The sequence below is a fragment of the Nocardia sp. NPDC059764 genome (assembly GCF_042732555.1).
Classification (GTDB): domain Bacteria; phylum Actinomycetota; class Actinomycetes; order Mycobacteriales; family Mycobacteriaceae; genus Nocardia.
The window spans coordinates 1-49,836 of the sequence record NZ_JBHWHH010000038.1; the positions used below are offsets into that span (position 1 = coordinate 1).

General features: G+C 68.3%; 52 protein-coding genes and 1 pseudogene. 24 read left to right on the forward strand and 29 right to left on the reverse strand.

Features of this window, described 5'->3' with window-relative positions; translation table 11 throughout:
• Positions 1 to 24 precede the first annotated feature (24 nt).
• Entirely contained in the window at positions 25 to 2,217 is a 2,193-nt protein-coding gene (locus ACFV4K_RS11180) for a malate synthase G (RefSeq protein WP_379273978.1), read from the reverse strand.
• A gap of 183 nt (positions 2,218 to 2,400) precedes the next feature.
• On the opposite strand from ACFV4K_RS11180, the gene ACFV4K_RS11185 reads away from it, so the two are divergent.
• The 3 genes from ACFV4K_RS11185 to ACFV4K_RS11195 are packed head-to-tail and all read left to right on the forward strand — an operon-like array spanning position 2,401 to position 5,077.
• Entirely contained in the window at positions 2,401 to 3,147 is a 747-nt protein-coding gene (locus ACFV4K_RS11185) for an SDR family NAD(P)-dependent oxidoreductase (RefSeq protein ID WP_379273980.1), read from the forward strand.
• Positions 3,144 to 3,785: a TetR/AcrR family transcriptional regulator gene (locus tag ACFV4K_RS11190; protein WP_379273981.1), complete on the forward strand. Its 642-nt coding sequence runs from the start codon at positions 3,144 to 3,146 to the stop codon at positions 3,783 to 3,785. The genes ACFV4K_RS11185 and ACFV4K_RS11190 overlap by 4 nt, the downstream gene beginning before the upstream one ends.
• A gap of 2 nt (positions 3,786 to 3,787) precedes the next feature.
• Entirely contained in the window at positions 3,788 to 5,077 is a 1,290-nt protein-coding gene (locus tag ACFV4K_RS11195) for an acyl-CoA dehydrogenase family protein (RefSeq protein ID WP_379273983.1), read from the forward strand.
• Positions 5,078 to 5,139: 62 nt separating this feature from the next.
• Here the strand turns inward: ACFV4K_RS11195 and ACFV4K_RS11200 are convergent, their stop codons facing one another.
• From ACFV4K_RS11200 to ACFV4K_RS11215, 4 genes are all read right to left on the reverse strand, one after another.
• Complete coding sequence (locus ACFV4K_RS11200) at positions 5,140 to 5,862, reverse strand: PaaI family thioesterase (protein ID WP_379273984.1); 723 nt, start codon at positions 5,860 to 5,862, stop codon at positions 5,140 to 5,142.
• Positions 5,863 to 6,096: 234 nt separating this feature from the next.
• The gene (locus ACFV4K_RS11205) at positions 6,097 to 7,098 is read right to left on the reverse strand and encodes an adenylate/guanylate cyclase domain-containing protein (RefSeq protein ID WP_379273986.1); all 1,002 of its coding nucleotides are present in this window, start codon (positions 7,096 to 7,098) and stop codon (positions 6,097 to 6,099) included.
• 47 nt (positions 7,099 to 7,145) lie between these two features.
• The gene (locus ACFV4K_RS11210) at positions 7,146 to 7,718 is read right to left on the reverse strand and encodes a DUF305 domain-containing protein (protein WP_379274058.1); all 573 of its coding nucleotides are present in this window, start codon (positions 7,716 to 7,718) and stop codon (positions 7,146 to 7,148) included.
• 83 nt (positions 7,719 to 7,801) lie between these two features.
• The gene (locus tag ACFV4K_RS11215; RefSeq protein WP_379273988.1) at positions 7,802 to 9,379 is read right to left on the reverse strand and encodes an LVIVD repeat-containing protein; all 1,578 of its coding nucleotides are present in this window, start codon (positions 9,377 to 9,379) and stop codon (positions 7,802 to 7,804) included.
• Between the two features lie 264 nt (positions 9,380 to 9,643).
• Here ACFV4K_RS11215 and ACFV4K_RS11220 point away from each other — a divergent pair, with 264 nt between their 5' ends.
• The 5 genes from ACFV4K_RS11220 to ACFV4K_RS11240 all read left to right on the forward strand — a co-directional run bounded on the left by ACFV4K_RS11220 (position 9,644) and on the right by ACFV4K_RS11240 (position 13,655).
• Complete coding sequence (locus tag ACFV4K_RS11220; protein WP_379273989.1) at positions 9,644 to 10,249, forward strand: DUF4232 domain-containing protein; 606 nt, start codon at positions 9,644 to 9,646, stop codon at positions 10,247 to 10,249.
• A gap of 98 nt (positions 10,250 to 10,347) precedes the next feature.
• The gene (locus ACFV4K_RS11225; RefSeq protein WP_379273991.1) at positions 10,348 to 11,484 is read left to right on the forward strand and encodes an NAD(P)/FAD-dependent oxidoreductase; all 1,137 of its coding nucleotides are present in this window, start codon (positions 10,348 to 10,350) and stop codon (positions 11,482 to 11,484) included.
• Between the two features lie 186 nt (positions 11,485 to 11,670).
• On the forward strand, positions 11,671 to 12,318 hold the full coding sequence (locus ACFV4K_RS11230) for a hypothetical protein (protein WP_379273993.1): 648 nt from the start codon (positions 11,671 to 11,673) through the stop codon (positions 12,316 to 12,318).
• Complete coding sequence (locus tag ACFV4K_RS11235; RefSeq protein ID WP_379273994.1) at positions 12,315 to 13,037, forward strand: alpha/beta fold hydrolase; 723 nt, start codon at positions 12,315 to 12,317, stop codon at positions 13,035 to 13,037. The genes ACFV4K_RS11230 and ACFV4K_RS11235 overlap by 4 nt, the downstream gene beginning before the upstream one ends.
• A gap of 33 nt (positions 13,038 to 13,070) precedes the next feature.
• A complete protein-coding gene (locus ACFV4K_RS11240) occupies positions 13,071 to 13,655 on the forward strand; it encodes a DUF1353 domain-containing protein (RefSeq protein ID WP_379273996.1) in 585 nt (194 codons plus the stop codon).
• Here ACFV4K_RS11240 and ACFV4K_RS11245 read toward each other — a convergent pair.
• A complete protein-coding gene (locus tag ACFV4K_RS11245; protein ID WP_379273998.1) occupies positions 13,555 to 14,097 on the reverse strand; it encodes a DUF6817 domain-containing protein in 543 nt (180 codons plus the stop codon). The genes ACFV4K_RS11240 and ACFV4K_RS11245 overlap by 101 nt on opposite strands.
• 143 nt (positions 14,098 to 14,240) lie before the next feature.
• On the opposite strand from ACFV4K_RS11245, the gene ACFV4K_RS11250 reads away from it, so the two are divergent.
• Positions 14,241 to 14,741, forward strand: a complete 501-nt coding sequence (locus tag ACFV4K_RS11250; protein WP_357085102.1) for a hypothetical protein — start codon at positions 14,241 to 14,243, stop codon at positions 14,739 to 14,741.
• 46 nt (positions 14,742 to 14,787) lie between these two features.
• Here the strand turns inward: ACFV4K_RS11250 and ACFV4K_RS11255 are convergent, their stop codons facing one another.
• From ACFV4K_RS11255 to ACFV4K_RS11305, 11 genes and pseudogenes are all read right to left on the reverse strand, one after another.
• On the reverse strand, positions 14,788 to 15,096 hold the full coding sequence (locus ACFV4K_RS11255) for a hypothetical protein (protein WP_379274000.1): 309 nt from the start codon (positions 15,094 to 15,096) through the stop codon (positions 14,788 to 14,790).
• Positions 15,097 to 15,379: 283 nt separating this feature from the next.
• Positions 15,380 to 15,784, reverse strand: coding sequence for a PaaI family thioesterase (locus tag ACFV4K_RS11260; RefSeq protein WP_379274001.1), 405 nt, complete (start codon positions 15,782 to 15,784; stop codon positions 15,380 to 15,382).
• Positions 15,785 to 15,858: 74 nt separating this feature from the next.
• Positions 15,859 to 16,371, reverse strand: coding sequence for a hypothetical protein (locus tag ACFV4K_RS11265; RefSeq protein WP_379274003.1), 513 nt, complete (start codon positions 16,369 to 16,371; stop codon positions 15,859 to 15,861).
• Positions 16,368 to 16,517, reverse strand: coding sequence for a hypothetical protein (locus ACFV4K_RS11270; protein WP_379274004.1), 150 nt, complete (start codon positions 16,515 to 16,517; stop codon positions 16,368 to 16,370). Before ACFV4K_RS11270 ends, ACFV4K_RS11265 begins: the two co-directional genes overlap by 4 nt.
• Before the next feature lie 161 nt (positions 16,518 to 16,678).
• Positions 16,679 to 17,074, reverse strand: a complete 396-nt coding sequence (locus ACFV4K_RS11275) for a hypothetical protein (protein ID WP_379274061.1) — start codon at positions 17,072 to 17,074, stop codon at positions 16,679 to 16,681.
• A 108-nt stretch (positions 17,075 to 17,182) separates the two neighbouring features.
• A pseudogene (locus ACFV4K_RS11280) lies at positions 17,183 to 17,491 on the reverse strand (acyl-CoA thioesterase domain-containing protein); the annotation flags it as partial.
• A 232-nt stretch (positions 17,492 to 17,723) separates the two neighbouring features.
• Entirely contained in the window at positions 17,724 to 19,406 is a 1,683-nt protein-coding gene (locus ACFV4K_RS11285; protein ID WP_379274005.1) for a C39 family peptidase, read from the reverse strand.
• A gap of 522 nt (positions 19,407 to 19,928) precedes the next feature.
• On the reverse strand, positions 19,929 to 20,828 hold the full coding sequence (locus ACFV4K_RS11290; RefSeq protein ID WP_379274007.1) for a 3-methyladenine DNA glycosylase: 900 nt from the start codon (positions 20,826 to 20,828) through the stop codon (positions 19,929 to 19,931).
• Positions 20,825 to 21,889, reverse strand: coding sequence for a hemolysin family protein (locus ACFV4K_RS11295; protein ID WP_379274009.1), 1,065 nt, complete (start codon positions 21,887 to 21,889; stop codon positions 20,825 to 20,827). The genes ACFV4K_RS11290 and ACFV4K_RS11295 overlap by 4 nt, the downstream gene beginning before the upstream one ends.
• Positions 21,882 to 23,258 (reverse strand): hemolysin family protein, encoded by a 1,377-nt coding sequence (locus tag ACFV4K_RS11300; RefSeq protein ID WP_379274011.1) that lies wholly within the window; start codon positions 23,256 to 23,258, stop codon positions 21,882 to 21,884. Before ACFV4K_RS11300 ends, ACFV4K_RS11295 begins: the two co-directional genes overlap by 8 nt.
• Before the next feature lie 359 nt (positions 23,259 to 23,617).
• Entirely contained in the window at positions 23,618 to 25,054 is a 1,437-nt protein-coding gene (locus ACFV4K_RS11305; RefSeq protein ID WP_379274013.1) for a GuaB1 family IMP dehydrogenase-related protein, read from the reverse strand.
• 96 nt (positions 25,055 to 25,150) lie between these two features.
• Between ACFV4K_RS11305 and ACFV4K_RS11310 the strand changes: the two genes are divergently transcribed.
• Positions 25,151 to 25,591, forward strand: coding sequence for a nuclear transport factor 2 family protein (locus ACFV4K_RS11310; RefSeq protein WP_379274014.1), 441 nt, complete (start codon positions 25,151 to 25,153; stop codon positions 25,589 to 25,591).
• A 10-nt stretch (positions 25,592 to 25,601) separates the two neighbouring features.
• On the opposite strand, the gene ACFV4K_RS11315 is transcribed toward ACFV4K_RS11310, so the two are convergent.
• From ACFV4K_RS11315 to ACFV4K_RS11345, 7 genes are all read right to left on the reverse strand, one after another.
• On the reverse strand, positions 25,602 to 25,985 hold the full coding sequence (locus tag ACFV4K_RS11315; RefSeq protein ID WP_379274016.1) for a hypothetical protein: 384 nt from the start codon (positions 25,983 to 25,985) through the stop codon (positions 25,602 to 25,604).
• Between the two features lie 213 nt (positions 25,986 to 26,198).
• Positions 26,199 to 27,635 (reverse strand): DEAD/DEAH box helicase, encoded by a 1,437-nt coding sequence (locus tag ACFV4K_RS11320; protein WP_379274059.1) that lies wholly within the window; start codon positions 27,633 to 27,635, stop codon positions 26,199 to 26,201.
• Between the two features lie 250 nt (positions 27,636 to 27,885).
• The gene (locus ACFV4K_RS11325) at positions 27,886 to 28,827 is read right to left on the reverse strand and encodes a M48 family metalloprotease (protein WP_379274018.1); all 942 of its coding nucleotides are present in this window, start codon (positions 28,825 to 28,827) and stop codon (positions 27,886 to 27,888) included.
• Between the two features lie 43 nt (positions 28,828 to 28,870).
• Positions 28,871 to 29,272: a BlaI/MecI/CopY family transcriptional regulator gene (locus ACFV4K_RS11330; RefSeq protein ID WP_379274020.1), complete on the reverse strand. Its 402-nt coding sequence runs from the start codon at positions 29,270 to 29,272 to the stop codon at positions 28,871 to 28,873.
• Positions 29,273 to 29,350: 78 nt separating this feature from the next.
• Complete coding sequence (locus tag ACFV4K_RS11335) at positions 29,351 to 30,142, reverse strand: ABC transporter ATP-binding protein (protein ID WP_379274021.1); 792 nt, start codon at positions 30,140 to 30,142, stop codon at positions 29,351 to 29,353.
• A gap of 37 nt (positions 30,143 to 30,179) precedes the next feature.
• Complete coding sequence (locus ACFV4K_RS11340; protein ID WP_379274023.1) at positions 30,180 to 31,205, reverse strand: FecCD family ABC transporter permease; 1,026 nt, start codon at positions 31,203 to 31,205, stop codon at positions 30,180 to 30,182.
• 125 nt (positions 31,206 to 31,330) lie between these two features.
• Positions 31,331 to 32,368 (reverse strand): FecCD family ABC transporter permease, encoded by a 1,038-nt coding sequence (locus tag ACFV4K_RS11345; protein WP_379274025.1) that lies wholly within the window; start codon positions 32,366 to 32,368, stop codon positions 31,331 to 31,333.
• Positions 32,369 to 32,502: 134 nt separating this feature from the next.
• Between ACFV4K_RS11345 and ACFV4K_RS11350 the strand changes: the two genes are divergently transcribed.
• Together ACFV4K_RS11350 and ACFV4K_RS11355 are read left to right on the forward strand one after the other, a co-directional pair.
• Entirely contained in the window at positions 32,503 to 33,207 is a 705-nt protein-coding gene (locus ACFV4K_RS11350) for a hypothetical protein (RefSeq protein WP_379274027.1), read from the forward strand.
• A gap of 209 nt (positions 33,208 to 33,416) precedes the next feature.
• Positions 33,417 to 34,454: a helix-turn-helix domain-containing protein gene (locus ACFV4K_RS11355; RefSeq protein ID WP_379274029.1), complete on the forward strand. Its 1,038-nt coding sequence runs from the start codon at positions 33,417 to 33,419 to the stop codon at positions 34,452 to 34,454.
• A gap of 3 nt (positions 34,455 to 34,457) precedes the next feature.
• Here ACFV4K_RS11355 and ACFV4K_RS11360 read toward each other — a convergent pair whose 3' ends face one another.
• Complete coding sequence (locus ACFV4K_RS11360) at positions 34,458 to 35,417, reverse strand: helix-turn-helix domain-containing protein (RefSeq protein ID WP_379274031.1); 960 nt, start codon at positions 35,415 to 35,417, stop codon at positions 34,458 to 34,460.
• A 456-nt stretch (positions 35,418 to 35,873) separates the two neighbouring features.
• Complete coding sequence (locus ACFV4K_RS11365; protein ID WP_379274032.1) at positions 35,874 to 36,092, reverse strand: hypothetical protein; 219 nt, start codon at positions 36,090 to 36,092, stop codon at positions 35,874 to 35,876.
• Between the two features lie 519 nt (positions 36,093 to 36,611).
• Between ACFV4K_RS11365 and ACFV4K_RS11370 the strand changes: the two genes are divergently transcribed.
• Together ACFV4K_RS11370 and ACFV4K_RS11375 are read left to right on the forward strand one after the other, a co-directional pair.
• The gene (locus ACFV4K_RS11370) at positions 36,612 to 37,457 is read left to right on the forward strand and encodes a helix-turn-helix domain-containing protein (RefSeq protein WP_379274033.1); all 846 of its coding nucleotides are present in this window, start codon (positions 36,612 to 36,614) and stop codon (positions 37,455 to 37,457) included.
• 259 nt (positions 37,458 to 37,716) lie between these two features.
• On the forward strand, positions 37,717 to 38,655 hold the full coding sequence (locus tag ACFV4K_RS11375) for a hypothetical protein (protein ID WP_379274035.1): 939 nt from the start codon (positions 37,717 to 37,719) through the stop codon (positions 38,653 to 38,655).
• A 197-nt stretch (positions 38,656 to 38,852) separates the two neighbouring features.
• Here the strand turns inward: ACFV4K_RS11375 and ACFV4K_RS11380 are convergent, their stop codons facing one another.
• Positions 38,853 to 39,326 carry an NUDIX domain-containing protein gene (locus ACFV4K_RS11380; protein ID WP_379274037.1) on the reverse strand — a complete coding sequence of 158 codons (474 nt, stop codon included), beginning with the start codon at positions 39,324 to 39,326 and terminating at the stop codon, positions 38,853 to 38,855.
• On the reverse strand, positions 39,310 to 39,729 hold the full coding sequence (locus ACFV4K_RS11385) for a hypothetical protein (RefSeq protein ID WP_379274039.1): 420 nt from the start codon (positions 39,727 to 39,729) through the stop codon (positions 39,310 to 39,312). Before ACFV4K_RS11385 ends, ACFV4K_RS11380 begins: the two co-directional genes overlap by 17 nt.
• A gap of 238 nt (positions 39,730 to 39,967) precedes the next feature.
• On the opposite strand from ACFV4K_RS11385, the gene ACFV4K_RS11390 reads away from it, so the two are divergent.
• From ACFV4K_RS11390 to dmpG, 10 genes are all read left to right on the forward strand, one after another.
• A complete protein-coding gene (locus ACFV4K_RS11390; RefSeq protein WP_379274041.1) occupies positions 39,968 to 40,405 on the forward strand; it encodes a PaaI family thioesterase in 438 nt (145 codons plus the stop codon).
• An 88-nt stretch (positions 40,406 to 40,493) separates the two neighbouring features.
• On the forward strand, positions 40,494 to 40,796 hold the full coding sequence (locus tag ACFV4K_RS11395) for an urease subunit gamma (protein WP_357085156.1): 303 nt from the start codon (positions 40,494 to 40,496) through the stop codon (positions 40,794 to 40,796).
• A gap of 4 nt (positions 40,797 to 40,800) precedes the next feature.
• Positions 40,801 to 41,112 carry an urease subunit beta gene (locus ACFV4K_RS11400; RefSeq protein WP_379274043.1) on the forward strand — a complete coding sequence of 104 codons (312 nt, stop codon included), beginning with the start codon at positions 40,801 to 40,803 and terminating at the stop codon, positions 41,110 to 41,112.
• Positions 41,112 to 42,833 carry an urease subunit alpha gene (locus ACFV4K_RS11405; RefSeq protein ID WP_379274045.1) on the forward strand — a complete coding sequence of 574 codons (1,722 nt, stop codon included), beginning with the start codon at positions 41,112 to 41,114 and terminating at the stop codon, positions 42,831 to 42,833. The genes ACFV4K_RS11400 and ACFV4K_RS11405 overlap by 1 nt, the downstream gene beginning before the upstream one ends.
• A gap of 199 nt (positions 42,834 to 43,032) precedes the next feature.
• Positions 43,033 to 43,893 (forward strand): alpha/beta fold hydrolase, encoded by an 861-nt coding sequence (locus ACFV4K_RS11410; RefSeq protein ID WP_379274046.1) that lies wholly within the window; start codon positions 43,033 to 43,035, stop codon positions 43,891 to 43,893.
• A 2-nt stretch (positions 43,894 to 43,895) separates the two neighbouring features.
• On the forward strand, positions 43,896 to 44,921 hold the full coding sequence (locus tag ACFV4K_RS11415) for a VOC family protein (RefSeq protein ID WP_379274048.1): 1,026 nt from the start codon (positions 43,896 to 43,898) through the stop codon (positions 44,919 to 44,921).
• Positions 44,918 to 46,642 (forward strand): bifunctional 3-(3-hydroxy-phenyl)propionate/3-hydroxycinnamic acid hydroxylase, encoded by a 1,725-nt coding sequence (locus ACFV4K_RS11420; protein ID WP_379274050.1) that lies wholly within the window; start codon positions 44,918 to 44,920, stop codon positions 46,640 to 46,642. Before ACFV4K_RS11415 ends, ACFV4K_RS11420 begins: the two co-directional genes overlap by 4 nt.
• Entirely contained in the window at positions 46,639 to 47,454 is an 816-nt protein-coding gene (locus tag ACFV4K_RS11425) for a 2-keto-4-pentenoate hydratase (protein ID WP_379274051.1), read from the forward strand. Before ACFV4K_RS11420 ends, ACFV4K_RS11425 begins: the two co-directional genes overlap by 4 nt.
• Positions 47,451 to 48,401 carry an acetaldehyde dehydrogenase (acetylating) gene (locus tag ACFV4K_RS11430; RefSeq protein WP_379274053.1) on the forward strand — a complete coding sequence of 317 codons (951 nt, stop codon included), beginning with the start codon at positions 47,451 to 47,453 and terminating at the stop codon, positions 48,399 to 48,401. Before ACFV4K_RS11425 ends, ACFV4K_RS11430 begins: the two co-directional genes overlap by 4 nt.
• Positions 48,398 to 49,405, forward strand: a complete 1,008-nt coding sequence (gene dmpG, locus ACFV4K_RS11435) for a 4-hydroxy-2-oxovalerate aldolase (RefSeq protein ID WP_379274054.1) — start codon at positions 48,398 to 48,400, stop codon at positions 49,403 to 49,405. The genes ACFV4K_RS11430 and dmpG overlap by 4 nt, the downstream gene beginning before the upstream one ends.
• A gap of 2 nt (positions 49,406 to 49,407) precedes the next feature.
• Here the strand turns inward: dmpG and ACFV4K_RS11440 are convergent.
• A partial coding sequence (locus tag ACFV4K_RS11440; protein ID WP_379274056.1) for a TetR/AcrR family transcriptional regulator occupies positions 49,408 to 49,836 on the reverse strand: 429 nt, incomplete at its 5' end.

The window sequence follows — 49,836 nt, forward strand, 5'->3', positions numbered from 1 at the left end:
GTCATGCGCCGAAGCGGCTGATTCCTACACGCTCTTGTTGAACGCCTTGGCCTCACGGCGGCGGCGGTGCAGGATCGGCTCGGTGTAGCCGTTGGGCTGGGTGGTGCCCTCGAGGACCAGTTCCTTCGCCGCCTGGAAGGCGATGGAGGCGTTGAAGTCCGGAGCCATGGCGAAATACGACGAGTCGCCGGCGTTCTGGCGGTCGACGACCGGAGCCATGCGCTCGAGCGAGGCGATGACGTCCTTCTCGGTGACGATGCCGTGGCGCAGCCAGTTGGCCATCAGCTGGCTGGAGATGCGCAGCGTGGCGCGGTCCTCCATGAGGCCGATGTCCTTGATGTCGGGCACCTTCGAGCAGCCGACGCCCTGGTCGATCCAGCGCACCACGTAGCCGAGGATGCCCTGCGAGTTGTTGTCCAGCTCCTGCTGGATCTCCTCGGCGGACCAGTCGGTGTTCGGGGCGAGCGGGATCTCGAGGATCTCGTCGACGGTGGCGCGCGGGCCGCCCTTGGCGATCTCGGCCTGCCGCTTGAACACGTCCACCAGGTGGTAGTGGGTGGCGTGCAGGGTGGCGGCGGTGGGCGAGGGCACCCAGGCGGTGTTGGCGCCGGACTTCGGGTGGCCGATCTTCTGGACGAGCATCTCGGCCATCAGATCCGGCATGGCCCACATGCCCTTACCGATCTGCGCCTTGCCGGGCAGTCCGGTGGCCAGACCGGTGTCGACGTTCCAGTCCTCGTAGGACTTGATCCACTGCTGGCCCTTCATCTCGGCCTTGCGGACCATCGGCCCGGCCTCCATGGAGGTGTGGATCTCGTCGCCGGTGCGGTCCAGGAAGCCGGTGTTGATGAACACCACGCGGTCCTTGGCGGCGAAGATGGACGCCTTCAGGTTCACCGTGGTGCGGCGCTCCTCGTCCATGATGCCGACCTTGAGGGTGTTGACCGGCAGGCCCACGACCTCTTCGATGCGGCCGAACAGCTCGTTGGTGAAGGCCACCTCGTCCGGGCCGTGCATCTTCGGCTTCACGATGTAGATCGAGCCGGTGCGGGTGTTGCGCAGCGCGGTCGCGTCATTCGCGGCGTTCAGCGCGTGCTTGGCGATCAGGACGGTGATCAGGCCGTCCATGATGCCCTCGGGGATCTCGTTGCCCGCGGCGTCGATGATGGCGTCGGAGGTCATCAGGTGACCCACGTTGCGCACGAACAGCAGCGAACGGCCGTGCAGCACGAGCTCGCCGCCGTCGATCGCGGTGTAGACGCGGTCCGGGTTCATGGTGCGGGTGAAGGTCTTGCCGACCTTGGTGACCGTCTCGGCCAGGTCGCCCTTCATCAGGCCCAGCCAGTTGTGGTAGCAGAGGACCTTGTCCTCGGCGTCCACGGCCGCGACCGAGTCCTCGAAGTCCATGATCGTGGTGACCGCGGACTCCAGCACCAGGTCCTTGACACCGGCGGTGTCGGTGGAGCCGATGGGGGAGGACGGGTCGATCTGGATCTCGATGTGCAGCCCGTTGTGCTTCAGCAGCACCGAAGTCGGGTTGGCCGGGTCGCCCAGGTAGCCGACGAGGGCATCGTTGTCGGCCAGGCCGATCTCGGTGCCGTCCTCGAGGCCGACCACGAGCTCGCCGTCCTCGATCGAGTACTTGGTGGAGCCGACGTGCGAGCCGGTGATCAGCGGCACCGCGTCGTCGAGGAAGTTGCGGGCCCACTCGATGACCTTGTCACCGCGGACCTTGTTGTAGCCCGAGCCCTTCTCCGCGCCGTTGGCCTCGGAGATGGCGTCGGTGCCGTACAGGGCGTCGTAGAGCGAGCCCCAGCGCGCGTTCGCGGCATTGATGGCGAAGCGGGCGTTCATCACCGGCACGACCAGCTGCGGTCCTGCCTGGGTGGCGATTTCGGCGTCCACGTTCTCGGTACCGATCTGGAAGTCGGCCGGTTCGGGACGGAGATAGCCGATCTCGGTGAGGAACTGCTTGTAGGCAGCCTTGTCGTAGCCTGCGCCCGGGTTCGCGCGGTGCCACTCGTCGATCTTGGCTTGGATGTCGTCGCGTTCCGCCAGCAGTGCGCGGTTGCGGGGGGCGAGGTCATTGATGACGGCCTCGGCACCCGACCAGAACGCGGCGGAATCAACTCCGGTGCCGGGGAGGGCCTCGTTCTCCACGAAATCGTGGAGCACCTTGGCAACCTGCAGCCCGCCGACCTGAATCCGCTCTGTCATCTACTGCCTCATTTCGAGAAGCCGGGTGAAAAAGTACGCCCGTCATATTACTCGCCGGTACGGGGCGTTATTCCCCGGCCTCGGCGTGGCGGCCTCGGACGATGGGGGGTTGTTTGTATCGATCGGTACATTTAATGTACTGAGTGGAACATTTTCCGGGGGCGCGACGTGAAGGTGCGATTCATGGGAAAAGCCTTGTCGGGCAAGGTCTCTGTGGTAACGGGCGGCAGCCGCGGACTCGGTCGGGAGATGGTCCGCGCGTTCGCGGCCGCCGGATCCGATGTCGTGATCGCCAGCCGCAAGCTCGACGCGTGTGAGGAACTGGCGCGGGAAGTGCGCGACGCCACAGGGCGGCGCGCCCTGGCCGTGGCCTGCAATGTGGGCGATTGGGGGCAGTGCGAGAAGCTCGCTGACGCGGCCCATGCGGAGTTCGGGCGTGTCGACGTCTTGGTGAACAACGCCGGGATGTCGCTGCTCTACCCCAGCTTGGACCAGGTTTCCGAGGCCATGTTCGACAAGGTGATCGCCACCAATCTCAAGGGGCCGTTCCGGCTTTCGGCGCTCATCGGCGCGCGCATGGCGGCGGCGGGCGGGGGCTCGATCGTAAATATATCTTCGATCGAAGCCGCCCACCCCGAACCGCTCGCGGTGCCCTACGCCGCCGCGAAGGCCGGGCTCGAGACGCTGACCGGGGGTTTCGCCCAGACCTACGGACCGGCAGTGCGGGTCAACACGATTCGCTGCGGGCCCTTCGACACCGATATCGCCAAGGCGTGGCCCGCGCAGATGCGCACCGAACTAGCGCGGCACACCGCGCTCGGCCGCCTCGGCGTCCCCGCCGACATCGTCGGGGCGGCGCTGTTCTTCGCCTCCGACGCCTCCGCCTACTGCACCGGCGCGACCCTGGCCCTGGACGGTGGATTCCGATGACCGCCGCCGTCCCGGCCCGCCGCCGCGGCCGCCCGCCCGCCTCCGCGTCCGGGCCGGGCGAGACCCGGGAGCGGATCGTGGCCGCCGCGCTGGAGTTGTTCGCGGAGAAGGGTTTCCACGGCACCGGCGTCGCCGAGATCGGGGATCGGGCCGGGGTGCAGCGCGGGGCGCTGTACTACCACATCGGGTCCAAGGAGGAGCTGCTGTGGCAGATCCTCGGCGACTACACCCGGCTCATGCTGGGCGAGGCCGAGCAGATCGCGCACGGCCCCGACCATCCGGTCACCAAGCTGCGCAGACTGATCCACTCGCACGTGGTCATGATCATCGCGAACCGCGCCGCCGTCGCCATCCAGCTGCGCGACGTGTCCGCGCTCAACGGTGACCGGGCGCGCGAACTCCAGGTCCTGCGCGACCGCATCCAGCACCTGTGGCAGCAGGTCATCGACGCGGGCACCGCGGTGGGTGTGCTGCGCACCGCCGACCACGTGGTCACCAATGGCGTGCTCGGCATGCTCAATTCGGTGACCTTCTGGTACCGGCCCGGCGGGCAGCACACGCCCGACGAGATCGCCGGCATTCTCTGCACCACCGTCCTGGACGGACTCATCCAACCGCGCAAGACCACGAAAGGCTGACCATGGCTTGGGATTTCGGCACCGATCCGGAGTATCAGAAGAAACTGGACTGGGTCGCGGAGTTCGTCCGGACCGAGGTGGAACCCCTCGACCTGATCTACCCGAACCCGTACGACCGCACCGACCCGGAGATCCGGGCGCTCATGAAGCCGCTGCAGGAGAAGGTGAGGGAACAGCAGCTGTGGGCCTGCCACCTGGGGCCCGAACTCGGCGGCCCTGGCTACGGGCAGTTGAAGCTGGCGCTGCTCAACGAGGTGCTCGGGACCTCGCAGTGGGCGCCGCTGGTGTTCGGCTGTCAGGCGCCGGACTCCGGGAACGCCGAGATCCTCGCGCACTTCGGCACGCCCGAGCAGAAGGCGAAGTACCTGCGGCCGTTGCTCGACGGCGAGATCGGGTCCTGCTACGTCATGACCGAGCCGACCGGCGGGTCGGATCCGACGGCGTTCCAGACCCTGGCCGTGCGTGAGGGCGACGAGTGGGTCATCAACGGCGAGAAGTGGTTCAACTCCGCCGCCGAATTCGTCACCTTCCACATCGTCATGGCGGTGACCGACCCGGACGCGCCGCCGCATCAGCGGCTGTCGATGTTCATCGTGCCCGCCGACACCCCTGGCCTGGAGATCGTGAAGAACTTCACGGTGCCCGGTTTCAGCGAACACGAAGGGCACCTGCGGTTCACCGATGTCCGTATCCCCGCGGACTCGCTGCTGGGCGCGGAGGGGCTCGGATTCATCGTGGCCCAGACACGTCTCGGCGGCGGCCGGGTCCACCACGCCATGCGTACGGTCGCGTTGGTGCGCAAGGCCTTCGACATGATGTGCGAGCGCGCCGTGTCCCGCCCGATGGGCAAGGGCAATCTCGGCGGCAAGCAGATGACGCAGGAGAAGATCGCCGAATCCTGGATCGAGATGGAGCAGTTCCGGCTGCTGGTGCTGCGCACCGCGTGGCGCATCGACCAGGAGCAGGACTACCGCAAGGTGCGCCACGACATCGCCGCCATCAAGGTCGCCATGCCGAAGGTCATGCACGACATCGCCCAGCGGGCCATGCACCTGCACGGCGCGATCGGCGTCAGCACCGACCTGCCGTTCACCGACATGATGACCTACGCGCAGATCATGGCCATCGCGGACGGGCCGACCGAGGTCCACAAGATCACCCTGGCCAAGGAGGTGCTGAAGGGGTATGCGCCCGCGGATCCGGTGTACCCCAGCGGATATCGGCCCATCCTGCGCGAGCAGGCGCGTCAGCTGGTCGCCGAACGGCTCGAACACACCGTCGGCAACCTCTGATCCGGTGCCGGGGCGGGCGACTTTGCCCGCCCCGGTCGCTGCCTCCGTCGAGGGGGGAGCGATCAGTCCGGGCGCGGTTCGATCCAGAGCGCTTCGGAGACGGCGCACAGGTCGCCGCCCGCGGTCGAGAGCGTCACTCCGACAGTGTGTTTGCGGCCTTCGCGCCCCACCACCCAGGCATGGGAGATGTAGTCGTCCCCGGCGTACATCGGTCGCAGCTGGGTCGCGCTGATGGCGGCGGTGAACGCGCCGCTACCCATGTGGGAGAAGGCGAAGGCGGCACGCCCGCCGGGACAGTCGAGCGCCGACCAGACCACCTCGGGCGGGAGCTCGCCGGACTCGTCGGCCAGCCGCGCGTCGGGGGTCCAGGCGGCGGCCATCTCCGGCTGCCCGGGCAACTCCGACGGGAACAGGCGCAGACCCAGGCCGGGCGCACAGGCCAGCCCGCAGCCGTAACAGTCGGTGACCGTCCGATCACCCGACAAGCTGAGCTCGACAGCCGATTTCGCCGCCGTCCACGACGGTGCGGGCCGCAGGTCGAGGGTGAGCGTGGTGGGCGCGGCCTCGACCAGCAGGGTGTCGTCGGTGGCGGTGCAGGCGGCGTGGCCGGGTTCAGGGCGTGACAACAGGATCGGAGTGCCGACGGAGACAGCCCGCCGGAAGTCGACGCGCACGGTGTCCGCGCCGGACCGCTCGGCCAGCAGGCCCGCGAGGTAGCCGCCGAACACGATCTGCGGGTAGCCGTGGATGTGCGCGGGAAGGGTCAGCGCTTGCGCGTGAGTCATCGTCGAAGCCCCACCTTTCCGGCCGCCATGGCCGATCGATCACGACTGACGATACCCAGGCCGCTATCACGCACTCCCGTGAGATTTCACACCCGGCGAGTTGACGCGGAGGCATGGCCGATGACGGGATTCGGCATCTGCCGCTGGTCCCGCGCGCGCCGCTGTCCTGGGTTGCACTGCCACGCCGGCGCCGTTGCGAGGTTCGGCTCGGCTCCGACGGTGGTCGCTCGGGGACTAGCGGCGCTTGCGCTCGCGGACGACGTGGGAACGCAGGCGGGAGATGCCTTTCACGCGGACGCTGCGCAGGTGGCGCAGGGTCAGGTCGGGGTCGGCGTCGAGTTGTGCGGCCGCGCCGTCGTCGGCGAGGACCGTGCCGGGGCGGGCCACGCCGGTGAGGCGGGCGGCGACATTGACGACGGTGCCGTAGAGGTCGCCGAAGCGGGTCAGGACCGGGCCGTACGCCAGGCCGACGCGGATCTGCGGCATCTCCGAGATCGTCTGGGCCGCACGGGCGATCGCCTGATGCATGTCCAGGCCGATGCGCGCGCCGGCGCGGGGGTGCTCGGCGGCGAACATGACCTCGTCGCCGACGTTCTTGATGACCCAGCCGCCGTGGGCGGTGATCACCTCGGTGGTGGTGGTCTCGAAGGCGTCGAGCAGTTCGGTGAGTTCGTCCGGGTCGAGGTGACGCGACAGCCGGGTGTAGCCGACCATGTCCGCGAACCCGACCAGCAACGGCCTTGTGGCGGTACCGGATTCGTGGGCTCGGCTCAGCGCTGCGGCCAGGTGTCGCTGCCAGGCGTAGTCGTGCAGTTCGGCCAGCACCGCGATGGCGTGCGCGGTGGCTTCCCGGCTCGCCTCGGGTGTCGCGCCATTGCCGGCGGCGAGCCTGCCGCCGACCTCGCGGGTGATCAGATCGGCCTGCCACTCGGCCAGGCGCGCCATAGCCTGGCCCATGGTGCGGGCGGCCGCGACCTGGCTCTGCTCATTGGTCAGCGATGCCGCGCTCAGGGCCGCGAAGGCGCGGACCGCGGCGACGTCGTTGTCGGTGAACGCCACCTCGTCGTCACTGGCGGCGGCCGGGAAACCCAGGGCCACCCACAATTTCCGGGCCTGCTCGACGGGCACCCCGGACAGTTCGGCGACCTGGGTGCGGGTGTACCGGCGCGGCCCGCCCAATAGCGACCGCTCGACCACCGCGTCGACGATCTCGGTCGACCCACCCGATTCGATCATGCGGTCAGTACAGCACACGACACGGTCGCGAGGGGCGGTCGGGAATCTCACGACAGCGGTTGGGCATTGCGCTGCGCGAGCATGATCGTCATCAGGCCCGCTTCCTGCGACTGTGAGGCGATCATGCCGCGCGCGGACTCCTTCACCGGACCCGACGCGACCAGCTGATCGGCCGCCTTTGCCATGGCCACGCCGCCGCGGTGATGACGCAGCATGAGCTGCAGGAACAGCACCTCGGCGTCCTTGCCGCGGGCGGTGGCGAGGGCGTCGAGCTCGGCCTGGGTGGCCATGCCGGGCATGGACGTGCCGTCCGCCATCGCCGAATGATCGTGCGCCGCCGCCGAATCCGTGGTCATCCATGCCATCGGATGCGAGGACTGCGGTGCGGCATTGGCCAGGCGCAGCCAGCCGAGCAGGGTGCCGATCTCCAGACGCTGGGCATCGGCGATCTGCTGGGCCAGCTGACGCACCGTCGGATCCACCCCGGAATCCAGGCGCTGGACCATGATCAGGGCCTGCTCGTGGTGCGTGCACATGTCCTGGCTGAAACCGATCTCGACCGGGCTGAGAACCGGTGTGGCGGAATGGCTCTCGGGAATCAGCAGCGGCCGCAGCAGCATTCCGGCGGCGAGCAGGGCGAGGGCGAGCACGGCGATCGCGAGCGACCGCCGTGCTCGATCACGCAGTGGTGCGGGACTTTCCGTCACGACCCCACCACGGAATGCTGGTCGGCGGGCGGGGCGTACACGTCGTCGGCGAGCTGCAGCACCATGAAGCCGTTGTCGTTGCAGGTGGCCCACAACTGGCTGCCGTGCCACTCCGGCGGCGAGAAGCACCAGTCGGTGGACAGGTCGCCGAAGGCCAGCATGCCGGTCCGCGAGGACAGCGCCTGGTTCGGATCGAACTTGCCCTCCAGCATGGCCCGCGCCGCCGACGGGAACTCCATGCCCGGCACGCCGATGATCGAGGCCAGCGCGTGCGGCGAGTTCCACAACTCCAGGTTGCGGCCCTTGCGTGCGGGCGGGTTGAAGTAGGCGATCTCCTTGACGTGGAACGGATCCCGCACATCGAACACCCGGATGCCGGATTCCTCCCAGGCGCAGGCCAGGGCGGTCGGGTCGTTGGGGCGGTCGGCGGCGCAGTAGTGGGCGTCATACGAGAACACCGAGCCGCCCATGGCCGAGGCCATCGCCGAATCCTGGTTCTCCGGCAGGTTGATCTCCAGCTTCAACTTGGCCGCCACCGACGGATTGGTGTCGTCCGAGACGTCGATGAGCTTCACCCCGCCCGCGCCGCCCTCGTCGACGGTGAACAGGTAGGGCTTGCCGCCGTAGGTGACCGGGATGCTGTGCTGGGTCGCCCAGCCGTCGGTCCAGAACACCCGGCCCAGGTGCGGGACCTGCGGATTCGGGTCGCGGCGTTGCACGGCGCTGATGTCGAGGACGGTGAAGCCGCCCAGGGCGGACAGGTACATGCGGTTGCCGTCCGGGCTGATGCCGAACCCGTGCGCCTCGATGCCGGTGAGGCCCTGCCAGATCACGTGCGGGTTGGTCGGATCGGTCAGGTCGACGGCGCTGACGAAGCCGGGGGCGATGCCCGAGGCCCAATAGGTGCGCCCGTCGGGGGAGAAGCCGCCCTCGTGGGTCGTGATCGGCAGCGGCATCATCAGATTCGTGCCCGGGCCGGGGTTCAGCAGTCGCGGGTGCGCGCAGTCGGAGATGTCGTACACCGACAGGAATCCCGCGCCGATGCCGACCGGAACGCCGGTGCCCACCAGCAGTTTCCGTTCGGCATTGACCTTGAGCGACTCCCAGGTGCCCGCGAGCATGGCGGGCTCGGTGAGGCTGCCGGTCTCCACCGGATTCGCCGGATCCGACACGTCCAGCACCTGCACACCCTGGGCGGGCCCGAGGATATTGCCCGGGAACAGCGACCCCGTGTAGGAGCAGTGGTCGTAGGTGGTCGAGGTGATGCCCGCGCCCTTGCCGACGTACCCGCCGACGAACGACATATTGCACCGATACCCCAGCGTGCTGCGCCCGCTGTTGCGGTCGTCGGCCGGAACATCGCCCTGCATACCGGTTTCCGGCAGCGAGTCCGGTCCGCAGTCGGCGCGCGGCACCGACGTCCGTCCGACATCGAGGAACTGCTGCACCTGATTGGCGATATCGGACTGCAGATCCGCCGACGCCCCGTGCATGGGCAGCACGGCCGCCCCCATCAGCGTCACCGCCAGCACCACGGCGGGCTTGGACCGCCGGATACTCGTGAACCGCCCCATCGCGGTACCCCCGTCTTCTTGCGTGCTCGACCGACAGTGACCAGAGGCACAGTTCCTGTGCGATGTGGTCACGGTTACATCTCGAACGCTAACTCATAAACTGACCGCTCGGTAGATCTGGAGCGAAAATTGTCTGTGACAGTCGCTGCCAGTCGACGCTCGGGGCCGCTGCGCGCATCCGAAACCCGTTGCCGCAGTGGTTAACACAGCCGGTCGCCCAGTCGATCTCGAAAGGCTGCGATGATTCGACGACAGAGGTGGGCGATGCGCTCTACGGGATTCACGATGCTCTTGGCCTGCGCGGTGATCGCGGGCGTCACCGGCTGCACTGATGGGGCCGCCCCGACCGCGACGCCGAGCTCGGCGATCCCAGCCGTCTCACCCAGCGCTGGTAGCCCGAGTACCGGAAACCCAGGCGCCGCCCCCACCGGGAACCCCGCGCCCGCCGACACCCCGATCGCCGCCTGCGCCCCCGGCCAGGTCGACGTCACCGCCACCGGCCTGGGCGCGGCCATGAGTCACCACGGCATCACCCTCACCTTCTCCATCGCCGATCCCGCGCAGGCCTGCACCCTGAAGGGCTATCCCGGGCTCGACCTCACCACCTCCACCGGTGAGGTCGTCCACGCCGAGCGCACCACCTCCGGCTACATGAGCCCGCAACCCACCGGCGACCCCGAACCCACCGTGGTCGTCAAGTCCGGTCACCCCGCCAAGGCCATCGCCGAATCGGTGGCCTGTGGTGTCTACGGCAAACCCGAACCCAAGGTCGTCAAAACCCAAGTAACCCCGCCCAACTCGACCGACACCCGAGTGGTGGACGAGGCGCTCGACACCTGCAACGTGAAGATCCACCCGGTCACGGCCTAACCGTGCGGGGCTGCGTCATCGTCGGTGGTCACTGGACGGCCATCATGTACCGCAAATTCTGAGCACACGGTGGACGCGATCGGGCGCATACTCGAACGATGCACACCGTTCTGATCCTCGGTGCGGGGTTCGGTGGGCTCGAGCTCGCTGCGGGTCTGTCCGGGTCCGTACCGGACGAGGTCCGGGTGACCGTGCTGGATTGCTCCGAAGGATTCGTCTTCGGCTTCGCCAAGCTGGACGTGCTGTTCCGGGGGCGCACCGTCGACGAGGTCCGGATTCCCTACGACACCATCGACCTCCCGGCCGTGGAGTTCCGGCGCGAAACGGTCACCGCCATCGACCCCGTCCGCCGCACGGTCACCACCGATCGAGGCGGGTACGCGCCGGACACGCTCGTCGTCGCGCTGGGTGCGGAGTACGACTGCGCCGCCACCCCCGGATTCGTCGACGACGGTCACGAGTACTACTCGCTCGCGGGCGTCCACCGGCTGCGGCGACGCCTCGACGCCTTCACCGGCGGCACCATCCTGATGTCGATCCTGAGCGTCCCGTTCAAGTGCCCGCCGGCGCCGTACGAAGGCGCGCTGCTGCTCCACGAGGAGCTCGTGCGACGCGACCTGCGCGAGGCGACCCGCATGCGACTGATCACCCCGATGGACTCACCCATTCCGGTGTCGCCGAGCTCCGATACCGCGATCCTCGGCGCACTCGCCGACCGTGGCATCGAGTACGCGCCCGGAACGCGGGTGCGTGCCCTGGACCCGGCGATGCACACCGCGTCGACGCGGGCCGGAGATCTGCCCTACGACCTGTTCATCGGCATTCCCCGGCACCGGGTTCCGGAGGTCGTTCAGGTTTCCGGACTGACGGCCGGGGGAGTGGACGGCTGGATCCATGTCGACGCGGCCACCCTGGCCACCCCCTACCCCGGGGTGTACGCACTGGGCGACTGCGCCGATGCACCCGTGCCCCGCGCGGGCGCATTCGCCGAGACAGCGGCCCGAACCGTCGCGGCCGACATCATCGCCCGCCTGCACGACAGTCCCCGCGACGGCAGGTATCTGGGACGGGGTACATGCCACATCGAGTTCGGCGGGGGCCTCGTCGGGAAAGTCGAGGCGGACTTCCTCTCCGGCCCAGCACCCATCGCCCCATTCCTCGGGCCATCCGCCGAATTCGCTGAGGAGAAAGCCGAATTCGCGGCCGCTCGGCGGCGGCGCTGGTTCGGTTCCTGACTCCGCGGGACCGGTGCGGCGGACATGGTCCCCGCCGGATTCGTCCGGTCCGGAAACTCGGAAAAGTGGTGTGACCGCGTCTTTTTCGATGGTTCGGAATAAATGCGTGGTGGATCGGGGGTATCAGGTTCTACCTTCGAGATCGGCGGTGGGAGAGACCGCCGATCTGTACTGGGGGAGAACTTCATGACCGACACCTTGTTCGCTGACGTGTCCACTTTTCAGGCGCCCGTCAACGACGACTATCCGTACGAAGTCCTGTCTTTTCGCAGCAATGACGGCACATTCCGCGACGACCACTTCGCGCGCAACTATCGGTGGGCCACCGCCGCAGCCGATTCCGGGCGACTGGCGTGCTTCATCGTCTATTTCTACTGGCGTCCGAATTGGCAGGAGACGGTGCGGACCTGCATCGACATGGTCGCCGAGGCGGGGGGACCGCATCCGCGGATGATCGTGATGCTCGATGTCGAACAGGGCGGCAATCCGTCCGGCGACCAATCCGACGGGATCAATCGCGCCTATTGGGCGGCCGCCGACTGGCTCGGTGATCCGCGCCGGGTCATCGGGTACGCCAATGCCTCCGACTTCGCGTCGATGTGGCCCACCCGGCCCGAGGGGCTGCGTGTGGTGGCGGCGGGCTACGGCAACGATCCGCAACTGCCGGGACAGGTCGCGCATCAATACACCGACGGACAGGGGTGGGGTGGCGGACTGCCCGAGGGCTGCGACCCGTTCGGGCCTTGTGACATGAACAGCGCCGACGGTTTGTCGCCCGACGAATTGGCGGCCGCCTGCGGAATCGTCACCGCGCGAACCGGAGTGCGGTCATGATCGACGTTCTCATGGTGCCCGGCACATTCTGCCCGCACGGCGGTGACAACATCAGCGAGGAGTTCCTGCGCGACCTGGACCCCGCGGAATTCACCACCCGCATCGTCGACTATCCCGCCGAGTACGGCAGCCCCGGCACCTACGCGGACAGTCGCGCCGCGGGGCGTGAGGCGCTGCTCGGCGCGATCGGTGCGAGCCCGAATCCTGTTGTCCTGGGCGGGTATTCGCAGGGCGCGCAAATCGCGGGCGATGTCGCGGCCGAGATTTCGGCCGGAGAGCATCCCGAACTGGATGTGCGCGGTGTGGCGTTGATCGCCGACCCGTCCCGTCCGCGCGGTCGGTGCGTCGGTATCGACCCGGGCGGCTGGGGGATCTCCGGCGAACGGGACACCGGCCTGCCGACCTGGTGGGTCGCCGCCGCCGGCGACCCGATCACGTCGCTCCCGGCGGGAAACCCCTTGCGCAGCTTGGCCGATATGACCGAGTTCTATTCGCTGAGTTCCCCCGAAACCGCCACGCGCTGGGCGCAGCACATGATCGACACCGCGACGAACCGCAGCATGCAGCCGTGGTGGAACGTCGATCGATGGCAGGACTGGGGCGGGGCGCTGGCCTGGATGAAGGGCTACCTCACCGACGGCCGGCACACCACCGCCTACCTCGCCGAGGGCCACTGCAAGGCGCTCGCCGCCGCTCTGAACCAGGAGCTGCCGCGATGACCGACCGCACCGCATCGTGGCGAGGAGGATTCGATGCCGTTCCTCGGTGAACAAGCCGTGGTCGTCGAGGAGGTCGACGCGGTCCGGTGGCGGTTGCATGCACCGCTGACCTACCGCGCGGCCGCCGACACCTTCAGCGTGCCGGTCGGTTTCATCACCGACTTCGCCTCTGTCCCCAGGTCACTGATCTGGCTGATCCCCCGCTACGGCGCCTACACCCGCGCGGCGATCCTGCACGACTACCTGTGCGAGGTCGCTCCCGTCGGCCGCTCCGACGCCGACGGCATCTTCCGGCGTATGCTCCGCGAATGCGGCGTCTCCACGCCTCAACGCTGGATGATGTGGGCCGCCGTGCGTTTCGGCGGACGCATGGCGGGTGCCGGAGTCCGCGAATGGCTGCGCTTCCTTCTGATCGCGGTCCCCGCCGTGGCATTCCTGGCGGTCCCGTTCCTCATCGACTGCCTGTTCCTGCTGCTGTTCCGGCTCTGCACGGCACCCGCGACGGAAGCGCCTCGGATCACTGTGGCCCGAACCGGCTTCGCCACGCTCGCAGGGCCGCCGGAGACAGATGATCCGCCGTTCGCGCGAACAGCTGATACAGAGAAGCTCCGTGCATAGCCGCGAGTTCGGTGTTGTGCGCCATGACATCGAACTCGTTGGCGGCGGTGATCTCCAGGAACGCGTGTAGCGCGTCGTCGTCCACGTCGTGTTCCCGGCCGGTGAACCGGTCGGTGAACACGGTGGGCGTCGCGCCCAACCGCGGATACACCGCGGACCGGTCACAACTGCCGTACAGGTAGACCAGTTCCTCTGCCCGCGAACCGATCAGGGCGGCCAGCGTCGCCCGCTCCGACACCTCGAGCAGCGACCGATCGAATCCGTCGGTGCCGTACATCGCGTGACAGAGCCCCGCGTACTGGACATCAGCGTCCGCGCCCCACCGCGCCAGCAGGTCGGCGACCCGCGCGAGATGCGTCATCAGTGTGCCCCCGGGGTGCGGAATCCGGTCCGCGCCGAGATCACGGAGGAAAAGTTCGACCTGTTCCCGCTCGACCGCCACCACTCCAACCTACCCGCGGCCGGTCGCGATGATCAGCGGCAATCATGAGGGTTCGGACTGAATGTGACCCCTCGACTTGTTCCGGGAGCCTCTCACGGTCATCTTGTGTGACAGAAGTATTCGGAATGTGTGAAGGATGTGTAGTGAAGCTCCGTCAGAGTGGACGTCTCGCCGTGGTGGCGTTGGCTGTCGTGACCGTGCTCGGTCTGTCGGCATGTGGCAGTGGTGAGAAGCACCCGGGCCACACGCCCGCCAAGTCCTCGACGTCGAAAACGGCCTCCGGACAGGCGTACCCGCCCGCCCCGTCCGCCACGGAGTTGAACACCGCCATGCAGAAGGTCCTCGACCCCGCCGTCCCCGACGCCGAGAAGCTCGACCTGATGCAGGGCATGCAGGCCGACCCGAGCCTCCCGACCCGAATCATCGAGGCCTACAAGCAGAACAACGCCTCCATCACCGTCACCAACGTCGTCGACCTCGGCAACGGCACCCTCACCGCCGACGCCCAGGCCGCCATCGGCGGTGGCGCTCCCCAACAAGCCGTCGTCCCCTTCGTCGCCGAAGACGGCAAATGGAAAGTCCAGAAAGACTGGATCTGCAACCTCCTCTCCCTCGCCAACCAAACCTCCCCGGCCTGCGGCTGAACCGGCTAGCTGAGCAACCGGGCCGGGCACCGGGCCCGCCCCGGTCTCACGCCTGGGCGTCGAAATCCGCGAGGGCGCGGGCCAAGTGCAGGTTGTCGACGTCTCGCACCGGGGTGAGGCCGGGCATGTGCTGACGCCCGCCGCGGCAGGCGTCGAGAAGCCGGGTGTGCACCGCCCAGGTCACCAAAGGTGGTTCGGAAAGCAGGGAGAGTAGCGGTTCGATCCGGTCGCCGAGTCGGGAGACCGCCTCGGCGCGAATGTTCTCGCGGAGGTCGGTGCGGGCCAGGTCGATCAGGCGGTCGTCGAGGTCGCCGGGTGGGGTGGCCCGAGCAGGTCGGCCACGGGAGCGATCCACTCACGGATCGCCGATTGCTCATCCTGGAACTCGCTCAACAGGTCGACTTCGGAAGCCTGTGCTGTGCTAGCCCTTTCGCTGTCACCCCGGCCGATCTCGTGGAGCAGCCGCAGCATGGCCCTGCTGTAGTAAGAGCGCAGCGTATCGATGGCGGCACACGCGGCAGCGGTGTCGCTGTCGACGGCGACCCGAGTGCCTTATCCTCGCCAGACACCTCTCGCCGATGCCATCGATTTTTACCTGCTACCAGTGGGTGCAACGCGCCGCGACAAGAGCCTCGGGCTCAGTCGCGCACTGTGGCGGGGAAGACGGCGTAGGTGCCCAGGGCCTTGGCGACCAGGCGGCCTGCGTTTCGGATTTCCGATTCCAGGGTGATGACGCGTCGGCCTCGGTTGATCACGCGGGATTCGCATTCGACGACGCCGTCGCGGACGGCGGCGAGGTAGACGATTTTGATCTCGATGGTGGCGCAGGATTCGCCCTCGGCGAGCACGCAGTACACGGCCGCGCCCATGCCCTGATCGGCCATCGAATACATCGCCCCGCCGTGCAGCACGCCGTGCGGGTTGAGGTGCTGGTCGGCGACGGCGATCCGGCAGACACTGCGTGCGCCGGGCTGATCGAATTCGACCATATCCAAACCGATCAGCGCGCCGAAGCCGCCGTCGAGATTCACAGGTTTCGTCATATCGTCGGGAGCTTACGCCCCGGACCGCGCGGGCTGAGTCGGCATAGCCGCGTTGGGCGCATCGAAGCTCGAGGCTACTGCCGGTCTCTCCGTCGCGGCCTGGACGGCTGTGCTCCAAGTTGGCCGAACGCGACCATGACCCCACCTATGGCGAAGATCGCGAATCCTGTTTGTCTGTCGCTGTTTGTGGCGCTGTGGTTCATCGATGCCATCATGAAGAAAAAGCCGGAGAAGGCGATGATATAGCCGATCCAGATGAGTACTCGCGTCCAGTGCGGAGCCCTGGACAGGTCATCAGGGTCTGGGATGTCGACGTTGTTGTTGACGGTTTGGTGGTTGTCCCTGCCGACGGCGAAACCGGTGTGCACGGTCTGGGACACGGTGTGCGTCGAGTTGTCGATGTGTGCGATCCATGACCGTCCGTCGAGGCTGTCGAGCCTTCGCTGGATGTCACTCAGTTCCTGAGCGAACTTCTCGTCGGTTGCCGCTTCACGGGTGATTGCATCGGCAACCTGGTTGCGGGCCCTGACACTGTCGGGGTTCTCACGTAGCTGTGAGACAGATTGCCGCCCGATCTTCCGGCTCACGGCGCCTTCATGTCGAGTTCGCGGGCGGCGCAGGCCAGGTCGAAGGCGTCGAACAGGAGGTCGGAGGAGATCGAGGGGGTGAGTTTGTAGGCCCACTTGTAGATGCCCATGTTGGCGTGCGGGCCGCCGTCGGCGGCGCTCCCCAACAGGCCGTCGTCCCCTTCGTCGCCGAAGGCGGCAAATGGAAAGTCCAGAAGGACTGGATCTGCAACCTCCTCTCCCTGGCCAACCAACCTCCCCGGCCTGCGGCTGAGTCAGCGGCTGGGACCGAGTGGACTGCGGCGCGACCACCCGCGACGGTGGTGCGCTAGAAGCGCACCTGTCGTTGGGTGTTCGCGACCGCGGTGACCGAAGAGACTCCGAGAGGGCCGAATTCGTCGTACAACGTCGCCGAGCCGACCGCGATGCCGTCGGCTGAATGCTGACCGTTGGATTCCAGACCCAATCCGTCGGATACCGGCATCCGGAACAGGTTCATGGTGACGTCGACATTGATGAACGGCACGTTCTCGCCATCCCAGTTGGTGACGAAGCTGGTGGCCTCCGCGAGCGTGGCGACTCGGATGAAAGGTGTGGCCTTCTCCCCTCGAACAGCGGGGAGCATCGTCGGCGTCCAGATTCTCTTGCGAGCGCTGTTCCGGTGGTCGGAGAAGTCGGCCGACCAATCGTTCGGATGATCCGCGCTGCTCAGCAGCGGTGACATCGACTCCCCGCCGGAGCTCGCCGCGCCTGGGCGAGAGAATTCCACGCCGGGTGTCCAGGCTCGACCTGCTGTTCGGTCATCCTCCCGAGGCCGAACGAACAGTCCGGACGCCCGTATCACGACATCGTCGGACTGCTTCAGGTCCAAGTGCACCAACGCGACTCGCGTACTCGACCGAACCAGATCGACCCGGGCATGGATCGAGTCGAAGGTCGTCATCTTGACGAAATCGATGGTGAGACGGCACCCGGCTGGTTCGAACGGGCAGCAGCGTTCCAACTCCCGCGCGACCAACGCCGTCAAACCCTGCCCGCCGATCGTGTTCTGCCCCCAGGGACCACGAGCCGCTTCGAGTGGAACGAACGCCTCTCCCGCCGCATCGAAGAACCCAACCGGCGACTCCGAGTCCTGTGACATGTTGCGCCCCTCCCTGTTTCACTCGCGCATCATGGCGATACCCGCCCCATGCTAGAACGAGTTCTATGGCGGTCGTCGCGCGCGCGTGTCGATGCATGGTGGCGGCGCGCGGGCGGAGGACGTCCCGCGATGACTGCTGAGTGACAGTGGGTTTCACCGGATAGCAGCTCTCGTGCGGGGCGGCCGCTGCCTCGGACGGCCACCTCGCTCGAGCATTGCTACGTCGTGCGCGTCAGGGTGTTTTGGTCGCCTTTCCGATCTCGGCGAGACCGTCGACAAGGGTGTGGCCACCCAGCTGTTCCCATCCATTGCCGGTAATGCCCATGAACTGGATCTCGAGGTCCCTGACCTGGTCGGCGATCCGGGAGGGGAAGGAGACCTGGGGTGGGCCGGGCGGAGGCGCGAAGCCGTCGATTGCCAGCTTCTGGCCGATGGCGGCGACGCCGTCGACCAGCGTCCGCCCGCCCAGCTGCGGCCAGCCGGTGCCGCCCACACCCATCAGCTGGATCCACACGTCGGGGATCTGGCCCCCGGCGCCGGTCGGGAAGGGCACGTTGGTCGCACCGGTGGGTGCGCCGAAACCGGTGATCTTCAGCTTCTGGCCGATGGCGGCGACACCGTCGACGAGAGTGTGGCCACCGAGCTGCGGCCATCCCGTTCCCGGTGTGAAGTCCTCACCGTCGCCGAAGAATTGGATCCACACGTCGCGGACCTGACCGTCGACGCCCGCAGGGAACGGCACATTGACCGCGGCGGTGGGAGCCGCGAAGCCGCTGACCTTCAGCTTCTGGCCGATCGCGGCGAATTCGTCGACGACGGTTCGTCCGCCCAGCTGCGGCCAACCCGTTCCGGGTGTGTTGTTGCCGCCGTCGCCGAAGAGTTGGATCCACACGTCTCCGATCGGCAAGGTGGGCATCGGGGCCGCGGTAGCCGAGGTATAGCCCTTCGGCGGGATCAGTGTCGCGAGCTGATCGAAGCCGATCCAGTACCCGTACGGGCTGAATCCGCTGTCGGCGACCCACACCGCCCGCGGGAACGCGCTGTCATAGCCCATCAACGCGATGTAATGGAACACTTCACCGCCGCCGTAGACGGGCGATACCGAACCCTTGACGCCTTGCGGATAGTTGTTCGGCGGGGCATCGATATTCGCGATCACACCGAAGCCGGCGTCGATCGAACCGACGATGTCCTTCCACAACCGATCCTTCTGGGCGCCGGTCGGCGGATCGTCGTGCATGTACGTGTCGACATACTTCGCGGCGGGCAGAATCCTGTTCAGCACCGGAGTGATCAAACCGACGTAATCGGTCCCGTTCTCGGTGGTCCCGATCTCGGTGGCCAAATATTGCTCGGAGAGATTCACCCCGCACGAATTGCACACGACCTGGGTCGCGGCCGGACCGCACCAGAAGAACCTCTCCTGCGGGACGATCGACCTGTCGTAGGGGAGTTCCTTCTCCGTCGGTTCCCCACCCGGCGCTACCGAAGCCAGCCGGTCATAGATCTCCTGGGCGTCGGCCATGCGTTCGTCGTACCGATCGGGGAACGCCGACCGCTGCACTTCTTGGGCATACGAACCGGGTGAATCCGGACCGTTGTAGTCCAGCCTCGCGAGTCGTTCGTAGAACAGCCCCGCCGACGTGGTCGGGTTCATGCAGGTCGCGCAATCAGCCCACCAGTACTCGCCGTTGTCGCCCTGCCGGATTTGTTGCTGGAACACGCCCACCGAGTAGCCGTCGGTCCCCACGGCATCGTGTTCGAGCTGCATGGACTCCGGCACCGCGGGATTCGCGTAGATCGTCAAGTTCGACTCGACGAGCCCTGTCGCCAGTGCGATCACGATGCCGCGCTGACTGATTCCGCGGCGCTGCCCCTCCGCGATAATCGCTTGGGCGACTTGATCCCGTGTCATAGCTATGCCCCTCCTATGTCGAAAGCAGATGCGCACCCTTCGAGAATTCGCGTGATCGCGAAAAGATTCGGTTGCGTGCGTCGCCGAACGAGCATTCTGAATAAACGGCCCGCATATTCCGTTTATTGGGCTGCATTTCGAGGTGGGGCAGCACCTCGGAGTCCCCGTGATCCCCCCGTCGTTCGTGAACGAGGCCAGTCGGTCTTCTAATTGGGTACGGGCACGTGCGAGCGACACCAGGAACTGTCGAAGATGACGACGAGTGTGGCCGATCCGCCGACCTGGGACGGATACGTGGCACTATTCCTGTCAGATGCGCCGACCAGGTGCCCTATCCAACCCTGCCCCCCAAATTCCTTAGCCGTCCGAACCTGTAGTCGAATGTGCCAATCGGCCAGTGCGCAGTCGAGATTTTCTGATAATAGTGCACGTCAGCGCCATTCGGAAGCGGGACTAATCCGTCACACCGGTCACGAATATCATTTGTTTGCAAACGCATCGAATCCGGGATGTCATTCGCGCCTATCTGCTCAGCAGCTGTCGGGCGGCGTCGAGCAGGCGGGTGCGCAAGAGTTCCGAGCGGGCCGCGATATCGGCTTGGCCGCGGACGTATTCAGCTCTGCCGGAAGGTGTTTCGATGCGAATCGGCTCGTAACCGTAGTCCAGCAGGTCGTAGGGGCTGGCCTTCATGTCGAGCTCGCGGGCGGCGCATGCCAGTTCGAAGGCGTCGAACAGCAGGTCCGAGCTGATCAAGGGGGTCAGTTTGAAGCCCCACTTGTAGATGTCCATATTGGCGTGGAGGCAGCCGGGTTGCTCGCGGGCGATCTGGGAGTCGCGGGTGAGCGGTTCGATGTTGAGGGGGACGGCGGCGGGGGTGAAGAAGCGGAAGGCGTCGAAGTGGGTGCAGCGGATCTGCATGGATTCGACGACGGCGTCGGTGCCGGAGGAGCCCAGACGGAGGGGGACCTGCTGGTGGCGGACATCGTCGGTGCGGTAGACCATGGCCCACTCGTGGAGGCCGAAGCAGGACAACTGGGCCGGGCGCGACGCGGTCGCGGACAATAGGGAGGCCACGAATTCGATAGTGTCGCGGCGCTTTTCGAGGAAAGCGGGGTCGGCGGTCCAGCCGGTCACGGGCGGACCGTCGGGGGAGTCCACCGAGATCTGGCGGTAGCCGCGGGACCCCGTGTACTCCTCGGCATCGGTCAGCGCGACACCGAAACCAGGATGCCAGCGCTTCAGCTGCGCGGGCTTGTTGCCGTAATAGGTGAACAGGAAGTCGATCACCGGGTGTTTGGTGCCCGCCGCGCGCCGGTCGAGGTACGGGCCGAGCAGCGCGTCGACGCGGGCGCGGTGGGCGGCCGCCCGGTCCCGCCACGCGGGACCGGACAGCACGGAGGAATCGATGCGGGCGTTCATCATTCGGCGAGACGGTGGGTGGCGTCGCGGACGGTGCCCACGAACTCCTCCACCAGATCCTCCAGCGCCACGATGCCGACGGTATTGCCGCGGCTGTCCACCACACGGCCCAGGTGGGAGTTGGTGCGGCGCAGGCGGGCCAGCGCCTCGAACAAGGTGGTGCCCATGCTGACCGTGGGCAGCGGACGGATATCGGTGCGCGGGATCGGGGTGCCCGGCCCCGCGTCCTCGTCGGCGGTCAGGTCGAGCACATCCTTGACGTGGAGGTAGCCGACCAGCGAACCGTCGTCCGCCCGAACCGGGTAACGCGAGAAACCGGTCTCGGCGACAGCGGATTCGATGTCCCCGAGGGTGGTCCCGTCGCCGCGCAACGGCACCGAGCGGGCCTTGGCCAGCGGCACCATCACATCGGCGACGATCCGATCGCTCGAACCCAGCGCCTGCGTGAGGCGACGATGCTCCTCCTCGTCCAGCAGACCCTCGGAGCGCGATTCACCGAACATCTCGGCCAGCTCGTCCGACGACACCGTCGAATCCAGCTCGTCCTTCGGCTCGATCCGCAACGCCCGCAGCGAGATATTGGCCGCGAAGTTGTAGACCGCGATCAACGGCTTGGCCAGCCGCAGCCACATCAGGTGCAGCGGAACCAGCAGCAGCGCCATGCGCTCCGGGCCGGCGAGCGCGATGTTCTTCGGGATCATCTCGCCGAGCAGGATGTGCAGGATCACCACGATCGTCAACGCCAGCGCGAACGAGATCGGATGCAGCAGCGAATCCGGCACGCCCAGCAGATCGAACGGCTGCTCCAGCAGATGCGCCACCGCGGGCTCACCCACCCGGCCCAGCAGGATCGAGCAGATGGTGATGCCCAGCTGCGCCGCAGCCAGCATCATCGACAGGTTCTGGCCCGCCTCGATGACGGTATGGGCGCTGCGCTTGCCCTGCGCCGCAAGCGCTTCGAGCCGGTCGCGGCGCGCGGAGATCAAGGCGAACTCCGCGCCGACGAAGAACGCGTTGCCCAACAGCAGCAGGAACGTCAACAGGACGGCGTACAGGTCACCCATGAGTCTGCTCCCAGATCGCGAGGGCCTCGGCGTCGATCGGCCGGATCAGGACGCGGTCGATGCGCCGCCCGTCCATGCGCTCGACCGTGGCGATCCAGCCGCCCCGGGTGTGGGTGTGCTCGAGCTGGCTGTTGCCGGGTTCGGGCAGCAGCACCTCGTCGCCGGTTTCGGGGATCCGGCCCAGACGGGTCAGGACCAGGCCACCCAAGGTTTCGTATTCACCCTCGGGCGGGTCGTATCCGGTGGTGCGGGACACCTCGTCGATGCGCATCAGACCCGAGCAGTTCCAGCCGTTGGCCGTGCGGCGCACATCGAGTTCCTCCTCGTCGTGCTCGTCGCGCACGTCGCCGAGGATCTCCTCGATCAGGTCCTCCATGGTGACGATGCCCGCGGTGCCGCCGTACTCGTCGACCACCAGCGCCACCTGCATGCCGTCGCGGCGCACCCGCTCGAGCACCTCGTCGCCGTCCAGGCTGGCCGGCACCACGGGCACCTGCTGCGCGATGGACTTCAAGGTGATCTGGCGGCGATCCTTGACCGGATGCACGAAGGTCTGCTTGATGTGCACGAACCCGAGCGTGTTGTCGAGATCGCCGTCCACGACCGGGAACCGCGAGTACCCGGTTTCGCGCGCGGCGTCGATCAGGTCGGCGAGAGTGCAGTCCTGATCGAGGGTTTCGATGGTCATGCGCGGCGTCATCAACTCCTCCGCGGTGCGGTCACCGAACTGCAGCGACCGATCCACCACCTGCGCGGTGCGCTGATCGAGCGCCCCGTGCAGTGCGGAAGTCCGCACCAGCGAACCCAATTCCTGCGGTGAGCGCGCCGACCGGAGTTCCTCGGCCGGTTCGATCCCCATCCGGCGCACCGCCCAGTTGGCGGCCCCGTTCAGGAAATTGATCATCCACTTGAAGACGCTGGAGAAGGCGATCATCGGGCCCGCGGTCCAGCGCGCGGTCTCCAGCGGGGAGGCGATGGCGATGTTCTTGGGCACCAGCTCGCCGTAGATCATCGACAACGAGGTGGCGATGATCAGCGCCAGCGCGAGGGAGATGCCTTTCGCGGTCCCGACGCCCAGCCCGAACGCGCTCAACATCGGCTCCAAGAGCCGGGCCAGCACGGGCTCGGCGATGTAACCGGTGATCAGAGTGGTGATGGTGATGCCCAGCTGAGCGCCCGACAACTGGAACGAGAGAGTGCGATGCGCCTGGCGCACCTGCCGGGCCCGGCGGTCGCCGTCACGGGCGTGGGCCTCCACGGTGGAGCGTTCCAGAGCGGTGAGCGAGAATTCCGCGGCCACGAACAAGGCCGTGCCGGCGGTCAGAGCGATGAATCCGAACAGACTGAGAATCGTGAGCAGAACCGACACGGTCAGCACCACCCGGCCGTTTCCGAAGCCGGTATTGCGGGGAAGCCGGGTTCGTCACCCGGCTCGGTAGAGGAGCCCTCCTGTGAAGCGCCCTTGGACGCGGGTGACAACTGGTTCCTTTCGCAGGGGTTGCTGGCGGAGTACGCCACGGATACCCAGTGCCTGGGTCCGGTCAGGCCATGCTACCGGGCGGCTTCGCCGGTTTCCGCACAGCGGGGCCGCATCACAGTGGACGGTCGTCGGGAATCATCCGGTGCCGACCCGGCGGTGACACGCGGAAAGGGGGTCCGCACACGCGAAACCCGGCGGATCCGAGCGGACCCGACGGGTTCGGGTTGTGCAGTCCTAGCGGGAGACGATCACCAACCGGAGGGCAGCGGACGGCCCTCGGCGAAACCGGCGGCCGACTGGATGCCCAGCACGGCGCGCTCGTGGAACTCGCCGATGGTGTGCGCGCCCGCGTAGGTGCAGGAGCTGCGCACGCCGGAGGTGATGTGGTCGATCAGGTCCTCGACACCGGGACGCTCGGGATCCAGCCGCATGCGCGAGGACGAGATGCCCTCCTCGAACAGCGCCTTGCGGGCCCGGTCGAACGCCGAGTCGGTGGCGGTGCGGGCGGCCACGGCCCGCTTGGACGCCATGCCGAAGGACTCCTTGTAGCGGTTGCCGTCGCGGTCGACGCGCAGGTCGCCGGGCGACTCGTAGGTGCCCGCGAACCAGGAGCCGATCATCACGTTCGAGGCGCCGGCGGCCAGCGCCAGGGCCACGTCGCGCGGGTGGCGGACGCCGCCGTCGGCCCACACGTGCTTGCCGAATTCCGCTGCGGCCGAGGCACATTCGGCGACGGCCGAGAACTGCGGGCGGCCGACGCCGGTCATCATGCGGGTGGTGCACATGGCGCCGGGGCCGACACCGACCTTGATGATGTCCGCGCCCGCCTCGATCAGGTCCCGGGTGCCCTCGGCGGCGACCACGTTGCCCGCGACCAGCGGCACACCCAGATCCAGGGTGGCGACCGAGCGCAGCGCCTCCAGCATCTTCTGCTGGTGGCCGTGCGCGGTGTCCATGACCAGCACGTCGGCGCCCGCGTCGACCAGAGCCTTGGCCTTGGCCGGGACGTCGCCGTTGATGCCGACGGCCGCGGCGATGCGCAGCTTGCCTTCGGCGTCGGTGGCCGGGGTGTAGATGCCGGTGCGGATGGTGCCGGTGCGGGTCATCACGCCCGCGAGGGTGCCGTCGGGGTTGACCAGCACCGCGAGGTTCGCGTGCCGGGCCTCGAGCAGGCCGAAGACGTCGCGCGGGGAGGCGTCGGCGGGGGCCGAGACGAAGTCGGCGTTGGCGACGGTGCTCAGACGGGCGAAGCGGTCCACATCGGCGCAGGCCGCCTCGGTGACGACGCCGACCGGCTTGCCGTTCTCGACCACGACGACCGCGCCGTGGGCGCGCTTGTGGATGAGGGCCAGCGCGTCGGAGACCGACTGCTCGGGATCCAGCACGACGGGGGTGTCGGCGGTGAGCGAGCGGCTCTTGACGAAGGCGATGGTGTCGGACGCCGCGGCGATCGGCAGATCCTGGGGGAGCACCACGATCCCGCCGCGGCGGGCCACGGTCTCGGCCATGCGACGGCCGGCGACAGCGGTCATGTTCGCGACCACGAGGGGGATGGTGGTGCCGGTCCCGTCCGAGGTGGACAAGTCGACATCGAAACGGGACGCCACATCCGTCCGGCGGGGGACGAGGAAGACGTCGTCGTAGGTCAGGTCATAGGGCGGGGTCTGCCCGGGAAGAAACTGCACGTTGGACCATGGTAGCTGAATGCTGTGCGTTCGCCAGCGACTTGCCAAGGAAATTCCGATTGCCGCGCGAATCGAGCTGTCCTAGCGTTCGCGAGCGTGACCGATCTTGCGGCGCTCGCCGATCGACTGGATATCAGAGACACCCTCACCAAGCTCTTCGTCTACTGCGATCAGGCCCGCTGGGCCGACCTGCGCGAGTCGGTGCTCGCGCCGGAAGTGTTCTTCGACAACGGTTTCGGCGGACCGGTCGGCCCGCAGCCCGGCGCCGACATCGTCGACGCCTGGGCCGCCGGGCTGGGCGCGTTGGACGCCGTGCACCACCAGGCGGGCAATCAGCTCATCGAGATCACCGGCGACACCGCGCTGGCGCACGCCGACGCCATCGCCGTGCACGTGAAGAACGACGCCACCGGCGGCACCACCCGCTGGTTCGTCGGCAGCTACGTGCTGGGGTTGCAGCGCACCGAAAAGGGCTGGCGCATCGACCGTTTCGAATACAAGTTGAAGGTCATCGACGGCAACGCCGACTTGATCTGATCCCGTCGGTTCAGGATGGGGTGGGGATGAACAGCGCCTCGAACGGTGGCGCCCCTACCGCGACGGTCGTATGACCGAGGCCCTCGGTGTCGGCGGCCGGCACCAGGTCTCCGGGTGCGAACCGCCGGCGCTCGCCGTCGGTGGTGGTCACCTCGATCGCGCCCCGCAACATGACCACCCATTGCCTGGTCGGGGCCGGATGCGGCGCACTGTCGAAGCCGCCGCTGCGGAGATAGGACACGCCTGGGATCGAGGGCACCGCGCCCACCGCCATGGCGGGCACGCCGGCGGCGAGAGTCCGGTCGGCCAGCGGGATTTCGGCATCGGTGAAGGCCGATCCGCCGTCCGGGGTGGAGGTGATCACGGTGTAGCGCAGGGTGTTTCGCTCGGGCATGGTCCCGATGCTCGCCGTTCGCCGCCTGGTGCGCGATTCCCCGCAGGGAATGGAGAGGGCGATTCTTGCGGCGCGCGACAGGCCCTATTGACGTTTGCTAGATATTTGCCGAGCCTGCTTTCCGGCTCCGAGTTATTTCAATCTCGTCGGATTTGCCGGAAAGGTCGTGCCCTTTGTGCCCGCGTGTCGTAGGAACCTACAAACGTGTCGCCCTCATCGGGACGAACGGCGGGCCGCGCCCGGCTTGCGCTTCTTGTTGTGCACGCGGCTCTCGCCCTGCGGCCGCTGCTGCCGGAAGCGCGGCTGCTCCTTGTCGGCCTTCCGCTCGGGTGCGGGCGGGGCCGAGGGATCGGCGATCGGACGGCCGCTCGGGCGGCGGGCTCCCGTGATCTCGACGAGTCGGCGATCACCCGGGCGCACCTCGACGTCGGTGAGGGTCACCGAGGCGCGCTCCGCCAGCCGGACCGCCTCCTCGCGGTCGTCGGGGGTGACGATGGTGACGACCGTGCCCGACGCGCCCGCTCGGGCGGTGCGGCCGGTGCGGTGCAGGTAGTCCTTGGGATCCGCGGGCGGGTCGACGTGCACGACCAGCGAGATGTCGTCGATGTGCAGCCCGCGCGCGGCCACATCGGTGGCGACCAGCACCGGCGCGGTTCCGTCGACGAAGGCCGCGAGCATGCGAGTGCGCTGGTTCTGCGCCTTGCCGCCGTGCAGGGCGACCGCGCCGATCCCGATCTCGCGGAGCTTGCGCGCCAGCTTGTCGGCTCCGTGCTGGGTGCGCACGAACAGCAGCGTCCGGCCTTGCCGCGCGGCGATCTCACTGACCACCGCGCGCTTGTCGGGCCGCCGGACGTGCAGGGCGTAATGCGCGATCGTCGGCCCCGCGGCGACTCTCCCGAAGTCGCCCGTGACCGTGCCGCCCGGCAAGCCCGCGGCCGACCCGGTGCCCGGTGTGTTGTCTCCCGTGCTGGAGGTGGCCGAACCCGTGACCAGCGCCGTCGAATGCGCGCCCGACGCGGAATCCGCCGCGAGCGCGTCCGAATCCGGGCTTGCCGCAGCCGTATTCGCCACGTTCCCCGTGGTCGCGCCGATCGCGTGGGTCGCGGGATCGTGGAGGTACTTCTGCACGAGTCCGTCGACGGTCTCGTCCAGCGTCGCCGAGAACAACAGCTGCTGCGCGTTGTCGGGCACCTTGTTCAGTAGGGCCGTGAGCTGAGGGAGGAAGCCGAGTTCGGCCATGTGGTCGGCCTCGTCGACGGTGACCACGCGAATATCGGCCAGCTGCACCGCTTTCCGCCCGAGCAGGTCGGTCAACCGGCCCGGCGTCGCGATGACCACGTCCACGCCGCGTGCCAGCCGCTCCTCCTGCTTCTTGATCGGGAGCCCGCCGACCGCGGTGGCCAGGCGCAGGCCCAGCGACAGCGCGGGCTCGTCCAGCGCCGCCTCGATCTGGATCGCCAGTTCCCGGGTGGGCGCGAGGATCAGACCGCGCGGCCGCTTGGGGGCGCTCGGCGCACCGAACAGCCGCACCAGCATCGGCAACCCGAACGCCAGCGTTTTGCCCGACCCTGTGGCGGCCCGTCCCAGCACGTCGCGGCCGGCGAGAATATCGGGAACGACCGCGGCCTGAATCGGGAACGCCGTATCCATCCCGCCCCGCCGCAGCGCCTGCACCAGCACCGGCGGCAGACCGAGATCCGCGAATCGGGTCGGCGCCGCCGCGGCGGTGGATGTCGGTGCGGATGCCGGGTCGGTGTGGATGGTGTCCTCCGGATCGGGATTCGGTGTCGCCGCGGGCCCGCGGCGGGTGGATGTCGGGTTCGGCGAGCTGCCGGAGCGTCGGGCGGGCACGGCGGAACCGTCCGCGCCCGAGTCGGATTCGCGGGCGGGCGGAGCGGGTTCAGGCACGGCTGACCAGGCGGCTGACCTCGACCAGCCAGGGGATCGCGACGGCGAGGGTCGGCACCACGAGGATGGCGGCGGCGGCCAGATACGCGGCGACGGCGATGCGCAGGTCGCCGATGGGACCGGCGAGGCGCTGGATGCGGATCAAGGTGCTGGGTCCGCCCGCGGCCATCGCGCCCTGCGGCGCGGGTGAATTCGAACAGGCCACCAGCGCGCGGGCCAGCGGGGTGGGGCCGGTGGCCTTGACCGCGGAGTCGTCGGCGAGCAGTTCGATGAGCAGTTTCACCGAGTCCAGCGCGGACTTGGAGCGGACCACGCGGGGGAAGGCCTCGTGCGCGGCGGTGAAGGCTTCCAGCACCAGGTCGTGGCGGGCGCGCAGGTGCGAGCGTTCGTGACTGACGATGGCGGTGAGTTCCTCGTCGGTCAGATTGGTGACCGTGCCCTGGCTGAGCACCACGCGGCGGCGCAGCCCGGGCAGGCAGTAGGCGATCGGCTCGGTGGCCGCGAGCACCCGGATGTCGGCCGATTTGCGTTGCACGCTGGACTGATCGAGCAGGTCGACCAGCATGCGGTGGCGGGCCCGGCGGCGGCGGGTGTGGATGCCGACCCGGATCACCGACCAGATCAGCCGCGCCCCGACCAGCAGGGTGAGCGCGAACACCAGCACCAGGCCCAGCCACAGCGGCAGGCCGAGGACATCGATCTCCTTGCTGGGCGTGGTGGTCGGGCGGCCGTCGGGGCCGGGGACCAGCAGGCGGGAAGCGATGGCGAGTCCGGAGCCGAAGGCGCTGAGCACCGCGGCCAGCGCGATGGCCTGCCAGAGCACCAGCGCGGCACGGGGACTGCGGTAGGGCCAGGTGGCCCGGGAGAGCAGCGCTGGCACCGGTCCCGCCAATAACAAGGCGAGACCGGCGAATACCGGCGCTGTCCAGTCCATGTCCTCAGCTCACTGCGTTGTGGGGCTCGGGCCGAGGGTACAGCTATTTGGACTCGGGTTTGTCCTTGCGCGCCACCTCGGTGGCTTCGAGCTTAGCGAGTGCGGCCCGCAATGCGTCAGCCTCGTCGGCGCCGACCTGCTCGACGAAGTGCACGAGCGCGGCGCGGCGGCTGCCCACCTCGTCCGCCTGCTGCAGCGCGTCGAACATGAGGCTGGCGACGAGTTCGTCGCGGGTGTGCACGGGCACGTACCGGTGTGCGCGGTCGTCGCGCTGCTGGACCACCAGGTTCTTCTTCGCCAAGCGTTGCAGAACGGTCATCACCGTGGTGTACGCGAGTTCACGACGCTCAGCGAGGGCTTCATGGACCTGCCGGACCGTTTGCGGTTCGTCGGCCGACCACAACTGGTCCATGACCGCTTTCTCGAGTTCACCAAGACCTGCCATCCCACCAGCTTACGGAGACAACGACAGCAATGCGTACTACAGGTCGTCGTAACCGGCGGGTTGCTGGTGTGGGATTCCTCATACGATGACGTGACGGTTGCCGATCGGCACGATCATGGGCCGCCCGGACACCGGATCCTCGAGCACCTCGGCCCGCAGATCGAACACATCCAGCAGCAGCTCGGCATTGATGATGTCCGCGGGCGCGCCCTGGGCCTCGATGCGGCCGTCGCGCATGACGACCAGGCGGTCGCTGTAGCGGATCGCCAGGTTCAGGTCGTGTAGCACCATGACCACGGTTCGACCCAGGTCGTCGTGCAGGCGGTCGACCAGGTCCAGCACTTCGAGGGCGTGGGTGAGGTCGAGGTAGGTCGTCGGCTCGTCGAGCAGCAGGATGTCGGTGCCCTGGGCCAGGGCCATGGAGATCCAGGCGCGCTGGCGCTGGCCGCCGGAGAGCTCGTCGAGGGTGCGCCCGGCCAGGTCCGCGATACCGGTCTGTTCGAGCGCGGCCAGCACTTCGGTCTCGTCGTCGGCGGACCACTGCCGCAGCCAGGACTGGTGCGGGTGGCGGCCGCGGGCGACCAGGTCGGCGACGGTGAGACCCTCGGGCGCGACCGGCGTCTGCGGCAGCATGCCGACCACGCGGGCGATGTCCTTGGTCTTCATGGTGGCGATGGCCTTGCCGTCCAACAGGACCCGGCCCGCCTTGGGGCGCAGCAGCCGGCCCAGGGAGCGCAGCAGGGTGGACTTGCCGCAGCCGTTGGGGCCGATGACGGTGGTGATGAGACCGGGCTCGATGTCGACCGACAGTCCGTCGACAATGATCCGCTCGCCGTAGCCGAGAGTGAGGGATTCCGCAGCGAGAGTCACAGTGCCACCTTAGAAGTCGCGGGAGCCGACGTCGAAGTCACAGTGTCGCCTTCCGATTGGTGCGAACGAGCAGATACAGCAGGAACGGTCCGCCGACGGCCGCGGTGACCACTCCGACGGGCAGCGACACCGGAAACGCGGTGCGCGCGAGCAGGTCCGCGCCCACCACGGCGATGGCCCCGACCAGCGCGGACGCGATGACCGGTTCACCGGGCGTGCGCAGCAGCCGTCGCGCGATCTGCGGCGCGGCCAGCCCCACGAAGCCGAGCGGGCCGACCGCGGCGGTCGCCAGCGCGGTGCAGCAGACCGCGGCGGCGATGAGGATCGCCTGCTGGGTCTGGATGCGGACGCCCAGAACGCGGGTGGTGTCGGTGCCGAACCGCAGCGCGGCCAGGGTGCGCGCCGACCCGGCGGTGACGAGCAGCGCGAGCCCCAACCCGATCGAGGCGGGGATCAGGCTCGACCAGTCGGCCATGTTCAGCGACCCGGTCAGCCATTGCTGGGCGTGCGCGGCGTCGGTGAGCGTCGCCCGCGTCAGCAGCCAGCTCACCACCGACAGCAGCGCCGCGTTGACGCCGATGCCGATGAGCACCAATCGGAATCCCATCACCCCGGCATCCCCGGACGCGGTCCGACCCCAGGCCAGCAGGTAGATGAGCACCGCGGTCAGCAGCCCGCCCGCCAGCGCGGCCCCCGAAACTTCGAGCGCCGCAGCCGTCCCGGTCCCGGCCTCGCCGAGTCCGACCAGCATCGCGACCGCGCCGACGCTCGCGCCGGAGGTGATCCCGAGCAGATCCGGGCTGGCCAGGGGGTTGTGCAGAATCGACTGCGTCACCGCGCCCGCCAGCCCCAGCGCCGCCCCGACCACCACGGCCGTGAGCGCGCGGGGCAGTCGCGAATCCATGATCACGAATCGCTGCGCCCGAGTCCCGCCACCGCCCAGCACATCCAGCACGCGCCCGACCGGAATCCGGAACTCGCCCAGCGCGATATCCAGCGCGAACAATCCGAACAGCAAGGCCGCCAGCGAGATCACGGCGATCAGCGCCATCGGACGCAACACGGACGAGAATCCGCCTGCCCGGACGGCGGGACGAACCGCTCGCAATCCGGCCGCTGCTGCGGAGTTTGCCGGTGAGTCGCCCGAGCTCACAGCGTCGGAGGTGGTGTTGGGAGGTGTCGGGAGTGTCACAGGCTCACCAGCTTTCGGCGGCGGACGAGCAGGAGGAAGAAGGGTGCGCCGAGGGCGGCGAGGGTGACTCCGGCCTGGAGTTCGCCGGGGCGGGCGATCAATCGGCCCGCGGTGTCGGCCAGCAGCAGGACGATCGCGCCGAGCAGCGCCGAGTAGGGGAGCAGCCAGCGGTAGTCGGGGCCGGTGAACGCCCGGGCGAGGTGGGGGACGATCAGGCCGAGGAAGGCGATGGGGCCGACGGCGGCGGTGGCCGCGCCCGCGAGCAGGACGACGGCGACCAGGCCGAGGGCGCGGCTGCGGGTGATGTCGACGCCGAGACCGCGGGCCACGTCGTCGCCGAGCCCGAGCAGGTTCAGGGTCGGGGCGCAGGTCAGGGCCAGGATCGCGCCGACCGCGAGGAACGGCAGGACCTGCCGGAAGGCGGTGGCGTCGTGCCCGGCGACGTCGCCGACCACCCAGTAGCGGTAGGTGTTGAGGGCCGTCCCGTCCAGCAGGACAACGACATTGGTCATGGCCTGCAGGAACGCGGTCACGGCCGCGCCCGCGAGGACCAGGCTCAGGGGGCTGGCCTTACCGCCGCCGAGCGCGGAGATGCCGAAGACGACCGCGCCCGCGAGCAGCGCCCCCGCGAACGCGAACCAGATGTACTGCGCCGGGCTGGTGAGTGCGAGCAGGTGGATGCTCAGCGCCGCGAGGAACGCCGCGCCCGCGTTGATGCCGAGTAATCCGGCGTCGGCGAGGGGGTTTCGCGTGTAGCCCTGGATGAGCGCTCCGGCCATGCCGAGCGCGAGTCCGGTGATGAGGGCCAGTCCGGTTCGGGGGAGCCGCAATTCGCGCACGATCTGGGCGGCGGTGTCGGTGGCCGGGCACGAAAGCGGCAGTCCACCAGGGCAGGTGAGTGCGTCGTAGACGGTTCCGAGTCCCAGATTGCGGGTGCCCAGGGCGATGCTGGCGGCCAGTGCGCCGAGCAGGAGCACGGCCAGAACGAGAAGTCCGGACAGACGTCGCCGTCTGGTGGTGACTACGGCGGGCACGGTGACGAACTACTCCTGACACGTTCTATGGTCGATAAGTCTGGTAAGCCTAACCTATCTTCTCGTACGCGTTGTCCATGCTCCACGCCTTTGGTCCCCACATTGGCCGAATAGTCGATGAATGAGGAGGTTCGATGCTCGAACCCGTAACCGTGTGCCCGCCGCGCGATTCCAGGCTCGCCTTCGGGTCGGCCTGCCACCGCCTGCGCGCCCTGCAACCCGACCACCCGCGTGTCTACGCCGTCGCCGCCATGGTCGACCAGGGCAAACGCAGATGGTGGCGACTCGCCGACGGCATCCGTGCGGGCCGCATCGAGCTGATGTACCGGCGCCACGCCGCGGAGATGAGCAATGCCGACATCGCCGCCGAGGTGGTGGCCACCGCGCTGATCCACGCGGTGGTGGGCCGGGTGATGGCCATGGTGGTGTCGGAGGGCCGCGCCTGGGATCCGGGCCTGGAGAACCTGTGGATCCACACCGACAACGACGGCGGCATCGACTGGGCCGGGCTGTCCGACACCACCATTCGCGTCCTGGACGGCGACCGGCTCGTCGGCGAGGACGGTGTGGTGGCGCTGCCGTGCGAGCCGGCGCTCTACGTCTGGCTCGCGCACCGTTGCCTGCCCGCGCTGACCCTCGTCCAGGAGGCGATGACGCACTGCTCAGGGCTGAGTGTGCGGCGCTTCTGGGGGTTGGTCGCGGAATCGGTGGTGGGTGCGGCGACCTACGTTCCGGCCCTGGCCAATACGTCCTCCTCCGAGGGCGCGCGTCGTGGCCAGGCCATGCTGGCGGCCTTCGAGGACCGTGGTCTACCGGTGCGCCGGGTGTGCGTCAGGTAGACCTGTCGGTCCGCTCCAACGCTACGCCACCGGTTTGCTGTAGCCGTCGACTCAGTGACGTATCGCGCCGGTCGGGGTCTCGCAAGTAGACTGTGCGGCAATCGATCTTGATGTATTGACGGTGCAATTCGTGGACCGTGATCGAGGACGGGCGGGCTATCTGCACGATGGTGTGCTGTCCACTTGCTGCTGCTACTGTTCCGACCGCGGTGCGGGTACCCCGAGGGGTGCCCGCACCGCGTCGTCGGATCGAACTGGTGGAGGCGTGGATGGCGGTCGTGTTCGATACCGCGGCATTGGCCCGGCACGAGCGCGCGGACGCCTTGGCCGCCGTCGCCTCGGAGACCGTGGCCGCCGCCGACGTCCGCTTCGCCGATCGCGGCAGGGCCCACGGCCGCATGGAAGCGTGGCTGTTCGGGCCGGTGGAAGTGCTGCGGACCGAGACCACGGGGCTCGACGTACTCCGCACTCCCAAACATGTCCGGACCACTCCGGCGGGCTTGTTCTCGGTGACCCGGCAGATCGGCGGCACCCGCATCCACGAGCATTTCGGCATTCAGGAGGTGCTCGCGCCCGGGGATTGCGGAGCCATCGACCACGACAATCCGTTCGTGTCGGTGATGCGCGGCGCCTCGATCAGCGTGAGCCTGCGCATGTCGGTGGACGAGCTGGAGCTGCCGGGCGACATCGTGCGCAGCGCGGCGTTGAGTCTGCGCGGGAGTCCCTTGTGTCCACTGGTGTCGTCGTTCATGGTCGATCTGGTGGCCCGGGCCGACCGGATCGAAAACGATCCGGGCGCTGCCGATCTGGGGAGGGCGGGCGTGGATATGGTGCGCGCACTGGTGCTGTCGGCGGCCGGGGCCGAGCCGGTGGAGGGAATCGGGGCGGGACTGCCCGCCCCGCTGCTGCTACGCCAGATGGAGACCTACCTGCGCCTGAATCTGCGCCGTCGCGACCTCACCGCGGCGGAAGTCGCCGCCGCGCACCATATCTCGGTGCGCCGGATGTACCGGCTGTGGGCGGATCAGGGATTGTCGATGCAGCAGTGGATCATCGGGGAGCGCCTGGAGTTGACGCGCCGCATGCTCGCCGATCCGCGGCACGCGGAGCGCACCATCGGCTGGATCGCGCGCGCTTCCGGATTCCGCGACGCGAGCCACTTCACCCGCCGTTTCCGCGCCGCCTACGGCGTCGGCCCGAGCGAATGGCGGGCCGAGGCGCGGGGTGCCGGCGGGTCCGTGAGCTAGCGTTCAGGCGGTCGCGGCGGCGTAGCGCCAGTCGCGCGGGGTCATGCCGTACGCCGCCCGGAACCGGCGAGTGAAGTGCGTGGCGTCACGGAAGCCGACGGTGTGGGCGATGGCGCTGATGGTGCGTCCGCCGTGGGCCGGATCCACCAGCAGGGCGCGGGCGGCGGCGAGGCGTTCGCCGATGATCCACTGCTCCAGGCGGATTCCGGCGTTCGCGCACAGCCGGTACAGGTACCGGGCCGACATGTTGTGGGCCGCCGCGATCTGCTCGACCCGCAGGTCCGGATCGTTGAGGTGGCGGCGCACGTAGTTCTGCACCTCGCGGACCACGGCCTGCTGATGCGCGGGGGTCTCGTCGCCGGTGGCGGGTCCGGAAGCCGAGAGCAGCAGCGCCCGCACCATTTCCACGCAGCACTGGCCGACCATGACCGCGGCCGGGTCGCGTTCCAAGGCTTCGGCGCCCTCGATGAGCTCGGTGATCTGCCCGGCGGCCATATCGTGCAGGGGGCTGTGCCGCAGCCGTCCGGTGGCGGCGGCGAGGGTTTCGGTGGACAGTCCCAGCCGATCCCGTGGCACCGCAATGCACCAGGATTCGCCGATGCCGTCCCAGCCCACCTCGAAGGGGGTGGCAAAGTCCCACAGGGCGCATTCGCCCGGGGCGGTCACGGTGTGGCGGCCGTTCTGGTAGTGATGCCGGACCGCCTGCTTCTGCAGGACGACCGCGACCGCGGACGACGGTGTCCGATGGACGTGCGCGGGTGTGCGCCGCACGCGGACCGCGGAGATCTGGATCCGGTGCAGGGTGGCCACGCCCAGCCGCCACTTCTCGTGGCGGGTGATGACGCGTTCGGGCGGATCGAGCAGTTCGGCGTCGACCTGGAGAGCGACCGATTTCGCGAGGTCGGTGACCAGGCCGTGCCGATTCTCGATCGGGTACGACTGCGCGTCCAAAAGGACAGCCATCTCAACTCCCCTCGGAACCCCGCCCCTCCCCGGGTCCCAGTTTCGTGCTGAACATTACGAACGGCCTGATTTTAGAAAGTTCACGGCAAACTCCATGCATGCGTGAGAGGGGCATTACGAGGACCGCAGTGCTGAAAAGTCGTGCAAAAGGGACCTGCCGGTCAATCGACCAGTGAATTCGCGCCGAGGAATCGGCTCTCAGTGCCACGCGCGCGGCACGCAGAGGCGACAATCGTGCGCCCACAGCAAAACTGCGAGCTGCCTCCGACGTGTCGAATTATGCGTCAGCTAACGCACGGCGAGCACGCGATTCGCGTGCGCTGTGAGTCGATTCGGCGGCACGCAGAGCAAGCCCGTGGACATGCGGCGGCCCCCGGTTCCGGACGGTGACGGAACGGGGGCCGGAGTATTGCCGGGCGACGACCCCGCGGACGCATGGCCGGCCGCCGCGGCAGGTCAGCGAGCGGTGTCCACCAGCACCCGATCCACGCGATCGAAGGCCCCGTTGCGGACCACGGACTCCGTCACGGCGGCCGAGTCGATCGCCGTGAGCCGCAGTCGCTCGACCGTCAATACCGGCACTCCCGCGGCATCGGCGCGATAGCCGCTCGCGGTCCGGCGCACGGTGTCGGCGTCCAGACATCCCGGCACCGCCACCAGTCGATCGATCGACACCCGCTGTCCGGCAGCGCCTTCGGCTGCGAAGGCGGCGGTCAGCGTCGCCGCGAGGTCGCGGTCCGCGCCGAGTCCGGATGGGTGGCGGGCAGCACGATGGTGCGCAGGGTGCCGGGCGGATGATGCGGTGCGTCAGAAGGCGGGCGGCGATGCCCGCGGTGTGGAGCGGTCTCCACACGGGGGTGGCTCTCGCGGCCGGCCGGGTGATCGACCCCTGCAGGTGGGTCGTCGCCGACGGCCGGCCGCGTGGTGGAACCGGGCGGGGGAGGCGGCTCACTGCGTCGCCCGCCCGGATTCGACCCTAAGGTTCGCGGCCGCCGGTGCCCATGACCGTGAGTGCACAGCTTTCGACTCAGAGTGACTGTGCGGCATTCGGTTCCCCAGCCGCCCGCCTCCGCAAACCACTTGGCGCTGTCAGCCGATTGGCTGGCACGCACAGCACCCTTTCCGCCCCGGTCATCCACATAACTTGGATTCGTGGTCGGGGTCACAGTCATGGCCGAGAGAAGCGGGAGAGACATGGCGAACATGCAAGGCGTGGCGACGATTTCGTGCGAGGACGCGGGCCTGCGGGGTGCGGGACGGCGGTCCTCGGAGGTCGACGGCGCGGCCGTGCAGCCGCCGAGCTTCGGTGCGGTGCTGCGGCTGTTGCGCGACGAACGCAGGGTGTCACGGGAGCGACTGGGCATGGCGGCCGGCGTGAGCGCCAGCTACATCACCCACCTGGAACTGGGCCGTCGCGGTCGCCCCACCCAAGCGGTGGTGGAAGCCCTGTTCGGCTGCCTGAATCGAGTCCACCCGGTGTCGCACCGCTCCCGGCGCCTCCTGTTCGACCTGGCCGGGTTGCCGGACCCGGCCGCGCCGGAACTCGACGAGCTGCGTGCGGCCATCACTCCGGCGAAGCTGCGTCGGCTCGAGCGGCTCGGCTCGGATCCCGCCGGATACTTCGACGCCCGCTGGCACGTGCTGGCCCTGAACGACGCTGCCCGCCAGGCATTTCCGGGGCTGACCGTCGGCGGCAACTGGCTGATTTGGCTGCTGGAGGACCTCCGGGCCGAGACCGCCCTGCTGGATCGGGATGCGGCGGCGCGCGCTTCGGTGGGGGTCCTACGGGCCCGCCTCGCGGCCTTCGACGTCCCTGACTGGTCGGCCGAGTTCCTCGCCGAACTCGGCCGGAGTCCGGAATTCCGGCGGTTGTGGTCGCAATGCCAGGACCTCGACAACCCAGGCGAACGCATCGTTCGACTGCATGACCGCGCGGGCAGGTTCATCCCCCTCGACGTTCAGCTCTACGACGTCGAGAGCGCCCGCTACCCGGGCTGGATCCGCATGCTCTGGGCCATGGCCGACTTCGACGCGGAGTAGCGGCGCCGCGCGCCCCGGTTGACACAGCGCCGGCTGGCCGCAGCCCGGAATCCCTCCACTGCGGTGGACGTCTGGGAAATCAGTGACTTCCCACTACGCGAGATCGCCCCGGACACCTACTCGTTCACCGAGACCCTCCATCAGCCGGATCGGGTAACTCGCCGTCTGACCGTCTTCCAAGTGCAGCCGACAACTGGACGATCCTGTACCGCCAAGGCACGGTCGTCGCCGGCTGGGGCGTGCTCGATACAGTGCTCGAATGCTCATTTCCGCTGACGTGCTCGACATTCTGGACCCGATGTCGGGTCTCGTTTTCGCCGGTGAGGCGGGCGGGCGTCCGACTTTCGCGCTGTGGCGAGACGGTGCGGTGCGTCTGCTCGACGAGAGGCTCGCCGAGAACGCGCAGCGAGTGCTCCCCTTGGAGGGCGGCGTCCGCGTCCTTGCGGCGTCCGCCCTCGACCTGCTCGTACTCTCCGCCGCCGGCGGGCTCGTCATCGCCGGAGAGGAAGTGGTCACGGTGGCCGGAACACCCGCCGACGCGGCTGCGCTCCTGGGCGGCCTACTTGTCGTCGCTGTCCCGGACGGCGAGAAGCACCGGCTGCGCGTGCTCGATCCCGCGACCGGGGCGATCCTCGACGACCAGGCGATCGACGCCGATGATGCTCGCGCCTTCCTGCATCGTCATCCTGTCGAAGCCACGGCGATTCTCGAGCTCGCCATGGGTCAGGACGGCGTCCTCGCCTTCCGCGTCGATGTCGAGGGTTCGCGCCTCCACCTGACCGAGATCCTCGGAGGAGAAGACCCGGTGATCGCGGGCTTCAGTCCGTCGGGCGCAAGGCTTCTCATCACTCCGTATCCCAGCGATCCACAGACCGTACGGATGCTGTCGTGGCCGGACCTGAAGGAGATCTCACGGCTCGACGCGAATGACGTCGACGCCGAGTACGGTTTCGGGCTCGCCGGATGCTGGATCACCGACGACCGAGTCGCCGTGTACGCGACCGAGGACGCACTGATCGTCACCGACGAGAACCTCGACTCGCCCGAACGCATCCCCCTGCCGATCGACTTCGTCAGCGAGGGAGAGATCGAGAGCCTCACCCCTCTGGGTTCGGGCAACGTCGCCATCGGCGCGTGGACGCCAACCGGCCGACTCACCCTCGTCGTCCGCCTCATCGAAGAAACGGCCCGTGCCTGACAACGCCTGTGGGCCCCGAATGCAGAGGTGGTGGGCTCTGTCGACCGATCACTCTCGACAGAACCCACCACCGGCAGCGGATCGGGGGCCACCGCAGCCCTCGGGGCCTCCCACGATCCTGACGCCGATTCCGAGTGTAGGTCAGGCTTACCTAAGTTGCAACTGAGCCTCGAATCGCGTGATCAGTGGACTGGGCGTCAGCCCAGCCATGGAGGGTTGCGGCTTTCCTGATGGTGTCGAAGCCTCAAGCGCACGGTTGGATGAACCGGCAGGTCTTCCAGCTCGTCGAGCGCAATGAAGCGAACCTCGGTGGATTCGTGTGAGACCTCGATCTCGCCACCGATCACCCTGCCGTAGTACACAATCGCGAACTCTTGCCGAACTTCACCATCCGAATACGCGATCACGTGCTCGGGATCGGTGTAGATCCCGAGCAATCCTGTGACCTCGATATCCAACCCGGTTTCCTCGCGGGTCTCACGAATCACGCAGTCTGCCAAGGTCTCACCCAATTCCATGATTCCTCCTGGCAGCGACCAATTGCCCGAGTCGCCACGGCGCTGCATGAGCACCCGACCCGCGTCGTCCACCACCAAAGCCGAACCGCCTGGCTTCAGTGAATTCGGCTTGGGTGCGTTCGGATCCCGGTAGTAGTCACGCCGTGGGCCCACGGTCCTCCTCGATCTCGAAAGGGGTCGCTGTTCCCCAGATCTGCTCGACCTGGTCTGCAAATGATTCGAAGATGCCGTGCGGTGACAGTCTCCGCAGGTAGAGCGCCGGGTGCTGGTAGCCCCTGGCTCGGAACAAATGCGGCGTCACGATCATCTCCACGTCGAACCGAAACACCGAGTTGTGCGGGTGTGCGGTGTGCAGTGCCACCTCGCATCCTGGGGTGTCGGCGAGAGGACCCAACATCGACAGAGCGTTTCGTATCCGGCCCGGAAGGGTTCCACCCATCTGTTCCAGTCTGTCGCGCTCCATGACGTGGTCGCACTCTGGATCTGCGAAACCCAAGCGCACCGCACACCCGATGCGGGCCTTCGCCGCGATCAGTTCGGACGCGTTGGGCAGCAACTCGAATACGAGGGATAGGCATATCCAATGATGTCTATCCGCTCGGTTGCCTTGTGGACCAATGACATCCAGAGACTATCGGGTATTTCGGAACGGCGTTCGCGGATCTTCAGACGGTGAGTCCTGCCGAGTGTCATCACTGGCGGACGCGGTTGGGGCCGTACGAGTTGGGTGCGGCGTTGGCGTCGGAGTAGGTCCCGGTACCGGGGGTGGGGGAGGAATGTGCAAATGTGTGCATATGAGCGACGACTTCTCTTCGATCAAATCGCTGGCTGATGTGACGCCTGAGCTGATGAACAAGCTGAGTGAGGGCACGTTCACGGACCTGATCGGGTTGAAATTCACCGAGTTGAGTGGGGATGGGGCCGCGGCGGAGTGGGTGGTGACGCCGCAGCTGTATCAGCCTGCCGGGATCGTGAATGGTGGCGTGTACTGCACGGTCATCGAGACGCTGGCCAGTGTGGCGGGCGGGGCCTGGTTGGGGGATCGGGGGACTGTGGTCGGGGTGAACAACAACACCGACTTCCTGCGGGCGGTTCGGGAGGGGAAGTTGACGGGGGTGGCGACGCCTGTTCATCGGGGGCGGTCGCAGCAGTTGTGGCAGGTCGTCATCACCGATGAGCAGGAGCGGACGGTGGCTCGGGGGCAGGTTCGCTTGCAGAACCTCAGTCGGTAACGGGGGCGCGGATCGTCGAAACATGCTGGTAACGCGGGGCGTGCCAGAATGACCGACGATCCGTCCCCGTGATTGCCGAGGAGCCCGTATGCGACTGACGCCGCACGAGCAGGAACGCCTGCTGTTGAGTTACGCGGCCGAGTTGGCGCGGCGGCGGCAGGCTCGGGGGTTGAAGCTCAATCATCCCGAGGCGATCGCGATCATCACCGATCACGTGCTCGAGGGGGCGCGGGACGGGCGCACGGTGGCCGAGCTGATGGCCTCCGGGCGTACCGTGCTGACCCGCGACGACGTCATGGACGGCATTCCGGAGATGATCCACGACGTGCAGGTGGAGGCCACGTTCCCGGACGGCACCAAGCTCGTCACCGTCCACCACCCGATCGGATGACGCGATGATTCCCGGTGAATACCTCTGTGCCGACGGCACGATCGAATTGAACGCGGGCGCCGAACGCATCGAGCTGGATGTGCTCAATACGGGGGACCGGCCGGTGCAGGTCGGGTCGCACGTGCATTTCCCGCAGGCCAACTCCGCGCTCGAATTCGACCGCGCCGCCGCGCACGGCCACCGTCTCGACATTCCGGCCGGAACCGCGGTGCGGTTCGAACCCGGTCTGGGGCAGCGGGTTTCGCTGGTCCCGCTGGGCGGCGACCGCGAAGTGCACGGAATCAGCCTCACCCCTCCCGGAAAGCTGGATGCCTGATGGCCGAACTCTCTCGCGCCCGATACGCCGAACTGTTCGGGCCCACCGTCGGCGACCGCATCCGGCTCGCCGACACCGACCTGCTCATCGAGATCACCGAGGACCGCAGCGGCGGACCGGGACTCGCCGGTGACGAGGCCGTGTTCGGCGGCGGCAAGGTGCTGCGCGAATCCATGGGCCAGGCCCGCGCCACCCGCGCCGAGGGCACCCCGGACACCGTCATCACCGGTGTGGTGATCGTCGACCACTGGGGAATCATCAAGGCCGACATCGGTATTCGCGACGGCCGCATCGTCGCCATCGGCAAGGCCGGGAACCCGGACACCATGAGCGGTGTGCACCCGGACCTGGTGGTCGGTCCGTCGACGGAGATCATTGCCGGCAATGGCCGCATCGTCACCGCCGGCGCCATCGACTGCCACGTGCACTTCATCTGCCCGCAGATCCTCGACGAGGCCATGGCGGGTGGCATCACCACCCTGGTCGGCGGCGGCACCGGCCCGGCCGAGGGCTCCAAGGCCACCACCGTCACCCCGGGCGCCTGGCATCTGGCCCGCATGCTGGAGTCCACCGACTCGTGGCCGGTCAACATCCTGCTGCTGGGCAAGGGCAACACGGTGCGTGAGGACGCGCTGTGGGAGCAATTGCGCGGCGGCGCGGGCGGTTTCAAACTGCACGAGGACTGGGGCACCACCCCGGCCGCCATCGACCGCTGCCTCACCGTCGCCGACGCCTCCGGCGTGCAGGTGGCTCTGCACTCGGACACCTTGAACGAGGCCGGTTTCGTGGAGGACACCCTGGCCGCCATCCGCGGCCGGGCCATCCACTCGTATCACACCGAGGGCGCGGGCGGCGGCCACGCACCCGACATCATCACCGTCGCTTCGCATCTCAATGTGCTGCCCAGTTCCACCAACCCGACCCGGCCGCACACCATCAACACCCTCGACGAGCATCTGGACATGCTCATGGTGTGCCATCACCTGAGCCCGTCCATCCCCGAGGACCTGGCTTTCGCGGAGTCCCGCATCCGCCCCTCGACCATCGCCGCCGAGGACCTCCTGCACGACCTGGGCGCGATCTCCATGATCGGCTCCGACGCCCAGGCCATGGGCCGCATCGGCGAGGTCGTCATGCGCACCTGGCAGACCGCGCACGTCATGAAGCGCCGCCGCGGCTCCCTGCCCGGCGACGGCGCCGCCGACAACAATCGCGTGCAGCGCTACGTCGCGAAATACACCATCTGCCCGGCGGTGACGCACGGCCTGGACGCCGAGATCGGTTCGGTCGAGGTCGGCAAACTGGCCGACCTGGTGCTGTGGGAGCCCGCCTTCTTCGGCGTCCGCCCGCACGCCGTCATCAAGGGCGGCGCGATCGCCTGGGCCGCCATGGGCGACGCCAACGCCTCCATTCCGACCCCGCAACCGGTCCTCCCGCGCCCCATGTTCGGCGCCGCCCCGAGCGTGACGGCCTCGACGTCCCTGCACTTCGTCTCCGAACAGGCCATCGAGGACGGCCTCGCCGACCGCCTGCGCGTCAACCGGAAACTCGTACCCGTGGCCAATGTCCGCCGCCGCACCAAGGCCGACCTCCCCAACAATGAGGCCATGCCGCGTATCGAGGTCGAACCCGACACCTTCACCGTCCGCATCGACGGCGAGGTCTGGAGCGAGCAACCCGCCACCGAACTCCCGATGGCCCAGCGCTACTTCCTGTTCTGAGTCACTGTCCTCCCGGTCCGCGGAGGACGAATACCGCATCGAACGCCAATGCCCGATGGGCATTGGCGTTCTTTCGTCTGCGGACGCCTCCCTGTCGGTGGACACCCACCCCGCAATTCTGATGATTTCATCATTTTCTTCTTGACAGAGGAAACCCTCGTAACTGATGATTTCATCAACAACGGGTACGGAGGTGGCGATGACGAGCATCGATAGCGAGCTGACCGAACGGACGGTCCGGGTCGGCGGCCGTGAGATCCATATTGGCGAGACCGGATCGGGACCGGCGGTCGTGCTGCTGCACGGTGGCGGCCCGGGCGCGACCGGGACCGCGAACTACTCGCGCAATATCGGCGAACTGGCCCGCCGGTTCCGCGTGATCGTGCCGGACCTGCCCGGATATGGGCGGTCCGAGAAGTGGATCGACCAGTCGGATCCGTTCGGGCACCTCGGGCGGTCGATCGGAGGGCTCCTCGACGAGCTCGGGATCGACTCCGCGCATCTGGTCGGGAACTCCTACGGCGGCGCGGCCGCCCTGCGACTGGCGCTGGATCGGCCCGAGAAGGTCGGCCGCATGGTGCTCATGGGCCCCGGCGGCGTCGGCACCACCCGGGCGCTGCCGACCGCCGGGTTGAGCGCGCTGCTGGGCTACTACCAGGGCGAGGGTCCCAGTCGCGACAAGCTGCGCCGATTCATCCGGGAGTACCTGGTCTTCGACGGCGGCACCGTGCCCGAGGAGCTGATCGAACAGCGCTACGCGGCCAGCATCGACCCCGAGGTCGTCGCCAACCCGCCGCTGCGCCGACCATCGGGCCCGCTGGCGCTGCGGACCTTGTGGCGCATGGACTTCACCCGCGACTCACGGCTGCGCGCGCTCGCCCATCCCACCTTGGTGATCTGGGGTGCGAACGACAAGGTCAATCGCCCGGAGGGCGGGCGAATGCTCGCCCAGACCATGCCGAACTGCGATCTGTACCTGGCGGCGAACACCGGCCACTGGGTGCAGTGGGAGCGCGCCGAGCTGTTCAACACCTTCGCGGCCGCGTTCCTCGGGGACTGATCATGAGCGAGTTACTGCGACCCACCACCGACGGATCGGTCTTCGGCGCCGTCCATCTGGGCTACATCGCGGTGCGATCGAATCGGCTGCCGCAGTGGCGGCGCTTCGGCGCGGACGCCATCGGCCTGCACGTCGACGAGATCGATGCCGGCACTGTGCGTTTCCGCCTCGACGAGCGTGAATGCCGGTTCCTGATCGAGCGCGGTCCCGCCGAGGACGTCACCGCCATCGGCTGGCAGATCGACGATCACGAGAGCTTCGACCGGATCCTGGCCCGGGTCGCCGACCGGGGCGTGCCGATCACCGAGGGCAGCGCGGACGAGGCCGCCCTGCGCGGAGTGGAACGCCTGTGGCGCTTCGCCGGCCCGAAAGGCCTTGCGCAGGAGATCTTCACGACGTCGACCACCACCGCGGCGCCGCTGCGGATGCTGAGTTCGGGCTGGGTCACCGGGGAGGCCGGGCTGGGGCACGTGGCCATGGTGTCGCGCGAGCCGGAGACCATGCGCGCCTACTACCGGACCGTCTTCGATTCCCGCCTGACCGATTTCATCGACGAGAACGTGTCCGGCCTGAGGATGAAGATCCGATTCCTGCGGGTCAACGAACGCCACCACTCGATCGCCATCGCCAACCTCCGCGGTCTGAAGCTCGATCCGCTGCGAACGCGGGTGCAGCACATCAATATCCAGTCCGCGACCCTCGACGACATGCTCGCCGCGTTCGGGCGGGTCACCGAACTGGGCTTCCGCATGCAGTGGTCGGTCGGCCAGCACACCAATGACCGCGAGCTGTCCTTCTACTGCGTGACCCCCTCCGGCTTCGAACTCGAGGTCGGCTGGAATCCGGTGGTCATCGGGTCCGAACTCGAATCCACCTGGGAGCCAACGACCTACCAGGGCATCAGCAGCTGGGGGCACACCCCGGTGGGGGAGACCGTGCTCGACAAGTTCACCCAGTTCCGGCAGGCGTTGCGGAGCGCCGCCACACCGGAGATCACCGTTCCGCAGCTGACCGGAGGACCCCGATGACAGACACCGGCTACGACGTGGTGATCGTCGGTCTCGGACCCACCGGCCTCACCCTGGCGAACCTGCTCGGCCGGCGCGGAACCAGCGTGCTCGTCCTGGAACGCGAACCCGAGTTCTACGGCATGGCCCGCGCCGTCTACACCGACGACGAAGGCCTGCGGATCTTCCAGACCGCCGGGGCCGCCGACGAACTGGCCGCCGACATGAACGCCGACTCGGTCGTGCAATGGGTGCGCGGCGACGGGCGAATCCTGGCCCAGTTCCAGCGCACCGACCGACCGCTCGGCTGGCCGATCGTGAACTTCCTCTACCAGCCGTACCTGGAGAACACTCTCGAACGCGCGCTGGATCGGTATCCGCACGTCACCGTGCTCCGCGGCCGCGAAGTCCTCGGCTTCGAGCAGGATGCGGAAGGAGTCACCGTCGAGCACGCCCGCTGCCACGGCACCGGCTACGGCAAGAACCCGCCCGACACCGACCGGAAGACCGCCGAGAGCGTCCGCGCGCGTTTCCTGGTCGGCTGCGACGGCGGCCGCAGCGTCGTGCGCGCCGCGCTCGGAATCGACATGAGCGGCACCAGTTTTCCCGAACGCTGGCTGGTCGTGGACCTGAAGGCCCGCGACGGCGCGAACCCGTTCGCGCACCTGCCCTACTTCGACTTCGTCTGTGACCCGGCCCTGCCGATCGTGTCCTGCCCGCAGCCGGGCGGCCACCACCGCTTCGAATTCATGCTCACCGACAGCCAGACCACAGAGGAGATGGAGAGCCCGGACACGGTGCGCCGCCACATCTCCCGCTTCGTCGACCCCGACCGGGTCGAGGTCGTGCGCAAGCTCGTCTACACCTTCAATGCCGTGATCGCCGACCGCTGGCGCGACGGGCGCGTCCTCATCGCGGGCGACGCCGCCCACATGACGCCGCAGTTCATCGGCCAGGGCATGAACTCCGGCGTCCGCGACGCCGACAACCTCGCGTGGAGGCTCACCGCCATCCTCGAACACGGTGCGGACCAGCGGATCCTGGACACCTACGAGACCGAACGCCGCCCGCACGCCAAGGCGATGATCGACCTGTCGGTCCTCAACAAGGAACTGGTCTCCCTCGCCAACCCGGCCCTGGCCCAGGTGCGCGACCTGGCCCTGATGACCGCGACCCGGGTGCCGGGCCTGGGCGGCTGGATCCGGGCCGCCAAGATGAAGCCCTCGCCACGCTGCCGGCGCGGCGCGTACCTGGGGATGCCCCGGCGCCGGATGCGCGGCATCGAAGGCACGCTCGCGCCGCAGCCGCCGGTGCGGACCGTCGACGGCCGCCGGCTGCGCCTCGATGACGCACTCGGACTGGGCTTCTCGCTGCTCGGCATCGGGATCGACCCGCGCACGGCCTTGGCCGGCGACGATCTCGCGACGACACGGGCGTTGGGCATCCGGTTCGTCACCGTTCATGCCGCCGGCGGCCGACCGCAGGGTCGCCCCGTCGATGCGGCCGCCGACATCGCCGACATCGAGGACCACACCGGCGCCCTGGCGTCCTGGCTGGCCAAGGCCGGCGCCCGGAACGGCAGCCTGATCCTGCTGCGCCCCGACCGATTCGTCTTCGGCGTCGTCCCGCGCGGACGATCCGCGGAACTGATCGCCGAACTGCGCCGACAGCTCGCGATTCCCGACACCGAACCCGGTGCGGCGCTGCCGTATCCGACGGCGACGACAGTGGAGGCTCGATGAGAACGGATATGAACGACGCGCCCGAGGTGCGCGCGGCGGCCGAGCGGCTGACCCGGGCCAGGCAGGGCGGCGAACCCGTCACCCCGGTCCGCGATCTCATCGGACCCGACGATGTGGCGCTCGCGTACGCGGTGCAACGCATCGGGGTCCGGGAGCGGACCGCGGCGGGAGCCCGGCGGGTCGGCCGCAAGATCGGGCTCACCTCGCCCGCGGTGCAGCGCCAGCTGGGGGTGGACAGGCCCGATTTCGGGGTCCTGTTCGACGATATGGACGCCGGTGTGACGCCATGGTCGCGGCGGCCGGCACTGCTGCAACCCAAGGTCGAGGCCGAGCTGGCCTTCGTGCTCGGTGCCGACCTCGACGGCGACCGCCTCGACGCCGACAGCGTGCGCGCGGCCGTCGACCACGCGGTCGCCGCGCTGGAGATCGTGGACAGCCGAATCGCGGACTGGGACATCAGCTTCGCTGACACCGTCGCCGACAACGCCTCCAGCGGCTGGTTCGTGCTGGGCCCGGAACGACTCTCGCCCACCGGTTTCGAGCCGCGGGCGATCACCATGCGCATGACCGTCGACGGCGAGCTCGCGTCCACCGGAACCGGCGCCGACTGCCTCGGCGACCCCCTCGAAGCCCTGGCCTGGCTGGCCCGGACCGCCCGCGATATCGGCGACCCGCTGCGCGCGGGCGAGACCGTGCTGTCCGGAGCATTGGGGCCGATGGCCCCGCTGCGGCCCGGAGCCCGCGTGCGCTCCGAATTACTCACCGGCACGGATGTACTCGGCGCCGTCGACTTCACCCTGGAGGAACGATGAACCGCACGAAGGTCGCGGTGATCGGATCGGGCAATATCGGCACCGATCTGATGATCAAAGTGTTGCGCCTGTCGGACACGCTGGAGATGGCCGCCCTGGTGGGCGTCGATCCGGCCTCCGACGGGCTGGCCCGCGCGGCGCGACTCGGCGTGCCGACCACCGCGGACGGCGTCGCGGGGCTGATCGCCATGCCGCACTTCGACGAGATCGACATCGTCTTCGACGCCACCTCCGCCGGTGCGCACCAGGCCAATTCGGCCGCGCTCGGCCCGTACGGCAAACGGCTCATCGACCTGACCCCGGCCGCGCTCGGGCCGTTCGTGGTCCCGGCGGTCAACCTGGACGCGCACCTCGACGCGGCGAACGTGAACATGGTGACCTGCGGCGGCCAGGCCACCATCCCGATCGTCGCCGCCATCGCCCGGGTCACCGCGGTGCCCTATGCCGAGATCGTGGCCGCGATCGCCTCCAGGTCCGCGGGGCCGGGCACGCGCGCCAATATCGACGAGTTCACCGAAACCACCTCCCGTGCCATCGAAGACGTCGGCGGCGCGGCGGCCGGCCGGGCCATCATCGTCCTCAATCCCGCCGAACCCCCGCTCCTCATGCGCGACACCGTCCTGGCGCTCATCGACGATCCCGACTCCGAACGCGAAGCGGCCGTGCGGGAATCGATCACCGCCATGGTCGCCGAGGTCGCGGCCTACGTGCCCGGCTACCGGCTCAAACAGGACGTCCAGATCACGCCGCTGGCCCCGGACACCGCGCGGCACACGCTGACCGGGAACGCGTCCGTCACCCACCAGGTGTCGGTCTTCCTCGAGGTGGAGGGCGCGGCCCACTACCTGCCCGCCTACGCCGGCAACCTCGACATCATGACCTCGGCCGCGCTGCGGGTCGCCGAACGCCTGGCCGCGACCGCACCGACCCCGGAGCCCGCCCGATGACCGATCTGTACCTGCAAGACGTGACCCTGCGCGACGGCATGCACGCGCTCCGGCACCGCATCAGCCCGCACGACGTCGCCACCATCGCCGCCGCCCTGGACGCCGCCGGAGTCGACGCGGTGGAAGTGGCCCACGGCGACGGCCTGCACGGCGGCAGCCTCACCTACGGCCCCGGCAGCCACACTGATTGGGACTGGCTGGAAGCCGCCGCGGGCGCACTCACCCGAGCCCGGCTCACCACGCTGCTGCTGCCCGGCATCGGCACCGTCGCGGACCTGCGCCGAGCCCACGACCTCGGGGTGCGGTCGGTGCGGGTGGCCACCCACTGCACCGAGGCCGATATCGCCGCCCAGCACATCGCGTGTGCCCGCGAACTCGGGATGGACGTCTCCGGATTCCTGATGATGAGCCATCTGAACAGCCCCGAAGGGCTGGCTCGTCAGGCGAAATCGATGGAATCCTATGGCGCGCACTGCGTCTACGTCACCGATTCCGGGGGCCGTCTCACCATGGACGGCGTGCGGGACCGGGTCCGCGCGTACCGCGATGTCCTCGACTACACCACCGAGATCGGCATCCACGCCCACCAGAACCTGTCCCTGGCGGTGGCCAACAGCGTCGTCGCGGTGGAACAGGGCGCGATCCGGGTCGATGCCTCCCTCGCGGGTCTCGGTGCGGGCGCGGGCAATACGCCGCTGGAAGCGTTCGTCGCGGTCGCCGACCTGTCCGGGTGGGAGCACCGCGCCGACCTGGACGCGCTCACCGATGCCGCCGACGACCTGATCCGCCCGCTGCTCGAACGTCCGGTCCAGGTCGATCGCGAGACCCTCACCCTCGGCTACGCGGGCGTGTACTCGAGCTTCCTGCGGCACGCCGAACAGGCTTCCGGCACCTACGGCGTCGACGTGCGGACACTGCTGGTGGAGGCCGGACACCGCCGCCTCGTGGGCGGGCAGGAGGACATGCTCGCCGATATCGCCCTCGACCTGATCGCGCGGCGATGAACTCAGAGTTGCGGCTGCGGGGGCAGTTCGGCGGTGGTCAGCTTCTGCGCCGCGCGCTTGGTCATGCCGAACATGCGCAGCACGTGGAAGGTCATCTCGTCGGTGAGCGCGCCGGCGTCGGCGTCGGGTCGCGCGTCGAGCATCTGGAGCAGACCCAGCAGCGCGCCGCCCGCGGCCATGACCGCCATATCGGGATCCATCGGCTCGAAGCGGCCCGCCTCCTGGGCGGCCACGATGTCGTGCCGGGCGCGCGGGGCCAGACCCTCGTCGCGCAGCAGGATGGAGGTGCCGGAGTTCAGGAGCACCCGGACCCCTTCGGGCAGTTGCCGTTGCAGCCGCCCGGTCATGCGGAAGCTGACCGCGAACACCTCGGCGGGGTCGGTGTAGAGCGCGACGATGTCGTCGCGCATCCCGCTGTAGATGTTCAGCAC

Coding starts and splice junctions, on each gene's coding strand:
- ACFV4K_RS11315 (WP_379274016.1), bottom strand. CDS start 25,985: ATGCCCGAGCGAAACACCCTGCGCTACACCGTGATCACCTCCACCCCG.
- ACFV4K_RS11375 (WP_379274035.1), top strand. CDS start 37,717: ATGCTCATTTCCGCTGACGTGCTCGACATTCTGGACCCGATGTCGGGT.
- ACFV4K_RS11430 (WP_379274053.1), top strand. CDS start 47,451: ATGAACCGCACGAAGGTCGCGGTGATCGGATCGGGCAATATCGGCACC.
- ACFV4K_RS11405 (WP_379274045.1), top strand. CDS start 41,112: ATGGCCGAACTCTCTCGCGCCCGATACGCCGAACTGTTCGGGCCCACC.
- ACFV4K_RS11320 (WP_379274059.1), bottom strand. CDS start 27,635: ATGGATACGGCGTTCCCGATTCAGGCCGCGGTCGTTCCCGATATTCTC.
- ACFV4K_RS11205 (WP_379273986.1), bottom strand. CDS start 7,098: ATGATCGAATCGGGTGGGTCGACCGAGATCGTCGACGCGGTGGTCGAG.
- ACFV4K_RS11260 (WP_379274001.1), bottom strand. CDS start 15,784: ATGACGAAACCTGTGAATCTCGACGGCGGCTTCGGCGCGCTGATCGGT.
- ACFV4K_RS11390 (WP_379274041.1), top strand. CDS start 39,968: ATGAGCGACGACTTCTCTTCGATCAAATCGCTGGCTGATGTGACGCCT.
- ACFV4K_RS11400 (WP_379274043.1), top strand. CDS start 40,801: ATGATTCCCGGTGAATACCTCTGTGCCGACGGCACGATCGAATTGAAC.
- ACFV4K_RS11215 (WP_379273988.1), bottom strand. CDS start 9,379: ATGGGGCGGTTCACGAGTATCCGGCGGTCCAAGCCCGCCGTGGTGCTG.
- ACFV4K_RS11325 (WP_379274018.1), bottom strand. CDS start 28,827: ATGGACTGGACAGCGCCGGTATTCGCCGGTCTCGCCTTGTTATTGGCG.
- ACFV4K_RS11235 (WP_379273994.1), top strand. CDS start 12,315: ATGATCGACGTTCTCATGGTGCCCGGCACATTCTGCCCGCACGGCGGT.
- ACFV4K_RS11190 (WP_379273981.1), top strand. CDS start 3,144: ATGACCGCCGCCGTCCCGGCCCGCCGCCGCGGCCGCCCGCCCGCCTCC.
- ACFV4K_RS11195 (WP_379273983.1), top strand. CDS start 3,788: ATGGCTTGGGATTTCGGCACCGATCCGGAGTATCAGAAGAAACTGGAC.
- ACFV4K_RS11395 (WP_357085156.1), top strand. CDS start 40,494: ATGCGACTGACGCCGCACGAGCAGGAACGCCTGCTGTTGAGTTACGCG.
- ACFV4K_RS11285 (WP_379274005.1), bottom strand. CDS start 19,406: ATGACACGGGATCAAGTCGCCCAAGCGATTATCGCGGAGGGGCAGCGC.
- ACFV4K_RS11295 (WP_379274009.1), bottom strand. CDS start 21,889: ATGGGTGACCTGTACGCCGTCCTGTTGACGTTCCTGCTGCTGTTGGGC.
- ACFV4K_RS11370 (WP_379274033.1), top strand. CDS start 36,612: ATGGCGAACATGCAAGGCGTGGCGACGATTTCGTGCGAGGACGCGGGC.
- ACFV4K_RS11210 (WP_379274058.1), bottom strand. CDS start 7,718: ATGCTGCTGCGGCCGCTGCTGATTCCCGAGAGCCATTCCGCCACACCG.
- ACFV4K_RS11290 (WP_379274007.1), bottom strand. CDS start 20,828: ATGATGAACGCCCGCATCGATTCCTCCGTGCTGTCCGGTCCCGCGTGG.
- ACFV4K_RS11180 (WP_379273978.1), bottom strand. CDS start 2,217: ATGACAGAGCGGATTCAGGTCGGCGGGCTGCAGGTTGCCAAGGTGCTC.
- ACFV4K_RS11185 (WP_379273980.1), top strand. CDS start 2,401: ATGGGAAAAGCCTTGTCGGGCAAGGTCTCTGTGGTAACGGGCGGCAGC.
- ACFV4K_RS11220 (WP_379273989.1), top strand. CDS start 9,644: ATGCGCTCTACGGGATTCACGATGCTCTTGGCCTGCGCGGTGATCGCG.
- ACFV4K_RS11420 (WP_379274050.1), top strand. CDS start 44,918: ATGACAGACACCGGCTACGACGTGGTGATCGTCGGTCTCGGACCCACC.
- ACFV4K_RS11230 (WP_379273993.1), top strand. CDS start 11,671: ATGACCGACACCTTGTTCGCTGACGTGTCCACTTTTCAGGCGCCCGTC.
- ACFV4K_RS11425 (WP_379274051.1), top strand. CDS start 46,639: ATGAGAACGGATATGAACGACGCGCCCGAGGTGCGCGCGGCGGCCGAG.
- ACFV4K_RS11225 (WP_379273991.1), top strand. CDS start 10,348: ATGCACACCGTTCTGATCCTCGGTGCGGGGTTCGGTGGGCTCGAGCTC.
- ACFV4K_RS11415 (WP_379274048.1), top strand. CDS start 43,896: ATGAGCGAGTTACTGCGACCCACCACCGACGGATCGGTCTTCGGCGCC.
- ACFV4K_RS11360 (WP_379274031.1), bottom strand. CDS start 35,417: ATGGCTGTCCTTTTGGACGCGCAGTCGTACCCGATCGAGAATCGGCAC.
- ACFV4K_RS11275 (WP_379274061.1), bottom strand. CDS start 17,074: ATGTCACCGCTGCTGAGCAGCGCGGATCATCCGAACGATTGGTCGGCC.
- ACFV4K_RS11200 (WP_379273984.1), bottom strand. CDS start 5,862: ATGACTCACGCGCAAGCGCTGACCCTTCCCGCGCACATCCACGGCTAC.
- ACFV4K_RS11410 (WP_379274046.1), top strand. CDS start 43,033: ATGACGAGCATCGATAGCGAGCTGACCGAACGGACGGTCCGGGTCGGC.
- ACFV4K_RS11240 (WP_379273996.1), top strand. CDS start 13,071: ATGCCGTTCCTCGGTGAACAAGCCGTGGTCGTCGAGGAGGTCGACGCG.
- ACFV4K_RS11330 (WP_379274020.1), bottom strand. CDS start 29,272: ATGGCAGGTCTTGGTGAACTCGAGAAAGCGGTCATGGACCAGTTGTGG.
- ACFV4K_RS11350 (WP_379274027.1), top strand. CDS start 32,503: ATGCTCGAACCCGTAACCGTGTGCCCGCCGCGCGATTCCAGGCTCGCC.
- dmpG (WP_379274054.1), top strand. CDS start 48,398: ATGACCGATCTGTACCTGCAAGACGTGACCCTGCGCGACGGCATGCAC.